Annotated in this window: 40 protein-coding genes, 1 tRNA gene and 1 pseudogene (1 of these 42 only partly in view); 12 read left to right on the top strand and 30 right to left on the bottom strand. The window is 69.7% G+C overall.

All coding sequences use genetic code 11. From position 1 onward, the window contains the following. Positions 1 to 669, top strand: the final stretch of a protein-coding gene (locus tag AB0K21_RS39355; protein ID WP_343965090.1) for an ABC transporter ATP-binding protein. The gene continues 1110 nt to the left of window position 1, outside the view; only the last 669 of its 1779 coding nucleotides appear in the window; its start codon lies off the left edge, out of view; its stop codon occupies positions 667 to 669. Between the two features lie 47 nt (positions 670 to 716). Here the strand turns inward: AB0K21_RS39355 and aspS are convergent, their stop codons facing one another. From aspS to AB0K21_RS39370, 3 genes are read right to left on the bottom strand one after another with little or no spacing between them, the layout of a single operon-like run. Further along, positions 717 to 2453: an aspartate--tRNA ligase gene (gene aspS, locus AB0K21_RS39360; RefSeq protein WP_343965092.1), complete on the bottom strand. Its 1737-nt coding sequence runs from the start codon at positions 2451 to 2453 to the stop codon at positions 717 to 719. Next, positions 2450 to 3715 (bottom strand): histidine--tRNA ligase, encoded by a 1266-nt coding sequence (gene hisS, locus AB0K21_RS39365; RefSeq protein WP_343965094.1) that lies wholly within the window; start codon positions 3713 to 3715, stop codon positions 2450 to 2452. The genes aspS and hisS overlap by 4 nt, the downstream gene beginning before the upstream one ends. Before the next feature lie 3 nt (positions 3716 to 3718). After that, positions 3719 to 4447, bottom strand: coding sequence for an MBL fold metallo-hydrolase (locus tag AB0K21_RS39370; protein WP_343965096.1), 729 nt, complete (start codon positions 4445 to 4447; stop codon positions 3719 to 3721). A gap of 147 nt (positions 4448 to 4594) precedes the next feature. On the opposite strand from AB0K21_RS39370, the gene AB0K21_RS39375 reads away from it, so the two are divergent. After that, on the top strand, positions 4595 to 5458 hold the full coding sequence (locus tag AB0K21_RS39375) for a peptidylprolyl isomerase (protein WP_343965098.1): 864 nt from the start codon (positions 4595 to 4597) through the stop codon (positions 5456 to 5458). Positions 5459 to 5517: 59 nt separating this feature from the next. Further along, positions 5518 to 6747, top strand: coding sequence for a DUF349 domain-containing protein (locus AB0K21_RS39380; protein WP_343965100.1), 1230 nt, complete (start codon positions 5518 to 5520; stop codon positions 6745 to 6747). A gap of 148 nt (positions 6748 to 6895) precedes the next feature. Here the strand turns inward: AB0K21_RS39380 and AB0K21_RS39385 are convergent, their stop codons facing one another. The 16 genes from AB0K21_RS39385 to pgsA form a co-directional block, all read right to left on the bottom strand. Then, on the bottom strand, positions 6896 to 9091 hold the full coding sequence (locus tag AB0K21_RS39385) for a bifunctional (p)ppGpp synthetase/guanosine-3',5'-bis(diphosphate) 3'-pyrophosphohydrolase (RefSeq protein WP_343965102.1): 2196 nt from the start codon (positions 9089 to 9091) through the stop codon (positions 6896 to 6898). 237 nt (positions 9092 to 9328) lie between these two features. Further along, positions 9329 to 9847: an adenine phosphoribosyltransferase gene (locus AB0K21_RS39390; protein WP_343965104.1), complete on the bottom strand. Its 519-nt coding sequence runs from the start codon at positions 9845 to 9847 to the stop codon at positions 9329 to 9331. Positions 9848 to 9926: 79 nt separating this feature from the next. Further along, positions 9927 to 11000: a protein translocase subunit SecF gene (gene secF / locus AB0K21_RS39395; RefSeq protein ID WP_343965106.1), complete on the bottom strand. Its 1074-nt coding sequence runs from the start codon at positions 10998 to 11000 to the stop codon at positions 9927 to 9929. Further along, positions 11000 to 12760 (bottom strand): protein translocase subunit SecD, encoded by a 1761-nt coding sequence (secD, locus tag AB0K21_RS39400; RefSeq protein ID WP_343965108.1) that lies wholly within the window; start codon positions 12758 to 12760, stop codon positions 11000 to 11002. The genes secF and secD overlap by 1 nt, the downstream gene beginning before the upstream one ends. 79 nt (positions 12761 to 12839) lie before the next feature. Continuing rightward, positions 12840 to 13250 (bottom strand): preprotein translocase subunit YajC, encoded by a 411-nt coding sequence (gene yajC, locus AB0K21_RS39405; protein ID WP_343965110.1) that lies wholly within the window; start codon positions 13248 to 13250, stop codon positions 12840 to 12842. Between the two features lie 178 nt (positions 13251 to 13428). Next, the gene (gene ruvB / locus AB0K21_RS39410) at positions 13429 to 14487 is read right to left on the bottom strand and encodes a Holliday junction branch migration DNA helicase RuvB (protein ID WP_364157435.1); all 1059 of its coding nucleotides are present in this window, start codon (positions 14485 to 14487) and stop codon (positions 13429 to 13431) included. Positions 14488 to 14560: 73 nt separating this feature from the next. Continuing rightward, positions 14561 to 15181, bottom strand: coding sequence for a Holliday junction branch migration protein RuvA (ruvA, locus tag AB0K21_RS39415; RefSeq protein WP_364157438.1), 621 nt, complete (start codon positions 15179 to 15181; stop codon positions 14561 to 14563). Beyond that, a complete protein-coding gene (gene ruvC / locus AB0K21_RS39420; protein WP_037971696.1) occupies positions 15178 to 15765 on the bottom strand; it encodes a crossover junction endodeoxyribonuclease RuvC in 588 nt (195 codons plus the stop codon). Before ruvC ends, ruvA begins: the two co-directional genes overlap by 4 nt. Before the next feature lie 160 nt (positions 15766 to 15925). After that, positions 15926 to 16678 (bottom strand): YebC/PmpR family DNA-binding transcriptional regulator, encoded by a 753-nt coding sequence (locus AB0K21_RS39425; protein ID WP_326638806.1) that lies wholly within the window; start codon positions 16676 to 16678, stop codon positions 15926 to 15928. A gap of 3 nt (positions 16679 to 16681) precedes the next feature. Beyond that, positions 16682 to 17272 carry a pyridoxal 5'-phosphate synthase glutaminase subunit PdxT gene (pdxT, locus tag AB0K21_RS39430; RefSeq protein WP_343965118.1) on the bottom strand — a complete coding sequence of 197 codons (591 nt, stop codon included), beginning with the start codon at positions 17270 to 17272 and terminating at the stop codon, positions 16682 to 16684. Between the two features lie 170 nt (positions 17273 to 17442). Continuing rightward, positions 17443 to 18357 (bottom strand): pyridoxal 5'-phosphate synthase lyase subunit PdxS, encoded by a 915-nt coding sequence (gene pdxS / locus AB0K21_RS39435; protein ID WP_030919964.1) that lies wholly within the window; start codon positions 18355 to 18357, stop codon positions 17443 to 17445. Between the two features lie 148 nt (positions 18358 to 18505). Beyond that, entirely contained in the window at positions 18506 to 19516 is a 1011-nt protein-coding gene (locus AB0K21_RS39440) for a DUF3048 domain-containing protein (RefSeq protein WP_343965121.1), read from the bottom strand. 81 nt (positions 19517 to 19597) lie between these two features. Beyond that, entirely contained in the window at positions 19598 to 20137 is a 540-nt protein-coding gene (locus AB0K21_RS39445) for a hypothetical protein (RefSeq protein ID WP_343965123.1), read from the bottom strand. Beyond that, positions 20134 to 21348 (bottom strand): glycosyltransferase family 4 protein, encoded by a 1215-nt coding sequence (locus AB0K21_RS39450; RefSeq protein ID WP_343965125.1) that lies wholly within the window; start codon positions 21346 to 21348, stop codon positions 20134 to 20136. Before AB0K21_RS39450 ends, AB0K21_RS39445 begins: the two co-directional genes overlap by 4 nt. Further along, positions 21345 to 22259, bottom strand: coding sequence for a phosphatidylinositol mannoside acyltransferase (locus AB0K21_RS39455; protein WP_364157445.1), 915 nt, complete (start codon positions 22257 to 22259; stop codon positions 21345 to 21347). Before AB0K21_RS39455 ends, AB0K21_RS39450 begins: the two co-directional genes overlap by 4 nt. Positions 22260 to 22277: 18 nt before the next feature. Next, positions 22278 to 22895 (bottom strand): phosphatidylinositol phosphate synthase, encoded by a 618-nt coding sequence (gene pgsA, locus AB0K21_RS39460; protein ID WP_343965129.1) that lies wholly within the window; start codon positions 22893 to 22895, stop codon positions 22278 to 22280. 276 nt (positions 22896 to 23171) lie between these two features. On the opposite strand from pgsA, the gene AB0K21_RS39465 reads away from it, so the two are divergent. From AB0K21_RS39465 to AB0K21_RS39475, 3 genes are all read left to right on the top strand, one after another. Then, positions 23172 to 25304: an elongation factor G-like protein EF-G2 gene (locus AB0K21_RS39465; protein WP_343965131.1), complete on the top strand. Its 2133-nt coding sequence runs from the start codon at positions 23172 to 23174 to the stop codon at positions 25302 to 25304. 159 nt (positions 25305 to 25463) lie between these two features. After that, positions 25464 to 27050, top strand: a complete 1587-nt coding sequence (locus AB0K21_RS39470; RefSeq protein ID WP_343965133.1) for a family 10 glycosylhydrolase — start codon at positions 25464 to 25466, stop codon at positions 27048 to 27050. 188 nt (positions 27051 to 27238) lie between these two features. Next, positions 27239 to 29353 carry a hypothetical protein gene (locus tag AB0K21_RS39475; RefSeq protein WP_343965135.1) on the top strand — a complete coding sequence of 705 codons (2115 nt, stop codon included), beginning with the start codon at positions 27239 to 27241 and terminating at the stop codon, positions 29351 to 29353. On the opposite strand, the gene AB0K21_RS39480 is transcribed toward AB0K21_RS39475, so the two are convergent. Beyond that, a complete protein-coding gene (locus AB0K21_RS39480; protein WP_343965137.1) occupies positions 29296 to 29847 on the bottom strand; it encodes an HIT domain-containing protein in 552 nt (183 codons plus the stop codon). The two genes, AB0K21_RS39475 and AB0K21_RS39480, sit on opposite strands and share 58 nt — an antisense overlap. Positions 29848 to 30030: 183 nt before the next feature. Between AB0K21_RS39480 and AB0K21_RS39485 the strand changes: the two genes are divergently transcribed. Continuing rightward, complete coding sequence (locus AB0K21_RS39485; protein WP_364157451.1) at positions 30031 to 30696, top strand: Asp23/Gls24 family envelope stress response protein; 666 nt, start codon at positions 30031 to 30033, stop codon at positions 30694 to 30696. Positions 30697 to 30819: 123 nt separating this feature from the next. Here AB0K21_RS39485 and thrS read toward each other — a convergent pair whose 3' ends face one another. Both thrS and AB0K21_RS39495 read right to left on the bottom strand, forming a co-directional pair. Continuing rightward, complete coding sequence (gene thrS / locus AB0K21_RS39490) at positions 30820 to 32787, bottom strand: threonine--tRNA ligase (RefSeq protein ID WP_343965141.1); 1968 nt, start codon at positions 32785 to 32787, stop codon at positions 30820 to 30822. 68 nt (positions 32788 to 32855) lie between these two features. Continuing rightward, positions 32856 to 33461, bottom strand: coding sequence for a glycoside hydrolase family 25 protein (locus AB0K21_RS39495; protein WP_343965143.1), 606 nt, complete (start codon positions 33459 to 33461; stop codon positions 32856 to 32858). A gap of 93 nt (positions 33462 to 33554) precedes the next feature. Between AB0K21_RS39495 and dapD the strand changes: the two genes are divergently transcribed. Both dapD and AB0K21_RS39505 read left to right on the top strand, forming a co-directional pair. Next, a complete protein-coding gene (dapD, locus tag AB0K21_RS39500; protein WP_343965145.1) occupies positions 33555 to 34532 on the top strand; it encodes a 2,3,4,5-tetrahydropyridine-2,6-dicarboxylate N-succinyltransferase in 978 nt (325 codons plus the stop codon). A 153-nt stretch (positions 34533 to 34685) separates the two neighbouring features. Beyond that, positions 34686 to 35300: a hypothetical protein gene (locus AB0K21_RS39505; RefSeq protein ID WP_343965147.1), complete on the top strand. Its 615-nt coding sequence runs from the start codon at positions 34686 to 34688 to the stop codon at positions 35298 to 35300. 19 nt (positions 35301 to 35319) lie between these two features. On the opposite strand, the gene AB0K21_RS39510 is transcribed toward AB0K21_RS39505, so the two are convergent. The 4 genes from AB0K21_RS39510 to AB0K21_RS39525 form a co-directional block, all read right to left on the bottom strand. Continuing rightward, positions 35320 to 36216: an LLM class F420-dependent oxidoreductase gene (locus tag AB0K21_RS39510; protein ID WP_343965149.1), complete on the bottom strand. Its 897-nt coding sequence runs from the start codon at positions 36214 to 36216 to the stop codon at positions 35320 to 35322. A 71-nt stretch (positions 36217 to 36287) separates the two neighbouring features. Then, positions 36288 to 36950, bottom strand: a complete 663-nt coding sequence (locus AB0K21_RS39515) for a TrkA family potassium uptake protein (RefSeq protein ID WP_343965151.1) — start codon at positions 36948 to 36950, stop codon at positions 36288 to 36290. Positions 36951 to 37083: 133 nt separating this feature from the next. Continuing rightward, the gene (gene recQ / locus AB0K21_RS39520; RefSeq protein ID WP_343965153.1) at positions 37084 to 38982 is read right to left on the bottom strand and encodes a DNA helicase RecQ; all 1899 of its coding nucleotides are present in this window, start codon (positions 38980 to 38982) and stop codon (positions 37084 to 37086) included. 110 nt (positions 38983 to 39092) lie between these two features. Continuing rightward, a complete protein-coding gene (locus AB0K21_RS39525) occupies positions 39093 to 42692 on the bottom strand; it encodes a discoidin domain-containing protein (RefSeq protein WP_343965156.1) in 3600 nt (1199 codons plus the stop codon). A gap of 958 nt (positions 42693 to 43650) precedes the next feature. On the opposite strand from AB0K21_RS39525, the gene AB0K21_RS39530 reads away from it, so the two are divergent. After that, complete coding sequence (locus tag AB0K21_RS39530; RefSeq protein WP_343965158.1) at positions 43651 to 45312, top strand: cellulose binding domain-containing protein; 1662 nt, start codon at positions 43651 to 43653, stop codon at positions 45310 to 45312. A gap of 278 nt (positions 45313 to 45590) precedes the next feature. Here AB0K21_RS39530 and AB0K21_RS39535 read toward each other — a convergent pair. Continuing rightward, positions 45591 to 45662 (bottom strand) — tRNA-Val (locus AB0K21_RS39535). 463 nt (positions 45663 to 46125) lie between these two features. Here AB0K21_RS39535 and AB0K21_RS39540 point away from each other — a divergent pair. Continuing rightward, positions 46126 to 46542: an SsgA family sporulation/cell division regulator gene (locus tag AB0K21_RS39540; protein WP_012892610.1), complete on the top strand. Its 417-nt coding sequence runs from the start codon at positions 46126 to 46128 to the stop codon at positions 46540 to 46542. A 29-nt stretch (positions 46543 to 46571) separates the two neighbouring features. On the opposite strand, the gene AB0K21_RS39545 is transcribed toward AB0K21_RS39540, so the two are convergent. Then, positions 46572 to 47204 carry a DUF305 domain-containing protein gene (locus AB0K21_RS39545; protein ID WP_364157460.1) on the bottom strand — a complete coding sequence of 211 codons (633 nt, stop codon included), beginning with the start codon at positions 47202 to 47204 and terminating at the stop codon, positions 46572 to 46574. A 34-nt stretch (positions 47205 to 47238) separates the two neighbouring features. Here AB0K21_RS39545 and AB0K21_RS39550 point away from each other — a divergent pair, with 34 nt between their 5' ends. Further along, positions 47239 to 48648: a hypothetical protein gene (locus tag AB0K21_RS39550; protein WP_343965169.1), complete on the top strand. Its 1410-nt coding sequence runs from the start codon at positions 47239 to 47241 to the stop codon at positions 48646 to 48648. Positions 48649 to 48720: 72 nt separating this feature from the next. On the opposite strand, the gene AB0K21_RS39555 is transcribed toward AB0K21_RS39550, so the two are convergent. Further along, complete coding sequence (locus tag AB0K21_RS39555; RefSeq protein WP_364157464.1) at positions 48721 to 49551, bottom strand: aminotransferase class IV; 831 nt, start codon at positions 49549 to 49551, stop codon at positions 48721 to 48723. After that, a pseudogene (locus AB0K21_RS39560) lies at positions 49551 to 49757 on the bottom strand (hypothetical protein); the annotation flags it as partial. The pseudogene AB0K21_RS39560 and the gene AB0K21_RS39555, both read right to left, overlap by 1 nt.

Below are 49757 nucleotides of genomic sequence, written 5' to 3' on the forward strand. Positions count from 1 at the left end.
CTCGTCGGCGAGAACGGGGCGGGCAAGAGCACCCTCGTCAAGCTGCTGTGCGGCCTCTACCATCCCACCTCGGGCCGGATCCTGGTGGACGGCATCGACCTGCGCGACCTGCCACCCCGCGAGTGGCAGGCCAGGGTGGCCTCCCTGTTCCAGGACTTCGCCCGGTTCGAGTTGCGCCTCGGGGAGAACGTCGGAGTCGGTGACCTCGCCCGGCTGGAGGACCGGGAGGCGATCTCGCGGGCGCTCGGGCTGGCACACGCGGACCGGATCGTGGCGACGGTGCCCGGCGGGCTTTCCGGCCTGCTGGGCCACGGCTACGGCCACGGCGTCGAACTCTCCGGCGGCCAGTGGCAGACGCTGGGGCTCGCCCGGTGCCTGATGCGCCAGGAGGCGCTTCTGCTGGTCCTGGACGAACCTGCGGCCGCGCTCGACGCCGCCGCGGAACACGCGATCTTCGACCGCTACGCCGCCTCCTCGCACGAGGCGGGTCACCGCTCCGGCGCGATCACCCTCTTCGTCTCCCACCGCTTCTCCACCGTGCGGATGGCCGACATGATCATCGTCCTCGACGGAGGCCGGGTGGTGGAGAACGGTGACCACCGCACGCTGCTGGCGGGCTCCGGACTCTACTCCGAGCTGTACGGCCTCCAGCGGAGGATCTACCGCTAGGTTCCCGTCTCGGCCGGCCCCGGCTCACCGGGGCCGGCCGAGGGGGGTTAGGCCTCCGCCTTGGGCTTGACGTCCACCCCGGCCTCCCTGCGCTGCCCCACCGTGATCGGGGAGGGAGCGCCGGTCAGCGGGTCGAAACCGGAGGCCGTCTTCGGGAAGGCGATCACGTCGCGAATCGACTCTCCGCCGACCAGGAGCGTGCAGACCCGGTCCCAGCCGTAGGCGATGCCGCCGTGCGGCGGCGGGCTGTACTTGAACGCCTCCAGCAGGAAGCCGAACTTGTTCTCCGCCTCCTCCTTGGAGATGCCGAGCACGTCGAAGACGCGCTGCTGCATCTCGGCGCGGTGGATCCGGATCGAGCCACCACCGATCTCCATGCCGTTGCAGACCATGTCGTAGGCGTAGGCCAGGGCCTCACCAGGGTGGTCCTGGAAGTTGTCGGCCCACTCGGGCTTCGGACCGGTGAAGGGATGGTGGACCGGGGTCCAGCCGCCCTCGCCGTCCTCCTCGAACATGGGGGCATCGACGATCCACAGGAAGTTCCAGGCCGACTCGTCGATCAGGCCGCAGCGGCGGCCGATCTCCAGCCGGGCCGCGCCGAGCAGGTCGCGGGATGCGGAGGCCGCGCCGGCCGCGAAGAAGATCGCGTCTCCGGGCTCAGCCGCCACCTTGGCCGCCAGGCCCGCCGCCTCGGTCTCGGACAGGTTCTTGGCGACCGGGCCGCCGAGCGTGCCGTCCTGGCCCACCAGCACGTAAGCCAGGCCTTTGGCGCCGCGCGACTTGGCCCACTCCTGCCAGGCGTCCAGCTCCTTGCGGCTCTGGGAGGCGCCGCCGGGCATGACCACGGCGCCCACGTACGGTGCCTGGAAGACCCTGAAGGTGGTGTCGGCGAAGAACTCCGTCATCTCGACGAGCTCCTGGCCGAAGCGCAGGTCGGGCTTGTCGGAGCCGTAGCGGGCCATGGCGTCCCGGTAGGTCATCCGGGGTAGCGGGTTCGGCAGCTCGTAGCCGACCGTCTCCTTCCAGATCCGGCCGATCAGCGCCTCCCCCAGGGCCATGACGTCGTCCTGGTCGACGAAGGACATCTCGACGTCGATCTGGGTGAACTCCGGCTGCCGGTCGGCGCGCAGGTCCTCGTCGCGAAAGCAGCGGGCGAGCTGGTAATAGCGCTCCAGCCCGGCGACCATCAGGAGCTGCTTGAACAGCTGCGGCGACTGCGGCAGGGCGTACCAGTTCCCGGGCTGAAGCCGGACCGGGACCAGGAAGTCGCGGGCACCCTCCGGGGTGGAGCGGGTCAGCATCGGGGTCTCGACGTAGTTGAACCCGTGCTCGTCCATCACCTGGTGGGCGAGGTAGGTGGCCTTGGAGCGGGTGCGCATGGCCTGCGCGATCTGCGGGCGGCGGATGTCGAGGTAGCGGTACTTGAGCCTGGCCTCCTCCGAGATGCCGGTCCCGCCCTCGATGGGGAACGGCAGCGGGGCGGACTCGCTGAGCACCTCGACCTCGGAGGCGACGACCTCGATCGCGCCGGTCGGCAGGTCGGGGTTCTCGTTGCCCTCGGGGCGGACCCGCACCTGCCCGACGACCTTGACGCAGTATTCGGCGCGCAGGCCGTGGGCGTCGTCCTCCTCGCGGAAGACCACCTGGGCGGAGCCGGAGGCGTCACGCAGGTCGATGAAGACCACGCCGCCGTGGTCGCGGCGGCGCCCCACCCATCCGGCGAGCGTCACCTGCTGCCCGGCGTGCTCCTCGCGCAGTGATCCCGCTTCGTGCGTGCGGATCATTTGTCCAGTCTCTCCTTCAACGTCGTGACGATCTCAGCGAGTGGTACGGCGCTCTGCTCTCCGCTGACCAGGTCCTTGACCTGCGCGGTCCCCGCGGCGATATCACGCTCGCCGAGGATCACCGCGTGGCTCGCCCCCGAGCGGTCGGCGCCCTTCATGGCGCCCTTGACACCCTTGCCGCCGAACGACATGTCGGCGGCAAGGCCCGCCCGGCGCAACTCGGTGACAAGAAGGAACATCCGGCGGCGCGCCTCCTCACCCAGCGGCACACCGTACACCTGTACGCGCGCCTGTTCGCCGTCGCCCGCGAACAGGCCCTCGGCCTCCATGGCCAGGACCGTACGGTCGACGCCGAGCGCCCAGCCGACGCTGGGCAGGGCGGGGCCGCCGAGCATCTCGCTCAGCCCGTCGTAGCGGCCTCCGCCGCCGACCGCGGACTGGGAGCCGAGCCCGTCGTGGACGAACTCGAACGTGGTCCGCGTGTAGTAGTCGAGGCCGCGGACCAGCCGGGGGTCGTCGGTGTAGGCCACGCCGGAGGCGGTCAGCAGCGAGCGGACCTCCTCGTGATAGGCCTTGCACGCCCCGCACAGGTGGTCGACGACCAGCGGCGCGCCGGCCAGCCGCTCCTGCACCTCCGGGCGCTTGTCGTCGAGCACGCGCAGCGGGTTGATCTCGATCCGCTGCCGGGTGGGCTCGTCGAGGTCGAGGCCGCGCAGGAAGTCCTGGAGCGCGGCCCGGTAGACGGGGCGGCACTCCCTGTCGCCCAGCGTGTTGATCAGCAGCCGGACCCCGGTGAGCCCCAGCGCGGCGTAGCCGTCGACGGCCAGCAGGATCAGCTCGGCGTCGAGCGCCGGGTCCTCGGCGCCCAGTGCCTCGGCGCCGACCTGCCAGAAGTGCCGGTAGCGGCCCTTCTGTGCCCGCTCGTAGCGGAACTGGCTGCCCGAGTACCAGAGCTTCACCGGAAGCTGCCCGTTGTGCAGGCCGTGCTGGAGGACCGCGCGCACCACCGGGGCGGTGCCCTCGGGGCGCAGCGTGATGGAGCGCCCGCCCTTGTCCTCGAAGGTGTACATCTCCTTGGAGACGATGTCCGTCGACTCCCCGACGCCGCGCACGAACAGCGCGGTGTCCTCGAAGACCGGCGTCTCGATGTAGCCGTAACCCGCCCGGCGGACGGGGTCGGTCAGCGCCTCGCGTACCGCGAGTGCCCGCTCCGAACGCGGTGGGATCCAGTCGAAGGTGCCCTTGGGCGCCTGCAAAGTCATTGTCTAAAGTCCCCTGCCGGGGCCGCGGTCGTGCCTGAGACCCGCGGGGCCTGCGCCCGCGGCCTGCTCCGCCTCCGCGAGATACGGGTTGGTGGCACGCTCTTGGCCGATCGTGGTCTGTGGTCCGTGGCCGGGCAGCACCACCGTGTCCGCCGGCAGCGGCAGGCACTTGGCCGCCAGGCTGCGCAGGATGGTCGGGTAGTCGCCGCCTGGAAGATCTGTGCGGCCGATGGAGCCGGCGAAGAGCAGGTCGCCCGAGAACAGCACGTCGGGGATCTCCTCGGTGCTGGGCAACCTGAAGGTCACCGACCCCCTGGTATGGCCGGGGGTGTGGTCGACGGTGAGCTCCAGGCCCGCCAGCCGCAGCACCTCGCCGTCCGCGAGCTCGCGCACGTCGTCCGGCTCGGTGAAGGTCAGTCCCCCGAACAGCTGCTGTTTCGCGGACAGCGACATCCCCTTGCCGGGATCGGACAGCAGCTCGCGGTCTTCGGGATGGATCCACGCGGGGACGTCACGCGCGCCGCAGACCGGGGCCACCGACCACATGTGGTCGAGGTGCCCGTGGGTGACCAGCACCGCGACCGGTTTGAGCCGGTGCTCGCGCAGCAGGTCATCGAGGTCGCCGACGGCGTTCTGGCCGGGATCGACGACCACGCACTCCTCGCCCGCGGCGGGAGCGACGACGTAACAGTTGGTCTGGAAGGACCCTGCGGGAAAGCCGGCGATGAGCATCTGCCTCAGCTGATCTCGTCAAGAATGCGGATGGGAATGTAACCGAAGGGTACCGGTGCGGGTCGGCGGGCTGCGAACCATTACCCATTGGCCGATACGATTCGCCCACCTCATTAAGTACGACTCGGCACTCGGGAGGGCGAAGCGGTGAGCGGCAGGGAGCGCCAGAAGCAGTTGGCGCGCGAGCACTACGAGCGGCAGATGAAGCGACGCGTCGAACGTGAGGCCAAGGTCGCCAGGGCCAAGCGCATCGCACTCATCGGCACCAGTGTGGTCGGTGTGCTGGCTGTGGCGGGTGTGATCGTCGCGACCAGCGTGTTCGGGGGTTCCGACACGACGGCGACCGCCGATCCGGCGCCCTCGGGGAACCCCTCGGAGACGGCCTCCGCGGCCGGCACGCAGCCGACGGCCTTCGACGCGGCCAGCGGAACCTGCGGCTACGTCGCCTCGGAAGGCGGCACGACCAAGAACGTGGGCCTGCCTCCGGCGAAGGTCGACAAGACTCCCACGACGATGACCCTGAAGACCAACCAGGGCGACATCGTCATCGAGGTGTCGGCAGACAAGACTCCGTGCACCGTCAACTCCTTCGCCTTCCTGGCGCAGAAGAAGTACTTTGACGGTTCCAAGTGTCACCGGCTGGGCTCCGACCAGTTCCCGATGTTGCAGTGCGGCGACCCGCTGGCCAAGGCCGACGGCAAGAACCCCACCGACGGTCAGGGTGGCCCCGGCTACCGCTTCGTCAACGAGAACCTGGAGGGCGCCAAGTACACCCGCGGCGTCGTGGCCATGGCCAACAGCGGTCCCGACACCAACGGCAGCCAGTTCTTCCTCGTGTACGGCGACGCCCCGCTGACGCCGGACTACACCCCCTTCGGTACGGTCACCAAGGGCCTGGAGATCCTCGACAAGGTGAACAAGGCGGGCGTCATCACTCCGGGGCCTGACGGCACCGGGGCACCGAAGGAAACCCTCGAAATCAAAGACGTGACAATGTCCAGCAAGAGCTGACGTAATACATACAAGGGGCGGTAAGTCCCGAAAGGCTGATGAAAGTGCGGGAGGACACGGTGAGCACCGACCCGTGGGGCCGGGTAGACGACGACGGCACCGTCTACGTACGTACGGCTGAGGGAGAACGGGCCGTCGGGTCCTGGCAGGCCGGCGAACCGGAAGAGGCACTCGCCTACTTCCATCGCAAGTTCGACGAGCTGGCCGGGCAGGTCACCCTGCTCGAACAGCGGCTCCGCGGCACTGACCTGCCGCCCGCCCAGGCGGAGGCGACCATCGTCAAGCTCCGCGAGGCGATCACCGACGCGCACGCGGTCGGTGACCTCGACGCGCTGCTGAACCGCCTCAACACCCTCACGGAGCTGGTCGCCCAGCGCCGGGAGGAGGTCAAGGCCGCTCGTGACGTGGCCAGGGCCGAGGCCAAGGGCGTCAAGGAGCGGATCGTCGCCGAGGCCGAGCGCATCGCCGACGACACCACCCACTGGAAGACCGGTGGCGAGCGGCTGCGCCAGCTGATCGATGAGTGGAAGGCCGCCGAGCGCATCGACCGGGTGACCGAGGCGGCGCTGTGGAAGCGCCTGTCGGCGGCCCGCACGGCCTTCGCCAAGCGGCGCAAGGCCTATTTCGCCGGGCTGGACGAGCAGCGCGAGGGCGTGCGCTCCACCAAGGAGCGCATCGTGGCCGAGGCCGAGGCGCTGGCCTCGTCCACCGACTGGGGTGCCACCGCGTCTGCCTACCGCGAGCTGATGCAGGAGTGGAAGTCCGCCGGCCGGGCCTCCCGGGAGGTCGAGGACGAGCTCTGGGGCCGTTTCAAGGGCGCCCAGGACCAGTTCTTCCAGGCGCGTTCGGCCGTCTTCGCCGAGCGCGACGCCTCGCTGGCGGCCAACGCCGAGGCCAAGGAGCAACTCCTGACCGAGGCCGAGAAGATCCTCCCGGTCACCGACGTCCGTGCGGCCAGGAACGCCCTGCGCGGCATCCTGGAGCGCTGGGAGGCCGCGGGCCCGGTCCCACGCGAACAGCGCGACCGGCTGGAGGGCGGCCTGCGCAAGATCGACGACGCGGTCCGCAAGGCCGAGGAGGCGGAGTGGAAGCGCTCCAACCCCGAGGCGCGCGCCCGTGCCCAGAACACGGTCGACCAGCTGCGCAAGTCGATCGCGCAGTTGGAGGGCCGCCTGACCAAGGCCAGGGACGCGGGCAGGGACAAGGACGTCAAGGACGCCGAGGAGGCCCTGGCCGCCCGCCGTTCCTGGCTGGAGGAGGCCGAGCGCACGCTCGCCGAGTTCTCCTGACCCCTTCCGCGGGCGGCTGACGCGATCTGAAGGACCGACAGGGCCGCGGAGGGCTCCCATACCGGGGAGCCCTCCGCGGCCCTGTCGTTCGTGATGAGGCGTCGGCGCCGCCCCCGGCTCGGAGAGGGTCCGAGGGCGCGCCCGACGCTCAGGAACCGGCGCCGCTGACCCGGTAGACGTCGTAGACGCCCTGGATGTTGCGGACGGCCTTCAGGACGTGCCCCAGATGCTTGGGGTCGCCCATCTCGAAGGTGAACTTGCTGATCGCCACCCTGTCCCTGGACGTCGTCACCGACGCCGACAGGATGTTGACGTGCTGGTCGGAGAGCGTGCGGGTCACATCCGAGAGCAGGCGCGGCCGGTCGAGCGCCTCGACCTGCAGCGCGACCAGGAACACCGAGTCGTCCGCGGCGGACCAGGCGACCTCGACCAGGCGGTCGGGCTCGGACTTGAGCTGATCCATGTTGGGACAGTTGGTGCGGTGCACCGACACGCCATGCCCGCGGGTGACGAAACCGACGATCTCATCGCCCGGCACGGGAGTGCAGCATCGCGACAGGCGGACCCAGACGTCGGAGTCGCCCGCGACGACCACTCCGGCGCCGCCACTGCCCCGGGGACGACCGCGCAGCTTGGTCGGCACGGAGACCTCGGCGATGTCCTCTTCCGCGCCGTCCACTCCTCCGATGGAGGTCACGAGCTTCTGCACGACCGCCTGCGCGGCGATGTGGCCCTCTCCCACGGCCGCGTAGAGCGCGGAGACGTCCGGGTAGCGCAGCTCCCTGGCGAGGACCAGGAGGGACTCTCCGGACATCAGGCGCTGCAGCGGCAGGCCCTGCTTGCGCATGGCGCGGCCGATCGCCTCCTTGCCCGCCTCGATCGCGGTCTCGCGGCGCTCCTTGGAGAACCACTGCCGGATCTTGTTACGGGCCCGTCCCGACTTGACGAACTTCAGCCAGTCACGCGAGGGGCCCGCGTCGGGCGACTTGGAGGTGAAGATCTCCACTGTGTCACCGTTGCCCAGCCGCGACTCCAGGGGCACCAGGCGGCCGTTGACCCTGGCCCCGATGCAACGGTGCCCCACCTCGGTGTGCACGGCGTAGGCGAAGTCGACGGGCGTCGCGTTCTCGGGCAGGGCGATGACCTGGCCTCGGGGCGTGAAGACGTAGACCTCCGAGACCGACAGGTCGAACCTGAGCGACTCCAGGAACTCTCCCGGATCGGCGGTCTCCTTCTGCCAGTCGAGGAGCTGCCGCAGCCACGCCATGTCGCTGGCGGGCTTCAACTTCGCCCCCGGAGGACCGGAGGTGGTCATGTCCTCCTTGTACTTCCAGTGCGCCGCCACACCGTACTCGGCCCTGTGGTGCATCCCGTGGGTGCGGATCTGCAGCTCCACCGGCTTGCCCTCCGGGCCGATGACCGTGGTGTGCAACGACTGGTACATGTTGAACTTGGGCATCGCGATGTAGTCCTTGAACCGGCCGGGCACCGGATTCCATCGCGCGTGAATCGTTCCGAGCGCCGCGTAGCAGTCGCGGACCGTGTCGACCAGCACCCGGATGCCGACCAGGTCGTAGATGTCGTCGAAGGCGACGTCCCTGGCGATCATCTTCTGGTAGACGGAGTAGTAGTGCTTGGGACGGCCCTTGACGGCCGCGCGGATCTTGGCGTCGCGCAGGTCGCCGGAGACCTTCTCGATGACCTCCTGCAGGAACAGGTCCCTGCGCGGGGCCCGTTCCGAGACCATCCGGGCGATCTCGTCGTAGCGCTTGGGGTAGAGCATGGCGAACGCGAGGTCCTCCAGCTCCCACTTGATGGTGTTCATGCCCAGCCGGTGGGCGAGCGGCGCGAAGATCTCCAGCGTCTCGCGGGACTTCTGGTGCCGCTTGTGCTCGGGCAGGTAGCGCATGGTGCGCATGTTGTGCAGCCGGTCGGCGAGCTTGATCACCAACACCCGGATGTCCCGGGACATCGCCACGACCATCTTGCGTACGGTCTCGGCCTCGGCCGCGGCGCCGAACTTGACCTTGTCGAGCTTGGTGACGCCGTCGACCAGCAGCGCGATGTTGTCGCCGAAGTCCGAGCGCAGCTCGTCCAGGCCGTACGCGGTGTCCTCGACGGTGTCGTGCAGCAGCGCGGCGCACAGCGTCTCGTCGTCGGTGCCGAGCTCGGCCAGGATCGTCGCCACCGCCAGCGGGTGGGTGATGTACGGGTCACCGCTTTTGCGCTTCTGGTCGCGGTGGTGATAGGCCGCCACGTCGTAGGCGCGCTCGATGAGCCGCAGATCCGCCTTCGGATGGGTGGCGCGGACCGTGCGGAACAGCGGCTCCAGAACCGGATTCATGCCGCCACCCCATTGCCCCCCAAAACGTGCGAGCCTTCGCCTTACCGCCGGCTTCTCCTCGGCGGCTCCGGACATGGCGGAACCGGCGTCGCCTGCTGGGACGGCCATCTCGGGACCGCCACCGTTGGCGGTCGTGTCGGGGACGACCACATCACGGGGCACTCAGACTCCTCACGTTCGAGTCCAGATCCCTCAGTGTATCCAGACGGGGTTGTGTGCTTTTGTCCGCGGGGTCGATCAAACGACGACGAGAGCGTGCAACTCGACGTCCGTCAGGCGCTCGCGACCCTTGAGGAAGGCCAGCTCCATGAGCACGGCGAGGCCGACGACCTCGGCGCCCGCCTCGCGGACCAGCTCCACCGCCGCGCGCGCCGTTCCTCCCGTGGCGAGCACGTCGTCGACGATGAGAACGCGCTCTCCGGGGATGAAGGCGTCCCGGTGAACCTCGATGATGGCGGAGCCGTACTCCAGATCGTAGGACGCCTCAAGCGTCTCAGCGGGCAGTTTGCCTTTCTTCCGTACCGGGACGAAGCCCGCGCCCGCCTGGCAGGCGACCGGGGCGGCCAGGATGAACCCCCGCGCCTCGATTCCAACGATCTTGTCCACCTCGTACAGCCCGGCCAGCGCCCTGGTCACCGCGGCGAACGCCACCGGGTCGGCGAGCAGCGGGGTGATGTCCTTGAACATCACCCCGGGCTGCGGGTAGTCGGGCACGTCACGGATGCGATCGAGGATCAGCCTGCTCAGCTCGGTCATGGTCGGCACTCCTTGGGGAGGGGGAAGGAAAACGCCTCCGCCCCCTGGGCAGGGAGCGGAGGCGCGAACTGCTCGGAGCTTACTTCTTCTTGCGTTTGTCGCCGCCGGCCGCGGCCCCGTTGGCCACGTTGGCGGTCCCGTTGACGGTCCCGTTGGACGCTCCGGCGGTGACCGGCTGACGCGTCGTCCTGCCCCCGGAGCCACCCCCGTGGGCGGCGAGCCTGCGGGCGATCGCCTGGTAGCGCGGCTCGCGCTCCTTCAGCGTGACCAGCAGTGGCGTCGCGACGCACAGCGAGGAGTAGGTTCCGACGATCATGCCGACGAACAGGGCCAGCGACAGGTCCTTCAGGGTACCGGCGCCGAACAGCGTGGTGCCGATGAAGAGGATCGCCGCGACCGGCAGGATCGCCACCAGGGTGGTGTTCAGCGACCGGATCAGCGTGTGGTTCAGCGCGTTGTTGGCGGCCTCGGTGTAGGTCATCTTGGAGGTCGTGCCGAGCTTGGCGGTGACCTCCTTGATCATGTCGAAGACGACCACGGCGTCGTACAGCGAGTACCCGAGGATGGTCAGGAAGCCCAGCAGGGTCGCCGGGGTGACCTCGAAGCCGGACCAGGCGTAGACACCGGCGGTGATCACCAGGTCGTGCAGCAGCGCCACGACGGCCGACAGCGCCATCTTCCACTCGAAGGCCATCGTCAGGTACAGGATGATCGCCAGCATGAAGACGATCAGTCCGATGACGGCCTTGTTGGCCACCTGGCCGCCCCACGAGGCACCGATCACCTGCAGGTTGACCTCGTTCTGCGGCAGCTTGAACTCGCTCGCCACCGCCTTCTGGACCGCGGTGACCTGCTCTGCCGGGAGGCTCTCCGTGGTGACCCGCCAGCCGTTCTGGGTCGTCTGCGCGATGACCTGGTGCACACCGGCATCGGTGAACGTGCCGCGCACCTGCTCGATGTTGACGGACGCCGGGGCCTTGAAGGAGAAGACGGACCCGCCCTTGAACTCCACGCCCAGGTTGAGGCCGTTGAAGACCAGACCGGCGATGGAGATCACCAGCAGGATTACAGAGAGGCTGTACCAAAGCTTCCTGCGGCCGACGAAGTCGACGTTGACCTCGCCCCGGTACAGCCGGCGCGCGATGCCGGACATCAGGCCTCCTGCGGAGCGGACTTGGGAGCGGTGACGGTCTCGCTCATGCGCTCGGCGTCGAGACCGGAGAGCTTGTGCCCCTTGGCGAAGAACTTCAGCCTCGCCAGCATCGCGACGAACGGCTTGGTGAACATGAACACCACCGCGATGTCGATGAGCGTGGTCAGGCCCATCGCGAAGGCGAACCCGGCCACACCGCCGACCGCCAGGAAGTAGAGCACCACGGCGGCGATGAACATGACGGCGTCCGCGATGAGGATCGTCCGCCGGGCCCGGACCCAGGCGACCTCGATCGCCGTGCGCAGCGAACGGCGGCCTTCCTTCATCTCGTCACGGATACGTTCGAAGTAGACGATGAACGAGTCGGCGGTGATACCGATCGAGACGATCAGACCGATGATGTGCGGCAGCGAGAGGCGGAAGCCGGCGAACGCGCCGAGCAGCACCACCGACTGGTAGGTAACGATCGTCGCCACCAGGAGGCTCAGCACCGAGACGACGCCCAGGCCCCGGTAGTAGAGCATCGAGTAGATCACGACCAGCAGCAGGCCGATCGCGCCAGCGATGAGGCCGCCGCGCAGTTGGTCGGCGCCCAGGGTGGAGGAGACCTCGTCGATGGAGCTCTTCTCGAACTTCAGCGGAAGTGCGCCGTACTTGAGCTGGTTGGCCAGCTCGTCGGCGCTCACCTGGGTGAAGTTGCCGGAGATCTGCGCACGGCCGCCGGTGATCGGCTCCTGGATGACGGGCGCGGAGATGACCATGCCGTCGAGGACCATGGCGATCTGGTTGCGGGGGGCCTGCGAGTTGAAGGCGGTGGTGGTGACCTTCGACCACTGGTCGGGGCCCTGGCCCTTGAAGGAGAGCTGGACGAGCCACTCGCCGGTGGTCTGGTCGACGCCCGAGGACGCGCTGTCGATCGAGGTGCCGGTCACGGCCGCCTTGTCGAGGATGAACTTGGTGCTGCCGTCGGTGCTGCAGCCCACGTACTGCTTGTCCGGCGCGTCCTGAGCCCCTCGGTTCGTCTGCTTGGCGCAGTCGAGCGTCTGGAACTCCTTGAGGGCCGCCGGGTCGATCCCGGTGGGGTCGACGCCCGCCATGGGATCGTCGGCCGCCGTCGGCGGGGCTGTCGGCGGGGCCGTCGGCGCGGCGCTGCCGTTACCCGGCTTGGAAGACTGGTCGCCGGGTTGAGCAGGCTCCGTAGAGGACTCGGAGCCGGCTCCCGGGCTTGGCTTGAGCAGCCCCGACGACAGGGCGCGCCCGGCGGGCGAGGTGTTCGTGTCGGGGGCGGCCGTCGCGGACGGCTTCGGCGCCGCGGAGTCGGTGGGCCTGGGCGCCCTGGTCCCCTTGCCCCCGGAGGTGGTGGGCGAGGGAGACGGCGTCGGCGCCTGGGTAGCCAGCTCTCCGGGGGGCGGAGGCGATCCGGCCCCGATCGCCAGCACCTGGCGGAACCGCAGTTCCGCAGTGGTGCCGACCAGCTTGACGACTTCCTCCTGGCCAACTCCGGGGACGGAGATGACGATGTTGTCACCGGACTTGGCGACCTCGGCGTCGGAGATGCCGCTGCCGTTCACCCGCTCGCGGATGATGTTCACCGCCAGGTCGAGACTCTCCTGGGAGGGAGCGCTTCCGTTCGGGGTGATGGGCTGCAGCGTCACTGTCGTGCCGCCGGCGAGGTCGAGGCCATATTCCGGGGTGTACGCCTTGTTGAGGAGCATCACCCCTCCCATGGCGAGAATGATCGCCAGAAGCAGCAGGAGCATGCGCCCCGGTTTGCTCTGGCCGCTGGTCGGTCGGGCCACTGGTCGACTTTCGGTTATAGGGGATTGGTGGTGAACCTACTCACAGTTTCTTGCTCGCCGAGTCGCGCTCTTCGCTCTGCTGCTCGGCGGTCTCCGCGACGTCGTGGTCGGCGGGCTTGACATCCTCCTCCACATCGTCGACGGGAACCAGGACGCGGCCGATCGCCGCCTTCACCCAGCGGGTCTCCACGCCGGGGGCGATCTCCAGGATCACGTCGTCGGCGTCGATGGCCACCACGGTCCCGAAAAGACCCGTCGTGGTCATGACACCGGTGCCCGGCGCGAGGCTGTTCTGCATCTTGACCTGCTCCTGCTGCCGCTTACGCTGCGGCCGGATCAGCAGGAAGTAGAAAACCACGACCATGAGAGCGATCATGATCAGACTTGAATAGCTGCCGCCCACAGGGCCGCTCCTTCTCTTGAGAATGACCGGCGTGAAACCGGACGTCATATACGACCATGCCGCTCAGCACGTCAGCCTACACAGCCAGCCAAGGCTCGGAGTTTAGGCGAGTTGTTAGAAGCACGGCAACGAAGTCACGATTCGGCACGCAGGGAAGTTCCCATTTCGATACAGTTGTCATCTATCTGTGATCAACCTTGTACGTCTCCCCTACCGATGCACAACGCTAGATTTGCTCGGCATCATCCCCAAGATCGATGAGAAGCGAGGCACCGAAGGCGTCCGGCGGGGGCACCAGCCCCAGATGGGTCCAGGCCGCGGCGGTCGCGACCCGGCCACGGGGGGTGCGGGCCAGCAGGCCCTGCCGCACCAGGAACGGCTCGGCGACCACCTCGACCGTCTCCGGCTCCTCCCCCACCGCGACCGCCAGCGTCGACAGCCCCACCGGGCCACCGCCGAACTTGCGCAGCAGCGCTCCGAGCACCGCCCGGTCGAGCCTGTCGAGCCCCTCGGCGTCGACCTCGTAGAGGTTGAGCGCGGCGGAGGCGACGTCCCTGGTGATGACGCCTTCCGCGCGCACCTCGGCGAAGTCGCGGACCCTGCGCAGCAGGCGGTTGGCGATACGGGGCGTACCCCGCGAGCGGCCGGCGATCTCGGTGGCGGCGTCGTCCGGCAGCGTCACGCCCAGCAGGCGCGAGGAGCGGTGCAGCACCTCCTCCAGTTCGGCGACCCCGTAGAAGTCCATGTGCGCGACGAAGCCGAAGCGGTCACGCAGCGGCGCGGGAAGCATGCCGGCCCTGGTGGTGGCCCCGACCAGGGTGAACGGGGCGATCTCCAGCGGGATCGCGGTCGCCCCCGGCCCCTTGCCCACCACGATGTCGACGCGGAAGTCCTCCATCGCCAGATAGAGCATCTCCTCGGCGGGCCTGGCCATGCGGTGGATCTCGTCGATGAACAGGACCTCGCCCTCCGAGAGGGTCGACAGGATCGCCGCGAGGTCACCGGCCCGCTCGAGCGCGGGCCCCGAGGTGATCCGGAGCGGCACGGAGAGCTCGGTCGCAATGATCATGGAGAGGGTCGTCTTGCCCAGCCCGGGACCGCCGCTCATCAGCACGTGGTCCGGCGGCCGGTTGCGCCGCAGCGCGCTCTGCAGCACCAGGGACAACTGCTCGCGCACCCGTGCCTGGCCGATGAACTCATCGAGCCGCTTGGGCCGCAGCGCCGCCTCGATGTTCCTCTCGTCGCCCTCGGCGTCCGGCGACACCAGATCCCGTTCGGAACTCACGCCGTCCCACCTCCGCTCACCGTACGGCGGAGGCGCCCGCGCTCCGGCCGCCGCGCCTTCGCCGTCGAGCCTCTCATCGCGTGCTCAGCGCGCTGAGTGCCGCCTTGAGCAGCGCCGCCACCTGCGGGGTGCGGCCCTCGGCCAGTTCGGCCTCGGCCCGGGGCTCGACGGCGGCGACCGCCTCGTCCGCGTCCCGTACCGAGTAACCCAGGCCGACCAGGCCGGAGTGGACCTGATCGCGCCAGACGGGCGCGGCGGCGCGGCCGTTGAGCGCGGCGTTGACCGCCTCCTCGGGCGTGCCGAGCTTGCCCTTGAGATCGACGATGATCCGCTGGGCGCCTTTCGGGCCCACCCCGGGGACCCTGGTCAGCGCCTTGACGTCGGCGGTGGCCACGGCCACCCTGAGCGCGTTGGGGGTGTGCACGGCCAGCATCGCCAGGGCGACCTTGGGGCCGACCCCGTTGGCCGTCTGCAGCATCTCGAAGATCCCGCGCTCGTCGTCGGTGGCGAAGCCGAACAGCGTCAGCGACTCCTCGCGGACCACCAGCGAGGTGGCCAGCCGGGCCTCCTCGCCTGTTCTGAGCGTCGCCAGCGTGCCCGGCGTGCAGTGCACGAGCACTCCCACCCCGCCCACCTCGACGACCGCCCCGTCGGGGGCGATCACGGTCACCTGTCCTCGCACCGAGGCGATCACTTCGTGGTTCCTCTCGGGTATCCGGCCCTGCCCCGGCCGCGGAAGTAGGCCGCGGCGGTCGTGCCGGGGCCGCTCGCGGCCTTCGCCGCGGCCTCGGCCAGCCTGCTCTGGGCTCCGCCCCGCCACACGTGGCAGATCGCGAGGGCGAGCGCGTCGGCGGCGTCGGCGGGCTTGGGCATGGCGTCCAGCCGCAGCAGCCGGGTCACCATCGTGCCGACCTGCTGCTTGTCGGCCGTGCCGCTGCCGGTGATCGCCGCCTTGACCTCGGACGGCGTGTGCAGGGCGACCGGCAGCCCCCTGCGGGAGGCGCACAGGATCGCCACGGCGGAGGCCTGCGCGGTGCCCATCACCGTCCTGAGGTTGTGCTGGGCGAAGACCCGTTCCACGGCCACCGCGTCGGGTTCGAGCTCGTCGAGCCACTGCTCTATGCCGGCCTCGATCGCCACCAGCCGGGCGCCGATCTCGTCGTCGGCGGGGGTTCGGACCACCCCGACCTTGACCAGGCTCAGCGGCGCGCCCGGTCTCCCCTCGACGGCGCCGAGCCCGCATCGGGTAAGCCCGGGATCGACCCCCATGACCCGCAGTTCGGGCAATCGCACCGGCACGCCTCCGCTCACCGAACACCTGTTCGGTGCCAGACTCTACCGCCTGGGAGCACGTCGCGCACGGCCCTCGCGGGGCCCGCGGGAAGTGTCAGCGGCGGTCACCGCCCGGAGTTCCGCGACGGGAACGCCGAGCGCGAGATCACGCGTCGAGCTTCTCCATGACCTCGTCGGAGACGTCGAAGTTGGCCCAGACGTTCTGCACGTCGTCACTGTCCTCAAGGGCGTCGATCAGCCTGAAGACCTTGCGGGCGCCGTCCTCGTCGAGCGGGACGTTCATCGTCGGCATGAAGCCGGACTCGGCCGAGTCGTAGTCGATCCCGGCCTCCTGCAGGGCCTTGCGGACCGGCACGAGGTCGGTGGCCTCGGAGACGACCTCGAACTGGTCCCCCAGGTCGTTGACCTCCTCGGCGCCCGCGTCGAGGACCGCGGTCAGCACGTCGTCCTCACCCAGCTCGCCCTTGGGGACGAGCACGACGCCCTTGCGGTTGAACATGTAGGACACCGAACCCGGGTCGGCCAGCGAACCGCCGTTGCGGGTCAGCGCGACACGGACCTCGGAGGCCGCCCGGTTGCGGTTGTCGGTGAGGCACTCGATCAGCACCGCGACGCCGCCGGGGGCGTAGCCCTCGTACATGATGGTCTGCCAGTCGGCGCCACCGGCCTCCAGGCCGCCACCGCGCTTGCGGGCGCGCTCGATGTTGTCGATCGGAACCGAGCTCTTGCGCGCCTTGGTGATGGCGTCGTACAGCGTCGGGTTGCCGTCCGGATCGGGGCCGCCCGTCCGTGCCGCGACCTCGATGTTCTTGATGAGCTTGGCGAACAGCTTGCCGCGCTTGGAGTCAAGCGCCGCCTTCTTGTGCTTCGTCGTCGCCCATTTGGAGTGGCCGGACATCCCCTAGAGCTCCCTCACCATCTCAGCGAAATATGAATGCACACCAACATCCCCGGTAATCTCCGGGTGGAAGGATGTGGCGAGCAGCGGTCCTTGACGGACCGCGACGATCCTATCTCCAGGTTCGGCCAACGCCAGCACTTCGACCCCCGAACCCACGGATTCCACCCAGGGGGCGCGAATGAAGACCGCCCGCATGGCACCGCGGCCGGCGAAGTCGATGTCGGCCTCGAAGGAGTCGACCTGGCGGCCGAAGGCGTTGCGCCGGACGACCATGTCGATGCCGCCGATCGTCTGCTGGCCCTCGATGCCGCCCTCGATCCGGTCCGCCAGCATGATCATGCCGGCGCAGGAGCCATAGGCGGGCATACCCGCCTTGATCCGCATCCGGAGCGGTTCGAGCAGTTCAAAGGTCTCGGCGAGCTTCCACATCGTGGTGGACTCGCCGCCCGGGATGACGAGGCCGTCGACCGCCTCCAGCTCGTGGGGGCGCCGTACCGCGACCGCTCTGGCGCCCACGGCCTCCAGCGCGCGCACGTGCTCACGCACGTCGCCTTGGAGCGCGAACACGCCGATCGTGGGGACGATGGTCACCAATGGTCCTTCCCCTGGAAATGAAACAGCCTTTTTAGGGTATGGCCACCTCCCAGATCACCCCAAACTGGTTCATAGCCAGCCTTGGGCCTTCCTGGCCGGCCCTTCTACCGCCAGAGAGGCGGCCTCCGTCAAGGAGGCCGCCTCTCCGCCGGTTTCCCTGGGTTCCGCTACCAGCCGCGCTCGGCCAGCCGGTGCGGGGCCGGGATGTCGTCGACGTTGATGCCGACCATGGCCTCGCCCAGACCACGGGAGACCTTCGCGATGACGTCGGGGTCGTCGTGGAAGGTGGTGGCCTTGACGATCGCGGCGGCGCGCTCGGCGGGGTTGCCGGACTTGAAGATGCCCGAGCCGACGAACACGCCCTCGGCGCCGAGCTGCATCATCATCGCGGCGTCGGCCGGGGTGGCGATGCCACCGGCGGTGAACAGCACGACCGGCAGCTTGCCGGTCTTGGCGACCTCGGCCACCAGCTCGTACGGCGCCTGGAGCTCCTTGGCCGCGACATAGAGCTCGTCGGCGGGCAACGAGGTCAGGCGCTTGATCTCGCCCCTGATCTTGCGCATGTGGGTGGTGGCGTTGGAGACGTCGCCGGTGCCCGCCTCACCCTTGGAGCGGATCATCGCCGCGCCCTCGGTGATGCGGCGCAGCGCCTCGCCCAGGTTGGTCGCGCCACAGACGAAGGGCACGGTGAACTGCCACTTGTCGATGTGGTTGGCGTAGTCGGCCGGGGTGAGCACCTCGGACTCGTCGATGTAGTCGACCCCGAGCGACTGGAGCACCCGGGCCTCGACGAAGTGGCCGATGCGCGCCTTGGCCATGACCGGGATCGAGACGGCGGCGATGATGCCGTCGATCATGTCGGGGTCGCTCATCCTGGAGACGCCGCCCTGGGCGCGGATGTCGGCGGGTACCCGTTCGAGGGCCATGACGGCCACGGCACCGGCGTCCTCGGCGATCTTGGCCTGCTCGGCGTTGACGACGTCCATGATGACGCCGCCCTTGAGCATCTCTGCCATGCCGCGCTTGACCCGGGCGGTTCCGGTGACGGTGGTATCGCTGACTTCGGGCGTGCTGCTGGACACGGTCTCTACCTCACGACGGCTGCGGATCACGGGCCGCCCGCGCCGGACGGCCACTACGCTTCCATCGTAGGCGCTGGGCAGGATGCCCCCTACACGCCGTCTTGTCGTTCTTAGCTGATCTTCTTGAACATCATGTAGCACTCGCGCGTCAGGGAATGACGGGTTTGGCGGAGGCCAGCGCGATCCAGACCTGACCGGGAGCGAAGTTCATCGGCTCCCCCGTCTCCGTGGTGAAGACGGTGCCGTCCTTCTCCGTCTCCCGTGACCAGCGGGCCTTGAACGCCTGCCCGTCGCGGAGCACGATCGCCCTGCCCTTGCCCGTGCTGTGCACCAGCGGCGTGTAGCTCTGGTTCTTGTCGTGAAACTCCGAGCGCTCCGTCTTGGTGTACTGCACGACGATCGTGGGCGCGCCGAGCTGACCGCCCTCGGCCGCCATGTCCTTCTTGCCGTCCTGCCAGATCAGCCACTTGCCCGCCGCCTGCGACCAGGCGAAGGTGAAACGGGCCGCCGGGTACTTCACGCTGTACGCCTTCCGCGGCACGCCGCCCTCGGGGGCGTCGCCGAAGGTGAGTCCGATGTCCTTGGCCCTGCTCGCCTTGGGCGCCTCGGTCAGCAGCTGCCTGGTGTTGGCGAACAGGTTGTAGGGGGCGAAGCGTCCTTCCTGCCGGAAATAGGCGCCCGGCGCCCGGCTGTCGGAGACGTCGAACAGCGACGCCTCGGCGATGAGGGGGAGCATCTTGGTCTGCGCGCCCGAGTAGGCGAAGGCGGGCCTGCCGAACTGCGGGACGATGTGCAGGTCGGAGATGCGGGCGCTGCGAACCGGGCCGATCTTGGCCGGGATCTTGGAGGAGAAGATCGCCATCAGCCGGGTCAGGCCCGCCTCGACCTGCTCGATGTAGACGATGTCCGCGCTTTTGAGGCCGAGCTGCGGTTTGCCCGCCGAGGTGTTCTCGATCTTCGCTGCGAGCACCGGCCTGCGGGCCGCGCCCGGCAGCCCGGTGAAGGGGTGCGTCGGCTCGGGCGTGGGGGTCGGAGCCGCACTCGGCTCACCCGCCACCGGATTGCCCGCCGGCGCGGGCTTGTCGGAGGAACAGGCCGCGACCGGCGCGAGAGCCGCGACTCCCGCCAGCGTGACGGCGATCATCCGAGAAACCCGCACGATTCATCTCCTCAAGTCAGCCACAAACCGCCAAGAGCCTACCGGTGTCCGACTTGTCAGTTACTCCAGTTTGTGTGCGGCTTATTCGGCGGCCAGCGCCTTCGGCGGCGCATCGTCGATCTCGAAGAAGCCCGGATACTCGGTATGCCCGGCCAGCCGCAGCGTGCGGGCCAGCCAGCGGCGTTGCGCCGCGCGGGTCACGCCCACCGCGTTGTTGTAGAACCGGCGGGAGTAGAGGACCTTGGCCACCGCGGCCCCCAGTTCCTCCAGCAGCTCGGAACCCGCCGCGGTGTCGGCCAGCCGGTCGCGGAAGCGCTCCTGGTCGACGACGGCCCGCAGGGCGCGCGACAGGTCGCTCTCGGCGTGCTCACGCTCCTCGGGGCCCGCCGTACGGGCCTCGTGGGCGGCCGCGGCCAGCACCAGGCTCGTCGCCGGGTCCAGCAGCCGGGAGGCGGCCAGCTCCAGGCTGACTGCGGTCCGCCGCACCAGGGCGGCGTCCAGGGACTCGCGGGCCAGCTCCAGCCGGATGTGCAGCCGGTCGAGCCGGCCCGCCCGCCAGGAGATGTAGACGGCGCAGAGCACCACGACGGCGCCCACCACCAGGATCAGCGTGGTCGTCACGGCGTGTCGTTCCCCTCGGCCCAGCCCCTGCTCGTCACCGTGCCCTCGTCACTCCCCACGCCCTCGGTGCCCTCGGCGCCCTCAGCGCCCTCGGCGTCCTCCTCGACCCCGGCCGAGCTCGCCACCGTCTCGTAGACCCGCAGGACGTCACGGGCGACCGTCGACCAGTCGTACTTCCGCACGGCGGCGCGGGCCTCCTGTGACAGCCTGGCCCGGCGCGCGGGGTCGTCGAGCAGTTCGGCGGCCCGGCGGGCGAGCGACTCGGCGTTGCCCGTCTCGAACAGCGCTCCCGCCTGGCCGTCGTCGAGCACCTTGCGGAAGGCCGGGATGTCGCTCGCCAGGATCGCCGCGCCGGCCGACATCGCCTCGGTCAGCACGATGCCGAAGCTCTCGCCCCCCAGGTTGGGCGCGCAGAAGACGTCGACCGTGTGGTATGCGCGCACCTTGTCCTCCTCGCTGACCATGCCGAGCAGGCCGATCCGGTCGTGGAGGGCGGCCGGGACGCGCTCCAGCACCTCGGCGGCGTCACCTGGCCCGGCCAGGAGCAGTCGCAGCGCCGGCCGCTCGGCGGCCAGCAGGACGAACGCCTCCAGCAGCACCGGCAGGCCCTTGCGCGGCTCGTCCATCCTGCCGAGAAAGCCGATCACCTCGCCCTGGTCCCAGCCGGGCAGCGGCTCGCCCTCGGCGTAGCGGTCGACCGTCACCCCGTTGGGAATGAGCACGGCGTCGCCGCCCATGAACTCGACCAGGGTCTTCCTGGCCGCGTCGGACACGGCGATCCGGCCGGTGATCTTCTCCAGCGCGCTCATCAGCACCGAGGCCGTGACCGAGAGGGACCGGGAGTTGCCGTACGAGGCGTGGAAGGTGGCCACGATCGGCCCCCTGGCCACCCAGCAGGCGAGCAGTCCCAGCGAGGGGATGGCCGGTTCGTGCACGTGCAGCACGTCGAAGGCGCCCTCGCGCACCCAGCGGCGCACCCGGTTCGCCGACAGGAACCCGAACGACAGCCTGGCCACCGACCCGTTGAAGGGCACCGGAACCGCGCGGCCCGCCGAGGTCACGTACGGGGGCAGCGGGGCGTTGTCCGCGGCGGGGGCGATCACCGAGACATGGTGGCCCTCCTCGGTGAGCGCCTCCGTGAGATCGCGGATGTGCACCTGGACTCCGCCCGGCACGTCCCACGTGTAGGGGCAGACGATGCCGATCCTCATCCCCTGGGCTCCAGGTCCTCGAGCCAGAGGCGCTGGAGCATGTGCCAGTCCTCGGGGTGCTCGGCGATGCCCTTCTCGAAGACGCCCGCGAGGCTCTGCGTGACGACGGCCACCTTCTCCTTCCTGGTGCCCTCGGCCGGGATCGCGATCTCCTCGTGGAACTGCAGGCCCCAGCCGGTCCCCCTGAAGTAGGGGATCGCCGGGATGAGGGCGGCCCCGGTGTGCACGGCCAGCAGGCCGGGACCGGCGGGCATCCGTGTGGACGAGCCGAAGAACTGCACCTCGACACCGTTCGCGGTCAGGTCCCGCTCGGCGGGCAGGGCGACCGGGAGCCCGGCGCGCAGGCGCTGCGCCAGGGTGCCGAAGGTGTGGCCGTCACCACCGGTGAGCGGCAGCACCTCCATGCCCAGTCCCTCGCGGAAGGCGGTGTAGCGATGGAACAGCGACTCGGGTTTGAGCCGCTCGGCGACCGTGGTGAAGGGATGTCCCGTCCCGGCGAACCAGGCACCCGCCTGGTCCCAGTTGCCCATGTGCGGCAGGGCGAGGACCACGCCGCGCCCCGCGGCGAGGTTCTCGTAGACGGGCTCCACACCGATCACGTGCATCCGGGAGACGAGTTCGGCGACGGAGATCGAAGGCAGCCGGAAGACCTCGTGGAAGTAGCGGAAGTAGGAGCGCATGCCGTCGCGGCTGAGCTCCCGGATCGCCGGGTCGTCCGGCGAGGCGCCCTTGACCCTGGCGAGGTTGGCCTCCAGCCGGAGCACCGACTTTCCCCGGTGCTTCCACAGCCGGTCGGCGGCGGCGCGGAAGGCCCAGGCGGTGAGCCGCTCGGGCAGACGGGGCACGACCGTCCATCCGGCACCGAACGCGGCCGCGACGAGACGGTCCTGGGGGGAGGGCTTGTCTGTCATCGATTTTCCGACTTCCGATCAGCGGAGGGGCCTGGGCGAGGTGGGGACGGCCTGCCGGCGCACGTGCAGCAGGCGCTGGCCGACCGTGACCGCGCTGGCCGCGGCGAGCAGCCAGAGCCCCGCGGCCAGGATGTACGGCACACCGAGGCCGCCGAGGCCCGCCGAGACCAGGCCCACCACCAGGCGCTCCGGCCGCTCGGCGAGCCCGACGTCGCACGTCATGCCCAGCGCCTCCGCCCTGGCCTTGACGTAGGACACCACCGCTCCGGCGACGAGGCAGAACAGCGCGACCCCCGCCAGCGTCCGCTGATCGCTCACGATGAACCAGAACACCAGCCCGGAGAAGATTCCCGCGTCGCCGACCCTGTCGAGCGTGGAGTCGAGGAAGGCGCCCCAGGTGCTTCCCGCGCCCGTCATCCTGGCCATGACCCCGTCGAGGAGGTCGGCCAGCACGAAGAAGGTGATCACCATCGTGCCCACGAACAGCTGACCCCGGGGGTAGAAGAACAGCGCGGCGGCGACGGTGCCGAGCGTGCCCACGGCGGTGATCACGTTGGGACTGATCCCGCGGCGGGTGAGTGCCCTGCCCAGCGGGGTCAAGACTCGGGTGACGGCGGGGCGCAGAAGTTTCAGCATCGCGCTCCGATCGTAGGCCACCCGGCCTGCGAGCGCGCATCGGCGAGCCGTGTGGCAAGGCGTTGCCGATACGGCGGGAGCTCTCCGGAGGAGGCTCGGACACTTAGCGATCAGACTTCCCTCTCGCAAGAGGATCGCTCCACCCCTCTTGTGATATTCGCCACATGGGTATTTGGTGAACACACCGCGTCCATGCGGTGTATGGACGCGGCAGCGGATCCCGGGGGTGTGGCCCCACCAAGGCCGCGCCCCTTCGGCAACGACGCGGGAGGCGATGTGGCGGAGAGAGCGACCGGCGGAACAGCGGGAGCCGCGGGGAGGGCACCCGCGGTCGATCAGCCGGACAAGATAAGAAACGTCGTGCTGGTCGGCCATTCCGGTGCAGGGAAGACAACGCTCGTGGAGGCGCTGCTGGCCGCGACCAAGACCGTCCAGCGGCCCGGCCGGGTCGAGGACGGCACGACGGCCAGCGACTTCGACGAGGTCGAGGTGCGCCAGCAGCGCTCGGTGAACCTCACCGTGGCCCCCGTGATCCACAACGACATCAAAATCAACCTGCTGGACACGCCCGGCTACGCCGACTTCGCCGGCGACCTGCGCGCCGGGTTGCGCGCGGCCGACGCGGCGCTGTTCGTCGTCTCGGCCGTCGAGGGCGTGGACGGCCTGACCAGGATGCTCTGGGAGGAGTGCGCGGCGGTCGGGATGCCCCGCGCGGTCGTGATCACCAAGATCGACCACCAGCGGGCGAACTTCGAGGACGTCCTCGCCGCCTGCCAGGACGCCTTCGGCGACGGCGTCTCGCCGCTGTACCTGCCGGTGGTGACCAACGGCAAGGTGAACGGCCTGATCGGGCTGCTGAGCCAGAAGTTCTACAACTACGCGACCGGCACCAGGACGGAGAACTCCCCAGGCCCGGCCTACGCCGACCAGATCGAGATCTACCGGAGCACCCTGATCGAGGGCGTCATCCAGGAGAGCGAGGACGAGTCCCTGATGGACCGTTACCTCTCCGGCGAGGAGATCGACACCAAGGCCCTCATCGGGGACCTGGAGAAGGCCGTCGCGCGCGGCGGCTTCTACCCGGTGCTGGCCGCGGGGACCGGCGTGGGCGCGCTGGAGGTCCTGGAGCTCATCACCCAGGGCTTCCCCTCGCCACCCGAGCACCCGATGCCGGAGATCACCTCGATCGACGGCCGGCCCGTCGCCGGCATCACCTGTGACCCCGACGGGCCACTGGTCGCGGAGATCGTCAAGACGACCAGTGACCCGTACGTGGGCCGGATCAGCCTGGTGCGGGTCTTCTCCGGCACACTGCGCCCCGACATGACGGTGCACGTCTCGGGGCACGGCCTGGCCGACCGCGGGCACGAGGACCACGATGTGGACGAGCGCATCGGGGCACTCTCCTCGCCGCTGGGCAAGCTCCAGCGGACGACCGCCAAGTGCGTGGCCGGGGACATCGCGGCGGTGGCCAAACTGTCGCGCGCGGAGACCGGCGACACCCTGTCGGACCGGGAGAACCCGCTGGTGATGAAGGCCTGGACGATGCCGGAGCCGCTGCTGCCGGTGGCGATCCAGCCCAGGTCCAAGGCGGATGACGACAAGCTGAGCCAGGCGTTGCAGCGGCTGGTCGCCGAGGACCCGACACTCCGGCTGGAGAACAACCCCGAGACCCGCCAGCTCGTGCTGTGGTGCATGGGCGAGGCCCACACCGACGTGCTGCTGGAGCGGCTGAGCAGGCGGCACGGCGTGGAGGTGGAGAAGATCGAGCTGCGGGTGCCGCTCAGGGAGACCTTCGGCGGCCGCTGCCAGGCCCTGGGCCGCAACGTCAAGCAGACCGGCGGCCACGGCCAGTTCGCCGTCTGCCACCTTGAGGTCGAGCCCCTGCCGTCCGGTGGCGGCTTCGAGTTCGTGGACAAGATCGTCGGCGGTGTGGTGCCGCGCCAGTTCATCCCCTCGGTGGAGAAGGGGGTACGCACCCAGATGCAGCGCGGGGTCCTCGCCGGCTACCCCATGGTGGACGTGCGGGTGACGCTGTACGACGGCAAGGCCCACTCGGTCGACTCCTCCGACATGGCCTTCCAGATCGCCGGGGCGCTCGCGCTGAAGGAGGCCGCGACCAAGGTGCCCACACTGCTGCTCGAACCTGTCGACGAGGTGTCCGTGCTGGTCTCCGACGAGCACGTGGGCGCGGTGATGTCCGACCTGTCCTCGCGCAGGGGCCGCGTGCTCGGCACGGAGCCGGTGGGCGTGGGACGTACCCTGGTCAGGGCCGAGGTGCCCGAGCTGGAGATCACCCGGTACTCGATCGATCTGAGATCCATGTCACACGGCACGGGGACCTTCCAGCGGGACTTCCTACGCTACGAGCCGCTCCCGTCGCATCTGGTGGAGAAGGTCACCGGCTGACCGGGCGATGAGGCGTGTGCCCGGCGGCACGTCGCCACCAGGTGGACACACCCCATCGGACACACGCCTCCCAGCACACACTCACGTAACAAAGTAATCACGAAACGATTTCTTTTTTTCGGTCAGAGCACACCGGTCCAGGTGTCAGACTTGGGAACCATGCGAAACGGACGCCCTCTTCTGGCCGCTGCCGCCCTCGCCGTCCTGACCACGGGTGCCGCGTACACCTTCGGCCCCGACACCGCGCCGGCCCGGCCCAAGGGCACCAAGAGCACGGCGGTCTCGGCCGAAACGGCGGGCGCGACGACCTCCGCCTCGGCGCGGTGCCCGGTGGACGCGAGATACCCCAAGCGGCAGCTGCGCGGAGTGTGGATCGCCACGGTCAAGAACATCGACTGGCCCTCGCGGACCGGTCTGTCCGCCGCCCGGCAGCAGGCGGAGTACGTCAGGATTCTCGACGACGCGGTCAAGCGGCGGTTCAACGCGGTGTTCGTCCAGGTCCGTCCGGCCTCCGACGCGCTGTACAGGTCGAACCTGGAGCCGTGGTCGCAGTATCTGACCGGCACCGCGGGCAAGGACCCCGGCTGGGACCCGCTGCCCTTCCTCGTCGCCGAGGCCCATCGGCGCGGCCTGGAGTTCCACGCGTGGTTCAACCCCTACCGCGCCTCCGCCGACGGCGACCTGTCCAGGCTGCCCGCGAACCACCCCGCCCGGGTCCACCCCGGCTGGATCGTCAAGCACGGCGGCCAGGCCTACTACAACCCCGGCCTGCCCGAGGTCCGCGACCATGTCACCAAGGTCGTCAAGGACGTGGTGAGCCGCTACGACGTCGACGGGGTCCACTTCGACGACTACTTCTACCCCTACCCGTCGGGGAACGCGAGGTTCGCCGACGACGCCGCCTTCGCCAGGTACGGCAAGGGCGCCAAGCTCGCCGACTGGCGCCGCGCCAACGTCAACAAGCTGATCGCGCAGGTCGACAAGGCGGTGCACGAGGTCAGGGGCAGTGTGAAGTTCGGCGTCAGCCCGTTCGGGATCTGGCGCAACAAGTCCGAGGACCCCACCGGCTCGGCCACCGGCGGCATGTCGGCGTACGACTCCATCTACGCCGACGCCCGCCACTGGATCCGCAAGGGCACCGTCGACTACGTCATCCCGCAGCTCTACTGGCCGCGCGGTTTCAAGGCCGCCGACTACGACGTGCTGATGCCCTGGTGGGCGAACGAGGTCAAGGGCACCGACGTGCACCTCTACATCGGCCAGGCCCTGTACCGGGTCGGCGCCACCGACACCCCCGCCTGGACCAGACCCGGCGAGCTGCCCTCCCACCTCACCCAGAACCGCAGGCACAAGCAGGTCACCGGCGACGTCTACTTCAGCGCCAAGCAGCTGTCCACCGACCCCCTGGGCGTGCTGGACCGCGTCGTCAAGAGCCACTACTCGCGTCCGGCGCTGCTGCCGCTGATCAAGGACCTCGGCGGGCAGGCCCCGGCCAAGCCCGCGGACCTGCGGCTCCAGGGCACCTCGCTCAGCTGGAAGAGCTCCCCGGAGGCCCGCTCGTACGCGGTCTACCGGATCGCCTCCGGCAAGCCGGGCGAGTGCGCCACCGCCGACGCCCGCAACCTGGTCGCGGTCGTGCCCGCGGTGGACGGCGACCGTCAGAGCTTCACCACGACGCGCGGCGGCACCTACCTGGTCACCGCCCTGGACCGCCTGCAGAACGAGAGCGACGCCACCGGGACCTGACACTCCCGGGACCTGCCCACGCCCGCTCGGACACGCGTCCGTGCGGGCGTGGGCGTGTCCGGGGGACGGGCGAGGCGAGACGGTGAGCGCCCGGTCGCCCCGCGACCTGCCTCCGGATTCGCTGGACCCGTGACACGATCTTCCCCTACGGTGCGAGCACCTGGCAGAAGCTAAAGGGGAGGTCGTCGGTGAAGCGGACGCTTTTCGCGTTTGCGCTGGTCCTGGGCTTGCTGTGGCCGGGTGTCGCGCAGTCCGCCGCGCGGGTGGACGGGCGGGTGGTACTGATCGGCGTTCCTGGCCTGCAGTGGAGCGACCTCAGCCCCGGCGGCACCCCGAATCTGTGGCGGCTGGCCACCCAGAGCGCGATCGGCTCGCTGTCGGTCCGCGCGGTGGGCCGGGTGACCTGTCCCTATGATGGGTGGCTGACGATCTCGGCCGGGGTGAGGTCCGCGGTCGGCTACGGCTGCGGGCTCCCTCCGCTGCCCGAGTCCGACGGAACGAGTGCCGTCATCCCCGGCTACGGATACCTGCGCGACGTCGCCGGCCAGCGCAACGCGGGCGCCCTCGGCGATGCCGTGCACGCCGCCGGGGAGTGCACGCTGGCGATCGGCCCGGGGGCCGCGCTGGCACTGGCCGACAGATCGGGCAGGGTCGACGTGTACGCTCCCTCCCCCGCGCAGATCCGCTCAGGCGTGCTCACCAGGTGCCGCGTGATCGCCGTCGACGTCGACGATCTGATCAGGCCCTACATCACCGACGGACGACTGCCCAAGGTCGAGGAGCGGCTCACCCCGCAGCAGCGGGCGGCGGCGCTGCGCCTGGCCGACGCCAAGGCCGGGGCGGTGCTGAGCGTGCTGCCCAAGGATGCGCGCGTGCTGCTGGCGGGCCTGTCCGACCACGGCGTCGACCCGCACCTTCGGGTGGCCATGATGCGCGACGGAGACCTCTCCGGCCGATTCCTGGGAGCGGCCTCCACCCACCGCGACGACATCACGATCCTGCCGGACGTCACCGCGACGATGCTCTCCCTGGCCGGCGTCGAGGCACCGCCGGGCATCGTCGGGCTCCCCTGGCAGGCGAGCGAGAGGCGGACCGGCACCACCGAGGCCGCGCGGGCCGACCTGGAGAAGGCCGACGTCGCCGGGCAGACGATCAGGAGCGTGGGCGGCGTCTTCTTCACCTCGGTCGCCGTGCTGCAGGTCGCCTTCTACCTGACCGCGTTCCTGCTGCTGCGCCGCAGGCGCGGGCTGAGGCGCGTGCGCGTGGCCTCGGTGGCGCTGGCCTCGGTGCCCGCCTCGACGTACCTGGTGAACCTCACCCCCTGGCAGGACGTGCGGACGCCGCTGCTCGCGCTGGTCGGCGGGATCGCCGGATGCGCGCTGCTGCTGGCCGCGGTGGCGCTGGCGGGGCCATGGCGGCGCGCACCGCTCGGACCGCTGGCGGTGGTGGCCGGGGTGACCGCGGCGGTACTCGCGGGCGACCTGCTGACCGGGACGACCCTGCAGCTCAACAGCGTGATGGGCTACAGCGCCGTGGTCGGGGCCCGCTACTACGGCCTGGGTAACATCCCGTTCGCGCTCTTCGCCACCTCGGTGCTGCTGCTGGCCGCCACGATCGCGCACCGGCTGACCCGCGGAGGCCACACGGGTGCGGCGGTCACCGCCGTGGCGGTGCTGGGCGGCTTCGCGATGATCCTGGGCGGCTGGCCGGGTGTGGGCAGCGACTTCGGCGGCGTGATCGCGTTCGTACCGGGGATCGCAGTGACCGCGCTGCTGATCGCGGGCAGGCGGGTCTCGATCGTCAAGCTGGGCGCGTTCTGCGTGGCGGGCGGCGTCACCGTGATGGGCATCGCCTACCTCGACTACCTGCGCCCGCCGGCTTTCCAGACGCACCTGGGGCGCTTCGTCGGCCAGGTGTTCACCGGCGAGGCCGTCGAGGTGATCGGCCGCAAGCTCGGCGCGATGCTGGGCACGCTGCTCAGCCCCAACCTGATGCCGGTCGTGATCGCCGCGACGGCGTTCCTCGTCTACGCGCTGCTACGGCCGGAGCAGGCGACCGCGGGGGTGCTGCCCGCCGCGTTCGCGCACTCCCCCGCGCTGCGGGCCGGGTTGATCGGCACCCTGGTCAGCGGGGTGGTCGGCATGCTGGTCAACGACTCGGGTGCCGCGGTGCTCTCCATGGCACTGGCGCTCGCCGTGCCGCTGACACTGTCGGTGGGCATCAGGACCTTGGGCGGAGCCCCGCGCTACGACGACGCGGGCCAGGAGCCGGCGAGCAGTTCCCTGGTGTCACGCAACAGCTGAGGAAGCACCCTGGTCTGGCCGACGACGGGCATGAAGTTGGTGTCGCCGCCCCAGCGGGGCACCACGTGCTGGTGAAGGTGGGCGGCGATCCCGGCGCCCGCCACACCGCCCAGGTTCATGCCCACGTTGAAACCCTGCGCGCCGCTGGCCTTGCGCAGGGCGACCAGCGCCCGTTTGGTGAAATCGGCGAGCTCGGTGGTCTCGGCCTCGTCCAGGTCCGCGTAGTCCGGCACGTGGCGGTAGGGACAGACCATCAGATGGCCGGAGTTGTACGGGTAGAGGTTGAGCAGCGCGAAGACCGCGTCGCCTCGGGCGACGATCAGGCCGTCCTCGTCGCTCATGTGGGGGATCTCGCAGAACGGGCAGCCGTCCTCGGGGCCCGAACCCGTCGGTTTGCTGGCCCCCTTGATGTAGGCCATCCGGTGTGGAGTCCAGAGTCTCTGGAACGCGTCCGGTGTTCCCGCTCCGTACTGCGCCTCCGGCTCGTTGCTCATGGTCGCCAGCATATTGCCAAGCCGATTCCTCCGGTCTGGCGCCTCCCCCGCCGGGGCACCGGGACCGGCCGGGATTCGACGGGTGGACGGGATCTTGATCTATATCTCACCGTATTAACGGACGAATGCCGCAAATTTCCGGCAGAATCCCCCAGCAAGACCACCGACAGCCGAGGAGTAGCCATGACCGACGTCTCCGTCGAGGAGCCGACCGAGGAGACCGTGTCTTCCGCCGAGATCGGCGGCAGGCCCACCCGCCCGTTCTCCCTCAGCCTGTCCCTGTCCGCCGACACGGAGCCGCCGGCGTCCTCCACGAGCGAGCCCGTCCTGGCCGTGGTCGAGACGATCACCCCGGCGGCGGACGAGGTGTCCCCCCTTTCCCCCGCCGAGACGGCGACCGTGTCTCCGCTCTCTCCGCCGGCTCCCCCGGCCCCGGTCACCCCGGTGTCCTCGGCCGTGGTGAAGGGCCGGATCAAGGTGGCGGACGAGGTGGTGGAGAAGGTCGCGGCCCTCGCCACCCTCGAGGTCACGGGCGTCGCCGAGCTGGGAGGCGACGCCGCCCACGCGGTGGAGCCGGTGCGTGAGCGGGCCGGCGTCGGTGCCAGGCGCGGTCCCCGGGGCGTCAGCGCCCACGTGCAGGACCGTACGGCCGCGGTGGACGTGTCGATCGTGGCGGAGTACGGGCACGTGGTGATGGACGTGGCCAACGAGGTGAAGACCAACGTGGCCCGGACCGTCAGCCGGATGCTCGGCATGCGGGTCGTCGAGGTCAACGTCGACGTGGAGGACGTCCGCCTGCCGGGCGAGGTCCGGCCCGAGGCACCCGCCGAACCCGCGAAGCACGACTAGGAACGCCCAGGGGCGACATCCGGGGACACCGAGAAGCCCGGCCGCGGCTTCCCCACGGGCCCCGCCAAAGGGACGGGTCCGGCCCCCGTGGGGAAGCCGGACCCGGAACGCCTCGGAGGAGGCTCAGACCTGGAGGCGGCGCTCGATCGCGTCGACGATCTCGGCGATCGCCTCGTCGACCGGGACCCCGTTCTTCTGCTCGCCGTTGCGGAAGCGGAAGGAGACGGCACCCGCTGCGATGTCGTCGTCGCCCGCCAGGAGCATGAAGGGCACCTTGGCCTTCTGCGCGTTGCGGATCTTCTTTTGCATCCGGTCGTCGGAGGCGTCGATCTCGATCCTGATGCCCCGCTCGCGAGCCTTCTTGGCGACGTCCTGAAGGTAGGACACGTGTGCCTCGGCGATCGGGATGCCGACCACCTGGACCGGCGCGAGCCAGGGGGGGAACGCGCCCGCGTAGTGCTCGACCAGGACGCCGAAGAAGCGCTCGATCGAGCCGAACAGCGCCCGGTGGATCTTGACGGGACGCTGGCGGGTGCCGTCGGCGGCCTGGTATTCGAGCTCGAAGAGCTCGGGCAGGTTGAAGTCCAGCTGGATGGTCGACATCTGCCAGGTGCGGCCGATGGCGTCCCGGGCCTGGACGGAGATCTTCGGACCGTAGAAGGCCGCGCCGCCGGGGTCGAGGACGAGCTCCAGCTTCTCGGACTCGGCGACCTCGCGCAGCGTCTCGGTCGCCTCCTCCCACACCTCGTCGGGGCCGACGAACTTCTCCGGGTCCTTGGTCGACAGCTCCAGGTAGAAGTCGTCGAGCCCGTAGTCGCGGAGCAGGTCGAGCACGAAGCGGAGCAGCGACTTGAGCTCGTCGCGCATCTGCTCGTGGGTGCAGTAGATGTGCGCGTCGTCCTGCGTCATGCCGCGCACCCGGGTCAGGCCGTGGATGACGCCGGACTTCTCGTAGCGGTAGACCGTGCCGAACTCGAACAGCCGCAGCGGCAGCTCCCGGTAGGAACGCCCGCGGGACCTGAAGATCAGGTTGTGCATCGGGCAGTTCATCGGCTTGAGGTAGTACTCCGCACCCTCCAGCTCCATGGCCGGGAACATCCCGTCCTTGTACCAGTCGAGGTGGCCGGAGATCTCGTAGAGCTTGCTCTTGGTGATGTGCGGGGTGTTGACGAAGGAGTAGCCCGCCTCCTCGTGCCGCTTGCGCGAGTAGTCCTCCATGACGCGGCGGATCACGCCGCCCTTGGGGTGGAAGACCGGCAGGCCGGAGCCCAGCTCGTCGGGGAAGGAGAACAGGTCGAGCTCGGCGCCCAGCTTGCGGTGATCCCGCTTCTCGGCCTCCTCCAGCAGGTGGAGGTACTCATCCTGCTTCTCGCGCGACTCCCAGGCGGTGCCGTAGATCCGCTGGAGCTGCGGGTTCTTCTCGCTGCCCCGCCAGTAGGCGCCGCCGGTGCGCATCAGCTTGAACGCCGGGATGGACCGGGTGGTCGGCACATGAGGGCCGCGGCACAGGTCCTTCCAGCACAGCTCGCCGGTCTTGGGGTCGAGGTTGTCGTAGATGGTGAGCTCGGCACCGCCCACCTCGACGCTCTCCTCGTCGGCGGCCCCGCCCTTGAGGCCGATCAGCTCCAGCTTGTACGGCTCGGCGGCGAGCTCCTCGGCCGCCTCGTCGTCGGAGACGGGCCTGCGGGAGAAGAGCTGACCCTGCTTGACGATCTCGCGCATGCGCTTCTCGATGCGCTTGAGGTCGTCGGGGGTGAAGGGGTTCTTGACGTCGAAGTCGTAGTAGAAACCGTTCTCGACCGGCGGGCCGATGCCCAGCCTGGCCTCGGGGAAGATCTCCTGAACGGCCTGGGCCATGACGTGCGCGGTGGAGTGGCGGACGATGGCGCGCCCGTCGGGGCTGGCCGCCTCGACCGGTTCGATCACGTCGCCCTCGGCCACCGGGGCCGCGAGGTCCTTCAGCTCGCCGCCCACCCGGGCGGCGACCACGGAGCGGCCGTCCGCCTCCAGCGCCTCCCCGTACGTCGTGCCCCCCGCCACCACACGCGCGGCTCCGGCGAGGGTGATACGAAGTTCTGGCACGGCCGACACGGTTGCTCCCTGGGAGACGTCGATGGATGGTCTGGAATCGATGCTACCGGTGTCGGCGACGCGTTTTCTCAGGCGTCGCGGCTCCGGCGGTAGCCCAGCGAGGTCAGCTCAGCCCGGGTCCCGCGAAAGACGTTGCGATCCAACGGCTTGTGCGAGTGCTGGTGAATGGTCCATCTCCGCCACGGGCTGGGCACCTGTGGCCGCCCCCGGGGCGCGTCGGGCGCGGCGATCCACAGCGGGTAGGTCTCCAGCCCGGCGCAGTTGCCGTTCTGTGCGAACGCCTGGAACGTGTAGACCACCGGCTTCACCCCGGCCAGCGCGATGACCGCCTGGCACCAGCTGCGGGCGAACCGCGCCACCCTGGCGGCGGGCAGGTGGTCGTTGGTCTCCAGGTCGAGGGCGAGCAGATCGCCCCTGCGCAGCCCCCCGGCCCGCTGCACGATCTTCAGGAAGTGCACCGCCTGCACCTCGGGGTCGCCCGCGGGGCGGGCGAAGTGGTAGGCGCCGCAGACGATCCAGCTCTCGCGCATGCCGTTCCAGTTGGTGCCGAACCACTTGTCGGTGAAGGTGCTCCCCTCGCTCGCCTTGGCGAAGGCGAAGGAGACCCCGCCCTTCGCCTGCGCGCCCCAGTCGACGGCGCCCTGCCAGTTCGACACGTCGATCCCCTGCAGCATGGCGGTCACGCTAACCGGTGGGCGCCGCGGGCACACGCCCGACGCTCCCTCGGCATACTGCCGTTGCGGCCGCTTTGGCTAGGCTTGGTCGGTGTGAACGCAGCAGCTCAGATCTCCGGCGCGTACGCGACCGGCATCGCGACCATAACTTCCGGCGGGACCGTGCTCGACACCTGGTTCCCGTCCCCGCAGCTGGGTGAGTCCTCCGCTCCGGGCACCAGGCGGCTGAGCGCGCAGGAGGCCGCCCAGGAGCTCGGCTCCGGGGTCGCCGCGCTGCTCGGCGTGGACGAGGACCGCGGCGTGGAGGTGGTCGCGGTGCGGACCCAGATCGCCAAGCTGTCGGAGGCCCCGGCCGACACCTACGACGTCTACCTGCGCCTGCACCTGCTGTCGGCACGCCTCGTCCAGCCGCACGGCCTGAATCTGGACGGGCTGTTCGGCCTGCTCGGTAACGTCGTGTGGACCAACCACGGCCCGTGCGCGGTGGAGGGCTTCGAGCAGGTGCGCCTGCGTCTGCGCGCCCGGGGCCAGGTGACCGTCTACGGCGTGGACAAGTTCCCGCGCATGGTCGACTACGTGGTCCCCAGCGGCGTCCGGATCGCCGAGGCCGACCGGGTCCGTCTCGGTGCGCACCTGGCGAGCGGCACGACCGTGATGCACGAGGGTTTCGTCAACTTCAACGCCGGGACACTCGGCGGCTCCATGGTCGAGGGCCGTATCTCGGCGGGCGTCGTCGTGGGCGACGGCTCCGACGTCGGCGGCGGCGCCTCGATCATGGGCACCCTGTCCGGCGGCGGCAAGCAGGTCATCTCCATCGGGCAGCGCTGCCTGCTGGGCGCCAACAGCGGTATCGGCATCTCCCTCGGCGACGACTGCGTCGTGGAGGCGGGCCTCTACGTCACCGCCGGGACCAAGGTGACCCTGCCCGAGGGGCAGGTGGTCAAGGCGGCCGAGCTCTCCGGCGCCTCCGGCCTGCTGTTCCGCCGCAACTCCACCTCGGGGGCCGTCGAGGTGGTGCCCCGCCAGGGGACGGGCGTGGAGCTCAACAGCATCCTGCACGCCAACGACTGATCACCGGCACGCCGCGCTCGCGGAGGCGTGCCGGAGGCCGTGGGGCCCGCGAGTGCTCGTCCCCGGGTCTCCCAGCTGGCAGGGTGGCTCCCACGGACCTCATCCCGACGCGGGCGCCTCCTGGACCGAGGTCCTGGCGCTGGAAGGATTCAGATGACCGGTCAGGAGATGGCGGGCGACGGGAGCGGCGCGACGGCGGCGGCCCGGTGGGTGACGGGGCTGTTCGCACCGCAGGTGCTGGTCATCGGGCTGCCCCCGGTCGTCGGGCTGATGGCCGACGGGTGGCGGGGCGGAGCATGGGGCCTGGTGGCCTCAGCCCTGTGCGGCGGCATTCCCGCCCTGGTGATCCTGGCCGGGGTCCGTTCCGGACGCCTGGACTCCCACCATCTGGTGGACCGGGCGAGCCGGACCAGGCCGCTGCTGGTGGCGGTCGCGGCGGTGGTCGTCGCGCTGGTGCTGCTGATCTCCCTCGGCGCGCCGCGTCTGCTGGTGGCCACGGTGACCGCGATGCTGGCCGCACTCGCGGTGACGGTCCCGATCACTCTCAAGTGGAAGATCTCCTTCCACGCGGCCGTGTCCGCGGGCACCGTGGTGGTGCTGGCCCACGTGCTGCCCGCGGCGCCCACCCTCGTCGTGGGCGCGCTGGTGGTGGCCACGGTGTGCTGGGCGCGGGTCCGGCTCACCCACCACACCCCCGCCCAGGTCGCCGCCGGGGCCGTGACCGGTGCCGGCACGGCCTGGGCGGCCCTGACCGCCTTCGGCGTCTGACCCGGGCGGGCGCGGGGCGTCAGAGAAGGCTCTTGAGGAACTCCCTCGTCCGGGTGCCGGGAGAGTACTCGGCGGCGACGAAGTCGGTGACCCCGGCCTTGGCGAGCGCCTCGATCCGCGCCGCCACCTCGTCCTCGTCTCCGACGATCGCCACGTCGGCCGGGCCCTCGGCCCCCTCCCGATCCAGCATCGCCCGGTAGGACGGCAGCTGGCCGTAGATCTCGAACTGTTCCGCGGCCAGCGCCCTGGCCGCCTCGGCGTCGTCGGTGACGCAGATGGGCAGCGCGCACACGATCCTCGGTTCGGGGCGCCCCGCGGCCCGCGCGGCCTCGGTGACGGCGGGCGCCACGTGCTCGGCCACGGTCCTGGGACCGGTCATCCACAGCACGGTGCCGTCGGCCATCTCCCCGGCCAGCCTGAGCATTCTGGGGGCCAGCGCGGCGATGAGCACGGGCATGTCCCTCGGTCCCGGCGTGCTCAGCCCGAGCTGTCCGGTGAGGGTCTCCCCTTGGAAGGACGCGTTCTCCCCGCGTACCAGCGGCATCAGGATCGACAGGTACTCGCGCATGTGCCGGGCGGGCCGCTCGAAGCCGATGCCGTACATGCTCTCGATCACCAGCTGGTGCGAGAGCCCGATGCCGAGCGTGAGCCGCCCGTCGAGGGCGGCGTTGACCGTGAGCGCCTGCTGGGCGAGGGCCGCCGGGTGGCGCGGGTAGGTCGGGACGACGGCGGTGCCGAGTTCGATCCCGGGCACCCGGTTCCCGGCCACGGCGAGCGCGGTCAGCGCGTCGAGGCCGAAGATGTGGGACATCCAGGCGGAGGAGAAGCCGTCGTCGGCCGCACGGGCGATGCGCTCCCGTAGCTTGCCGAGCACGTCCGGCTCTTTGGGTTCGTTGAGCAACAGTCCGAATCGCATCGCTACCGAACTCCGTTCTAGTGATTCCGTCCAGTGTAGATCGACGACGATCCCCCGCGTGGCGGAAGCGGTCACGGGAGTTCGGTGAACCGCTCCACCTGCTCGATCTTGCCCGCGATGACGATCACGTCGCCGTAGCTCAGCACCGTCCCGGAGTCGGCGTAGGTGAACTCGTCGTACTGGCCCTTGACGCAGACCACCGTCACGCCGTACTTGCGCCGCAGGTTGGACTCGCCCAGGGGCACGCCGACGTACTCGCGGGGCGGCCGGGTCTTGACCACCGCGTAGTCGCCGTCCACCTCCATGTAGTCGAGCATCCGCCCGTTGAGCAGGTGGGCCAGCCGCTCCCCCATGTCGTGCTCGGGGAGGATCACGTGGTGGGCGCCGACCCGCTCCAGGATGCGGCCGTGCTCGCGGCTGATCGCCTTGGCCCAGACGTCCTCGATCTCCAGCTCGACGAGCAGGGAGGTGGTGAGGATGCTGGACTCCAGGTCGGTGCCGATGGCGACCACCGCCCGGTAGAAGTCGGGCACCCCGATCTGCCGCAGCGCCTCGATGTCCGTGGAGTCGGCGACGACGACATGGGTGAGCTTCCCCGCCAGGCTCTGCACCACCTTGGGGCGGCTGTCGATGGCCAGCACCTCGGTCCCCCTCCGGAAGAGCTCGAGTGCGAGGGAACCGCCGAAGCGGCCGAGCCCGACGACCACCACGGGGTCGTTCCTTCTGTCAGGCAACGATCGTCCTCTTTCGGGAGTCCGCAGCCGCGGGGGGCCGTCAACGCGAGGAGCCCGGAGGTGGACGACAGCCTCCAGGCCCCTACCTGCGTGTCACTGGGGCGCTGAGGCCCGGATTCCGCCCGATTCTACCTCAGGGGAAGGCCAGGAGGCCTTCCTCACTTCCCGCCGGATCGGTACCGGAATCGGCGCCTGCGAGGGTGTCGAGGACCTGCCGGCCGTACTTGGCCAGCTTGTTCTCCCCGACCCCGCTCACCGTGCCCAGCTCGGCCAGGGACGAGGGGGACCTGGTCGCGATCTCACGCAGGGTCGCGTCATGGAAGATCACGTACGCGGGTACGCCCTGTTCCTTCGCGGTGGCTCCACGCCAGGCCCGCAGCAGCTCGAACACCGGCACCGCCTCCTCGGGCAGCTCGACGGGCTCGGCCCGGCGCGAGGAGGAGGTCTTCGCGGCCTTGGCGGGCCGGGCCGCCATCGTAGGCTCGCGCCGTAGCGGAACCTGGCGCCGGCGCCCCAGCACCTCCGCGCTCGCCTCGGTCAGCACCAGCGTGCCGTAGTCCCCCTCGACGGCCAGCAGCCCCTGCGCCAGCAGCTGGCGTACCACGCCACGCCACTCGGCCTCGCCCAGCTCCGTTCCGATGCCGAACACCGTCAGGCCGTCGTGGTCGTGCTGGATGACCTTGGCCGTCTTCTTCCCGAGCAGGATGTCGATGATCTGGCCCGCGCCGAACTTCTGACGGCGCTCGCGCATCAGCCGGAACACCGTCGACAGGACCTTCTGCGCGGCGACCGTGCCGTCCCAGGACTCGGGCGGCGACAGGCAGGTGTCGCAGTTGCCGCAGGCGGCGGTCTGCTGGCCGAAGTAGGCGAGCAGCAGCACGCGGCGGCACTCGACCGCCTCGCACAGGGCGAGCATGGCGTCCAGGTGGGTGGCCAGGCGGCGGCGGTGGGCGTCGTCACCCTCCGAGGTGTCGATCATCTTGCGCTGCTGCACGACGTCCTGGAGGCCGTAGGCGAGCCAGGCGGTGGAGGGCAGGCCGTCGCGCCCCGCCCTGCCGGTCTCCTGGTAGTAACCCTCGATGGACTTGGGCAGGTCGAGGTGGGCGACGAACCGCACGTCGGGTTTGTCGATGCCCATGCCGAACGCGATCGTGGCGACCATGACGAGGCCGTCCTCGCGCAGGAAGCGCGCCTGGTTGGCGGCGCGGGTGCGGGCGTCGAGGCCCGCGTGGTAGGGCAGCGCCTGGACACCGTTCTCCACCAGGAACTCGGCGATCTTCTCGACCGAGTTGCGCGACAGGCAGTAGACGATGCCCGCGTCCCCGGCGTGCTCGGCGCGGAGCAGTTCGAGCAGTTGCCGCTTCGGCTCGTTCTTGGGAGCGATGCGGTACTGGATGTTGGGCCGGTCGAAGCTCGCCACGAAGTGGCGGGCCCGCTCCAGATTGAGCCTGGAGGCGATCTCGGCGTGGGTGGCCTTGGTGGCCGTGGCGGTCAGCGCGACGCGCGGCACGTCGGGCCAGCGCTCGTGCAGCGCGGACAGGGCGAGGTAGTCGGGCCGGAAGTCGTGTCCCCACTGGGCCACGCAGTGCGCCTCGTCGATGGCGAACAGCGAGATCGTCCCGCTGTCGAGCAGGCGCAGCGTCGCGTCGACCCGCAGCCGCTCCGGCGCCAGGTAGAGCAGGTCCAGCTCACCTGCGAGGAAGGCCGACTCGACCTGGCGACGCTCCTCGAACTCCTGGGTGGAGTTGAGGAACCCGGCCCGCACGCCGAGCGCCGTCAGAGCGTCGACCTGGTCCTGCATGAGCGCGATGAGCGGTGAGATCACCACCCCCGTGCCCTTCCGCACGAGCGCGGGGATCTGGTAGCACAGCGACTTGCCGCCCCCCGTCGGCATGAGCACCAGGGCGTCACCACCGGCCACGACGTGGTCGATGATCTCCTGTTGGCCCTCCCGGAACGAGTCGTAGCCGAAGACGCGCTGCAGGACCCGCGACGCGTCGCTCACCTCGGGGTCGTTCTCGGGGAAAGGCATCGGGTCATTGTACGAGGCCCCCCCGACAGCCGGGGGTGAACCGGCCACAAGGACGGACGGCGCCGGTGCCGCCGTGGCACCGGCGCCGCATTCCCGCTCCTGCTACGGGTTCACGGGTTGACGTTGATCGTGAAGGTCGACGTCGTGTTCCTGATGTTCTGGAAGTTGTTGCTCATCCGGAGGTTGTTGAACGTCGCCGAGCCGACCGCCGGTCCCTGACCGGGCTCGGGCATCTCGTTCGCCCAGATCGCCCAGCCGGACTTGGCGTCGAAGGCGTCGCCGCTCTTCTTGGCGCCGGTGATCGTGATGTTGGTGAGGATGGTGTCGGTGACCGGGTTCTCCGGCTGGCTGCCGTTGTACTTGGTCTGGAACATGATGCCGCCGTAGGTCGGGTCCACGATGTCCACGTCGCTGACGCGGATGCCCTGGAAGACCTTGGAGGCGGAGAAGAGCCAGATCGCCGGGAAGACCTGCCCGTTCCAGAAGTGACCGCCGGCGCGGACGATCGAGATGTTCTCGAACCGGGTGGGCGGGCTGGCGCCGAAGCCGTTCATCGGGTAGCCGAAGTCCAGCGAGCTGATCGTGATGCCGGAGTAGACCAGCGTGTCGGCGATGTAGATGTTCCTGAAGACGTTGTCGTACCCGCCGTAGACCGCGACGCCGGCGGCCCGCCAGGTCAGGATGGAGGTCAGGTTCTCGTAGACGTTGCCCTTCATGTCGGCGCCGCCGGCGTCGATGGCCGAGAACAGCGCGAAGCTGTCGTCACCGGTGGCACGGGCCTCGTTGTTGCTGACGAGGTTGTCGGTGCTGCCGTTGGTCATGTTGATGCCGTCGGCGAACATGTTGCGGATGCGGGAGTTCTTGATCGTCACGCGGTCGGTGTTGGCGCCCCAGTAGAGGCAGACCATGTGCTCGTTCCAGATGTTGTCGATCACCACGTCCGCGACGTTGGCGAAGTCGAACACCTTGCCCGGACCGTCGATGCGCGAGGTGTAGTTGCCGAAGTAGGCGAAGTTGGCGAAGGACGAGCCGTTCGCGGTTCCCTCGGCCCGGAACCCGATGTCGGTGTTGTCCTGGTTCGAGGGCGCCCGGAACTGGGTGTACCAGGGGCCGGCGCCGACCACCTTGACCGCCTTGCCGTAGACCTGGAACTTGCTCGCCGTCTGGTAGGTGCCCGGCGGCAGGTAGACGCCGACGAGGGTGCCGGTGTTGTCCATCCGCACCCTGTCGAGCGCGTTCTGCACGTCCTGGTGGGTGAATCCGGCGGGAACCGTGTACCTGGCGGGGTCGGGGTTGGCGATCGGCGACACCTGCTCGGTGTTGATGAAGTCGATCGCGTACGTCGTGGTGTTGGCGGGGTCCTTCTGCAGCCTGATCCTGCTGCCCGCCGGGACGGTGGTCCCGAGCATCATGCCGGCCTCGTCGTAGATGTGACGCGGCGCGCCGGCGCTCGGCGAGTTGCCCGGGCCGGCCTCGGGGCCGTACAGCCAGGCGTACTTGGAGGTCAGGTTGATGGCCTTGAGGAAGGTGCCGTCGACGTAGACGTTGAGCGTCGAGTCGACGCCGCCGCCGCCCGCCGAGTCGGGGATGGAGAAGCGGGTGACGAGGGTGTTGGTGCTGGCCTTGGTGGTGAACTCGACGTAGCTGCCCGTCGTGTTCAGCGCCACCGCCCTGCGGCCGGACGCCTCACCCGCCAGGGTGCCGATGTCACGGCTCGGGCCGACCACGGCCGCCCCGCCGCCAACGACGGCGTCCTCGGCCTCGTACATGTCGTACGGCATGTTGGCGCCGCGGCCGACGAAGAACGGCTGGGTGACCGTGTTGTTGGCCCGCTTGACCGGCAGTTCGTTGGCGTCGTCGGCGAGGACCGTCCTGACGGTGAACTTGCCGTTGGCCGCCGTCCAGGTGCCCAGGTTGACCGGGCCGGTGGTGGCGCCCGCCGCGATCACCCCGGTGTGGGAGCCGGTCAGCGTGCGGACCACGGTTCCCGCCTCGTTGGCGACGGTCAGCGTGATGCCGTGGGCGCCGCCCGCGGAGGCCACGGTGCCCTGGTTCCTGATCGTCACGGAGAAGGTGACGACGTTGCCGTTCGCCGGGTTGCTCGGGGTCCAGCTGGTCGTCGCGACCAGGTCGGCGGTGTCGACGGGCCTGACCACGAGCGGGGAGGCGCTGGAGAAGTCGTTGTTCGACTCGTTCTGCTCGATGACGCTGTTCGCCTCGTCGACCTTGGCGCTGAGCGGGTAGCTGCCGGCGTCGCGGGTGCCGATGCCGGCCGAGACGGTGGCCGAGGCCCCCGCGGCCAGCGCGGCGACCGGGGCGGTGCCGACCTTGGTGCCGCCCAGGTAGAGGTTGACGTTCGTCGCGCCGGCGGCCGCGTTGCCGCTGTTCCTGACCGTGGCCGACAGCGTGACCGCGTCGGTCTCGACCGGGGAGGCGGGGGACGCCGCCAGGCCGGTGATCGTCAGATCCGGGTTCGGCGCCGGGGTGCCGATGACCTGGAACTCGGCGACCTGCCCGGCGGGGGCGCCGGTGTTGGAGGTGATCCTGAGCTGGACGTCGGCGTAGGAGCCGCTGACCGGGATCGTCACCGTGTTGCCGGAGGCGGGATTGAAGGTGTGGTTCGCCGCCGCCGCCAGGCTGGTGAAGGAGGTCGAGTTCTGCTCACGTCCGAGCACCTGGATGTTCTGGGTGCGCGTCGCCCAGATGCTGTCGGGGTTCAGCTTCAGCACGACCGAGTTGAGCGTGGCGTTCGCGCCCAGGCTGACGGTCAGCGTGTTGGGGTAGCTGCCGCCGTTGCCCTCCCAGTAGGTCGCCGTGTTGTTGTCGTTGGCGTTCGTGGCCACGAAGGTGAAGACCGAGGAGGAGGCGGTGATCGCCTTGCCGAGGGCCAGGTTGGAGCCCGGTGGCGTGCTGCCCGTGCGGGTGACGGTGTTGCTGTTGCCGGACTGGTTGCCCGCGGCGTCCTTGGCCTTGACGTGGTAGGACACCGTCGCGGTGGCCGGCTGGGTGTCGGTGTAGGTCAGCACGTTGCCCGCCACGCTGGCGCGCAGGGCGTTGTCGGCGTAGACGTCGTATCCGGTCACGCCCACGTTGTCGGACGAGGCGCCCCAGGTCAGCCTGATCTGGCCGGAGCCCGGCTCGGTGTAGGCCAGGTTCGACGGCGTGGTCGGCGGCGACGTGTCACCGCCGGAGCCGGTGGGGCCGTACACCTCGAACTCGGAGACCTGGCCGGCCGGCCAGCCCGTGTTGGCGGTGATGTTCAGCCGGAGGTAGCGGGCGGCGGTCGCGGCGAAGTTGATCGTCACCGTGTTGCCGGTCGCCGGGTTGAAGGTGTAGCCGGCGGAACCGACGATGGTGGCGGTGGGCGAGGCGCTCGTGCCCGCCAGCACCGACAGGGTCTGCGTCCTGGTGGCCCAGGCCGCCGCCGGGGGCAGCTTCAGGACGATCTGGTCCACGTTGGTGACGGCTCCGAGGTCCACCTGGAGCCACTGCGGGAAGGTGTTGTTGCCGCTCTCCCAGTAGGTGTTGGCATCGCCGTCGGTGGCGTTGGCCGCGCCGTAGGGGGCGGTGGTGCTGCTTGACGAGGCCGCTTTGCCCACCGCGAGGTTGGGGCCGGCCGCCGCGGCGGGTGTGACCGCCCCGGCCAGGACGAGCAGACTGGTCGCGGCCGTCGCCGCCACCAGCCTTAACGCCAGGTACTGCTTTCTCATCGCGTTCCTCTATCTCTCGGCTGGAACGACAGGGTCGGGATGGGAGGCCGGGGCCTCCGCCGTGCGGCGCGAGGCGCGGAGTCCATGACATCCGCTGGGCCGACCGCTGTGACCTGCGGCGGGTCGGTCCGCGAAGCTCGCCTCGTTCGTCGCTGGGGGGTGCTGGTCGCCGTGTGCGCCCGCGCGACGCCGCGAACGACGTCACCCGGGGCTCTTCCGGAGGGGTACGGCGGATGCGTGGCGCGGCGCATCACTAGCGGAAGTTGCGAAGAAGAGAGAAAATTTAACAGGACTTTGCAATATTCTTGCATTGCGTTGGCCAAAGGTTACATACGTGCTACGGCCGCGTCAACGGGCCGAGAAGGACGGCTTACTTCGCCCTGCCGTCCCGGGTGCGCCCCCTTACCCCGGGGCCCACGGGCCCCTCTTCCCCGCGCGAAAAACACCCATGGACCCGCGGGGAAGAGCCGGCACGGCGAGCCCGGAGCGGGAGACGCCTCGGGCGGCCGCGGCCGGAAAGGCGGAGCCGCCCCCGAGGACCGGCCTCCGACGCGCGGGCGCCGGACACGACCCGCCCTGCCGGAAACCCGTCTCACCCGTCGCGGACCTGCGGCCGGTCCTCGACAGCGGAGTCGACGCGAGGCGCGGATTCCCGACCTTGAAAATTTCACCCTCCGGCGAGACGTTCCCGCAGCTCGCCCGCCCGCGGGCCCGCTTGGCGCTTGACCCCCGCCGAGGGCGGAACCACACTCTGCGGGGTGTCGCCCCTCCGCGTGACCACCTGAGCGGTCCGCACCCCCGTCGCACTCGCGTGCCGGTCCACGCGAGGTGATGTTAACGCTAACAATTACCGGGGCCGGTCAAAGCGGAGAGCGTCACCGACAACACGATCAAGGTTCATCCCGTGGCGACGCCGGCGACCGGCGCCGACCGGCACCAACAGCCAAGTGGAGAAGACATGACGCAAGATCAGAATGAGATCGCGAGCGGCGAGCGAGGATCGCTGAGCCGGAGAACCGTTCTGGCGACGATGGGGGCCCTGCCGGTCCTCGCGGCCACGACCTCGGTCCTGGGGGCCTCGGAGGCCGAGGCCGCCACGGCCGTCATCGATCCGTCGGCGCCGCGGCAGACGATCCGAGGCTTCGGCGGCATGGCCCACGCGGCCTGGATCGGCGACCTGACAGCCGCCCAGCGGGACACCGCCTTCGGCACCGGCGAGGGCCGGCTGGGGTTTTCCGTGCTGCGGATCCCCGTCCCCGAGAACCAGGCGGACTGGAGCCGTGATCTGGCGACGGCGAGGCGCGCGATCGAACTCGGGGCCACCGTCATCGCGTCGCCGTGGAATCCCCCCGCCAACATGGTCGAGACCTTCGTCCGCGGCAGTCAGACCGACGCGAAACGCCTCAGGTACAACATGTACGGCGCCTACGCCCAGCACCTGAACGCCTTCAACGACTTCATGCGGAACAACGGGGTGAACCTGTACGGCATATCGGTGCAGAACGAGCCCGATTACGCGCATGACTGGACGTGGTGGACTCCCGCCGAGCTGGTCCGGTTCCTGAGGGAGAACGCCGGTTCGATCGGTACCAGGGTCATCGCGCCCGAGTCCTTCCAGTACCTGAAGAACATCTCAGACCCGATCCTCAACGACTCCGCGGCGCTCGCCAATGTGGACATCATCGGGGCTCACCTCTACGGCACGTCGTTCGCGAACTTCCCCTATCCCCTCTTCAAGCAGAAGGGCGCGGGCAAAGAGCTCTGGATGACCGAGGTCTACTACCCCAACAGCAGCGATTCGGCGGACCTTTGGCCCCAGGCGCTCGACGTGGGGGAGCACATCCACCGCGCCATGGTGGACGCCGAGTTCCAGGCGTACATCTGGTGGTACATCCGGCGTGGCTACGGCCCCATGCGGGAGGACGGCCAGATCAGCAAGCGCGGCGCCATCATGGCGCACTTCGCCAGGTTCGTCCGCCCCGGATATGTGCGGATCGAAGCGACGGCGAACCCGGCGTCGAACGTCTACGTCTCGGCGTACCGGGGCGGCGACTCCACGGTCGTCATCGTCGCCGTCAACAAGGGCACCTCCGCGGTGAGCCAGCAGTTCACCCTGGCGAACAGCACCGCGTCCGGTGTCTCGTCCTGGCTGACCGACGCGAGCAGGAACGTTGCGCCCCAGGGAACGACCGGCGTGTCGAACGGCTCCCTCACCGTCACGCTTCCCGCCCGAAGCATGATGACCTTCGTGACCGGCGTGAGCTCCGGCCCCTCGCCCAGCCCGTCGCCCAGTGGTGGCACCGGCCTGTGCCGGGTGGCCTACACGACGAGCTCCTGGAACAACGGCTTCACCGCCGGCATCAGCATCACCAACACCGGGACCTCGACGATCAACGGCTGGACGCTGGGCTTCACCCTGCCCCCCGGCCAGACCATCACCTCGGGCTGGAACGCCACCTACACCCCCTCCAGCGGCCAGGTGAGCGCCCGCAACGTCGGCTACAACGGCACGCTCGCCCCCGGGGCCACCATCGACATCGGCTTCCAGGCCACCCACACCGGCGACACCGCCGAACCGACCGCCTTCACCCTCAACGGCGTCCCCTGCACCGTGGTCTGACCGACACGCGAAACAACCCCCGCCCGAGCGGCGAAGGGACGGGGGCGGCCCCTCCGACGAGGGAGGGGCGCATCTTCCCGCGGCCGACCGCGCCGACGAAGGTGTGGCAGGTTACGCCCTTGACCGGTGCCGCCGAAGGGTGCGGCGGCGATGGATCGGATCTTCCCTGGCACCGCCGGAGGCGGAGTCGCCCAGCCGGTCGCGCGGCGCCCCTGTGGACAGACGAAGGCCCCCCGATCGGCGTCAACCGGGGGGCCTTGATCTGCGTCTTGCTAGTGTGGGCGATACTGGGATCGAACCAGTGACCTCTTCGGTGTGAACGAAGCGCTCTCCCGCTGAGCTAATCGCCCGCCCTGTCCGGCTCCTCGCGGTGCCGACGTGGAAAACCATACAGCAATTCGGGAGTGCCCGCGAAGCGGTGTCCGCCACTAAGTTGATCTTGAGAGATGACGCGCCAGGGAGGCAAAGCTCTGAGGATGCATCCGACGGGGGGCTACGGTGTCATAGCATCGTCCTGATCCACAGAAGCACCGAACGACCCGGGCTCGACCCGAATCACCCGAGACGCCCCGCCAGGGAGTCGACGGTGACCAAAACGAGACGCAAAACCCTTGCAAATACGGCCCTGTTGGTGATGTTTAGCCCGGTAGATGCCCAAATGTCGCGCTGTGATGTGCGTTACAGAAGGGCGCAGAGGCGGAATCTTTCCTACAGGTTTCTTTGTTCCGCGTGATGGCTCATGCGGAGCGAAGCCCGCTTGAGAGCAGTGAAAGCCCCGAAGAGGGGACCGACGACGAAAAGGTTTGGCTGACGATGAACAGCGCCACCGTCTCTGCCGAGCTAGGCCTTCGGCTTGTGGTCCCCGACCGTACCACCGTCCCCCTGCTTGCCGGACTCAGCTACACGGCCGATGATCCTTACGCGATCAGAATGGCCTTCCACGTGGGGAACGACGAGCCGGTCGAGTGGATCTTCGCCCGCGAGTTGCTGACCGTCGGCATCGTGCGGCGGGTGGGCGACGGTGACGTGCAGGTGTGGCCGGCGCGCGCCGACGGCGAGCGCACGCTGCACATCAGCCTCACCTCGCCGTTCGGACAGGCGCTGTTCGAGGTGCCGCTGGCTCCGCTCACGGAGTTCCTGCACCGAACGTACGAGCTGGTGCCCGCGGGCCGCGAGACCGACTTCATGGATCTGGACGCCGAGCTCAGCAACATGCTCTGGAGTTCCTGACCCGGCTCTCCCCCCCGCGGGGCCTCGGCCTACGCCGCGGGCCTGAGCAGGCGCCGCATCCGGGCGATCTCGATGCCCTGGCCCGAGACGACGTCCTTGGCGACGGCCAGCATGGCCCGGTCGGCGCCCTCGCGGAGCTGGAGCCCGGCCATCGTGACCGCCGCCTCGTGGTGAGTGATCATGAGGGTCAGGAAGAGCGTGTCGAAGGCCGCTCCCCTGGCCCCCCTGAGCCGGTTCATCTCCTCCAGCGTGACGGCGTGCTCGTCATGCCCCTCGTGCCCCTGCGGCGCCCGGCCGACCGCCTCCAGCCACGACGTCATGGCCGCGATCTCCGGCCGCTGCGCCGCGGTGATCCGCTCGGCGAGCTTCCGCAGGACCGACGAGGACGACCTGGCCGGGACCAGCTCCGCCATCTCCAGTGCCTGCCGGTGGTGCGGGATCATGCCTTCGGCGAACCTCACGTCGGCCGCCGTGACCCTGGCCTCGGACTCCCCGAGATTCTCGCCCGGCCGCGCCGTACGACCCGCCTCGCCGGGGCCACCCGGGATTATCACCGGCGCGCCGGTCTCCGCGACGAGCGGTGCCGGTCCTCGCTGCGCCGCCTCCGCGCATCCGCCAAGAACCGATATCGCCATGATCACCGCGATAATCTGACTCGGCATACGAATCCTCCGCATAGCTTCAATAATGGGGCAAGTGGACCGACGTAATGGGGGCACCGTGCGATCGACCATGGCGTTCGGCCTGGCCGCGCTACTTCTTGTGGCCGGGTGTGGGGCGGATCCGACACCCCAGGCCCCACCGCCCGCGGCCGCCTCGCGGAACACTGAACAGACGGTGGAGACCCCCTCCCCCGGGATCTCAGGGGACGGCACTCACAGCGACAACGTCACGCACCTGGCCAACGTGCCGCTCGGCGCTCCGCTCAACGGGCCCCAGGCGTGGGGCACCGACCTGGCCTTCCAGGGCGACTACGCGTTCGTCGGCAACTTCGACGGCTTCAGCGTCTTCGACATCTCCGATCCCTCCCGCCCCTCGGTGGTCAGCCGGGTGCTCTGCCCCGGCGAGCAGAACGACATCTCGGTGAGCGGGAACCTGCTGTTCCTGTCGATCGACTCCGTCCGGGTCGGCCCGGAGTGCGACGCCCAGCGCGGCAATCCGGAGTCGGACAGCTGGGAGGGCATCCGGATCTTCGACATCGCGGACAAATCCCATCCCAGGTTCGTCTCGGCGGTCCGTACCGACTGCGGCTCGCACACCCACACCCTCGTCCCCGGCGAGAACGCCGACAGGGTCTACCTCTACATCTCCTCCCCGGGGCCCGAGCCGCAGTCGACGACCTGCCCGGCGCCGTACAACAAGATCTCCGTGGTCGAGGTGCCCGTCGAGGCTCCCCAGACCGCCAAGGTGATCTCACAGCCGGTGCTCTCCGACAAGCCCGGCGAGGACGGCCTCGGCGGCTGCCACGACATCACGGCCTACCCCGAGAAGAACCTGGCCGCCGCGGCCTGCTTCGGCGACGGGGTCCTGCTGGACATCGCCGACCGGGCCAACCCCAAGGTGCTCCAGCACGTGAGCGACAAGGAGAACTTCGCCATCTGGCACTCGGCGACGTTCAACAACGACGCCACCAAGGTCGTCTTCGGCGACGAGCTGGGCGGCGGCCTGGGGGCGACCTGCGACTCCGGCACCCCGAAGACCAAGGGCGCCAGCGCCGTGTACGACCTCGGCAAGGACCGCAGGCTCACGCTCCGCGGCTACTTCAAGATCCCGAGGGAGCAGGCGTTTGACGAGAACTGCGTCGCGCACAACGGGTCGCTGCTACCTGTGCCGGGAAAGGACATCATGGTCCAGGCCTGGTACCAGGGCGGGGTGTCCATCTGGGACTTCACCGACGCGGCCAGCCCTCGGGAGATCGGCTTCTTCGAGCGGGGCCCGATTTCGGGAGTCGGCGGCTCGTGGTCGGCGTACTACTACAACGGCCACATCTACTCCAGTGACATCACCAGGGGCCTGGACGTGCTCCGCATCGACGACCCGCTGACCGACCCCGCCGCCAAGGTCAGGCTCAAGGAGCTGAACGCGCAGACCCAGGTGTCCTACTAGCCGATCCGTGATCGCCGGGCGACCGGTCTTCCGGCGAGGGTGCGCCCTCGCCGGAATCGGAAACCCCGGGCCTCAGGGGTTGAGGTCGGCGGCGGAGCGCTCGGCGAAGACCTGCATGGCCTTGGCGGTGATCGGGCCGGGCGCGGCGGGCAGCACGGTCTGGTCGACCGCGCGGATCGGCTGGATGTCACGGGTGGTGGAGGTCAGGAACGCCTCGTCCGCCTCGTACAGGGCCGAGAGCGGGACGTCCTCCTCGGTTCCCCCGCACCACTCCAGCGCGAGCGCGCGGGTGACCCCGGCCAGGCAGCCCGAGGCGAGCGTGGGGGTGACCAGCCGGCCGTCACGCACGATGAAGACGTTGCTGCCGGTGCCCTCGCAGAGGTCTCCCGCGGTGTTCTCGAAGATCGCCTCACCGCCGCCGGCGGCCTTGGCGTAGAACAGCGCCCTGGCGTTGTCACCGTAGGAGGTGCTCTTCACCCCGGCGAGCGCACCTCGCTCGTTGCGCGGCCAGGGCACGACCGTGACGTCGGCGGTGGCCGGGAACGGCTTCTGCTCGTCGACGATCACCACGGTCGTGCAACCCTGGTCGCCCCGGTCCGAGCCGAGCGGCCCCGGGCCGCTGGTGTAGGTGACCCGGACGCGGCCGAGCCGCCACGGCGGGGCTTCGGCCAGGCAGGCACGGATCCCGGCGGCGATAGCGTCGGTGTCGGGATCGGGCAGTTCCATACGCCGCGCCGAGAGCGTGAGCCGGTCAAGGTGGCGGGTGAGCGCGAACGTGGTGCCGTTCACGCACTTGATGGTCTCGAACACCCCGTCCCCGACCATCAAACCATGATCGAAAACCGAGACGGCGGCCTGATCCGGAGAGACGAGTTCCCCGTTGAGCCATACAGGTGTCTTCATCAGGTACCTCCAGCGTGGATATCCCCGCCTTCAGGCGGGGGAGGAAACGCGGCGCGGTGCCGCGTTTCCGGGTGGGTTGTGTAGCCGTAGCCGTCTGCTCGTTGGAGCAGTCGGACGTGGCGGTGGCCGATGCCCTGCACGGTGCCGTGCCGGGTGGTGATGTTGAAACTGCCGGTGGAGCGGACCGCGACCCGCCCGGTGTGGAC

The organism is Streptosporangium sp. NPDC049248 (assembly GCF_040678965.1).
Classification (GTDB): domain Bacteria; phylum Actinomycetota; class Actinomycetes; order Streptosporangiales; family Streptosporangiaceae; genus Streptosporangium; species Streptosporangium fukuiense.

What these genes read in the sequence shown, in the direction of transcription:
- AB0K21_RS39425 (WP_326638806.1), bottom strand. Translation starts at nt 16,678, where the DNA reads ATGTCCGGCCACTCCAAATGGGCGACGACGAAGCACAAGAAGGCGGCG.
- AB0K21_RS39510 (WP_343965149.1), bottom strand. Translation starts at nt 36,216, where the DNA reads ATGCGATTCGGACTGTTGCTCAACGAACCCAAAGAGCCGGACGTGCTC.
- yajC (WP_343965110.1), bottom strand. Translation starts at nt 13,250, where the DNA reads ATGACGTCCGGTTTCACGCCGGTCATTCTCAAGAGAAGGAGCGGCCCT.
- AB0K21_RS39385 (WP_343965102.1), bottom strand. Translation starts at nt 9,091, where the DNA reads ATGAATCCGGTTCTGGAGCCGCTGTTCCGCACGGTCCGCGCCACCCAT.
- AB0K21_RS39555 (WP_364157464.1), bottom strand. Translation starts at nt 49,551, where the DNA reads ATGAAGACACCTGTATGGCTCAACGGGGAACTCGTCTCTCCGGATCAG.
- AB0K21_RS39485 (WP_364157451.1), top strand. Translation starts at nt 30,031, where the DNA reads ATGACCGACGTCTCCGTCGAGGAGCCGACCGAGGAGACCGTGTCTTCC.
- AB0K21_RS39370 (WP_343965096.1), bottom strand. Translation starts at nt 4,447, where the DNA reads ATGCTCATCGCCGGCTTTCCCGCAGGGTCCTTCCAGACCAACTGTTAC.
- AB0K21_RS39390 (WP_343965104.1), bottom strand. Translation starts at nt 9,847, where the DNA reads ATGACCGAGCTGAGCAGGCTGATCCTCGATCGCATCCGTGACGTGCCC.
- AB0K21_RS39450 (WP_343965125.1), bottom strand. Translation starts at nt 21,348, where the DNA reads ATGAGGATCGGCATCGTCTGCCCCTACACGTGGGACGTGCCGGGCGGA.
- secF (WP_343965106.1), bottom strand. Translation starts at nt 11,000, where the DNA reads ATGTCCGGCATCGCGCGCCGGCTGTACCGGGGCGAGGTCAACGTCGAC.
- AB0K21_RS39540 (WP_012892610.1), top strand. Translation starts at nt 46,126, where the DNA reads ATGAACAGCGCCACCGTCTCTGCCGAGCTAGGCCTTCGGCTTGTGGTC.
- AB0K21_RS39505 (WP_343965147.1), top strand. Translation starts at nt 34,686, where the DNA reads ATGACCGGTCAGGAGATGGCGGGCGACGGGAGCGGCGCGACGGCGGCG.
- secD (WP_343965108.1), bottom strand. Translation starts at nt 12,760, where the DNA reads ATGCTCCTGCTGCTTCTGGCGATCATTCTCGCCATGGGAGGGGTGATG.
- AB0K21_RS39480 (WP_343965137.1), bottom strand. Translation starts at nt 29,847, where the DNA reads ATGAGCAACGAGCCGGAGGCGCAGTACGGAGCGGGAACACCGGACGCG.
- recQ (WP_343965153.1), bottom strand. Translation starts at nt 38,982, where the DNA reads ATGCCTTTCCCCGAGAACGACCCCGAGGTGAGCGACGCGTCGCGGGTC.
- hisS (WP_343965094.1), bottom strand. Translation starts at nt 3,715, where the DNA reads ATGACTTTGCAGGCGCCCAAGGGCACCTTCGACTGGATCCCACCGCGT.
- AB0K21_RS39545 (WP_364157460.1), bottom strand. Translation starts at nt 47,204, where the DNA reads ATGCCGAGTCAGATTATCGCGGTGATCATGGCGATATCGGTTCTTGGC.
- AB0K21_RS39495 (WP_343965143.1), bottom strand. Translation starts at nt 33,461, where the DNA reads ATGCTGCAGGGGATCGACGTGTCGAACTGGCAGGGCGCCGTCGACTGG.
- AB0K21_RS39530 (WP_343965158.1), top strand. Translation starts at nt 43,651, where the DNA reads ATGACGCAAGATCAGAATGAGATCGCGAGCGGCGAGCGAGGATCGCTG.
- AB0K21_RS39455 (WP_364157445.1), bottom strand. Translation starts at nt 22,259, where the DNA reads ATGACAGACAAGCCCTCCCCCCAGGACCGTCTCGTCGCGGCCGCGTTC.
- AB0K21_RS39525 (WP_343965156.1), bottom strand. Translation starts at nt 42,692, where the DNA reads ATGAGAAAGCAGTACCTGGCGTTAAGGCTGGTGGCGGCGACGGCCGCG.
- pgsA (WP_343965129.1), bottom strand. Translation starts at nt 22,895, where the DNA reads ATGCTGAAACTTCTGCGCCCCGCCGTCACCCGAGTCTTGACCCCGCTG.
- AB0K21_RS39470 (WP_343965133.1), top strand. Translation starts at nt 25,464, where the DNA reads ATGCGAAACGGACGCCCTCTTCTGGCCGCTGCCGCCCTCGCCGTCCTG.
- aspS (WP_343965092.1), bottom strand. Translation starts at nt 2,453, where the DNA reads ATGATCCGCACGCACGAAGCGGGATCACTGCGCGAGGAGCACGCCGGG.